Genomic DNA, 41,756 nt, shown 5'->3' on the forward strand with positions numbered 1-41,756 from the left:
TGGAGTTTGTGTAAGACCAGCAGTGCCAAGGCATTGAAGGCAACGAACATCGAAGCAGGAACCAGGAAGGTAACGACCTGGGAATCCCCTTCCTTTCCGCTGCAAGGCGGCAGCGCAAGCTGAGGGAGGGGAGGATGTCAAATCGAGCGTTTGCAGCGCCACGGTATCGAAGTAGTGGTGCCTACCGAACCACAGCGCGAGCGCGTGCACACGTGATCTACCAGGAGCTGTGCCTGGGCGTGGTGAAAGCAGAGGCCAAAGCCGACTACCTGGCGATCATCGAGGCGCTTGCCGAGCGCGGCGCGCAGGGAGTGATTCTAGGCTGCACCGAAATTGGCCTGCTGGTTCAACAGGCCAACACTCCCATGCCGCTCTTCGATACGACCGAGATTCATGCTGAGCAGGCGGTGCAGTGGGCGCTGGGGCATGGTTTTGTATAAAGCCTGCTGCAGTAACGGCATTGCTTTCGGCTTTAGAATCTTGTTGAGTGAGTAAAAAAGGAATAATTTATACTCATGAACGAGTTCGAGTTTGACGTCAACAAAAGTCAGGCCAACCTGACAAAGCACGGTATTGATTTTGAAGCGGCACAAGCGCTGTGGAAGGATCCATATCTGCTAGAAATTCGCGCAAAATCCGAGGGCGAACCAAGGTTTTTACTAATCGGTATGATCAGTGAAAAACATTGGTCGGCAGTCGTCACCTACCGAGAAGAGCGTATTCGGCTGATTTCTGTTAGACGCTCCCGCAAGAAGGAGGTAGACATCTATGAAAGCTAAAGATTTCGATAAAAAATTCGATGAAAATCAAGATGATGTTCTCGATGATCTAGACTTTTCCACTGCTCGACGGGTGAATCAGGAGCAAAAGCGGATTAACGTAGATTTTCCTGCATGGGTAGTGGAGTCACTAGACCGTGAGGCTGCGAGAATGGGTGTTACCCGTCAGTCGATTATCAAGGTTTGGTTAGTGGAGCGTCTGCAAGCTGAAGCGGCTCATAAACCTCATGGCCATAACTCAGTAGGGGGACCTCACTAGCGCTGGCCTCTTGGAGGCCAGCGCTCCACCGCTTACTCCAAAAACGCCCGCAGCGTATCGCTGGCTTGCTCGATGGCCACCACGCCATCCAGGTGGCCTCGGTTGCCTTCCAGCGTTTCTAGCGCCACCTCAGTGCCGTCGGCTTCGATCAGCTCGGCGGTGCGGCGTACGCCCTCGGGGGCGAAGACCAAGTCGTTCTCGCTATACAGCATCAATGTGGGGGCTTCGATGGCGGCCAGCCCCGCTTCCAGCGAGTCGCCGTAGCCAGCCATGAAGGTCTGGTTGGCGCGCACCAGGTAGAGCAGGTGGTTGGCATCGGAAAGCGCTGCACGGGCGGCGGCGATGTCATCCAGGGTTTGTTCGATGGCATAGCGGGCGGTGATGTCCTGGGAAGGGTCGCGCGCGTCGTCGGCCCAGTCGCGGTTGAACGCTTCGTTGGCCCACTGCCAGTGGTTGGCATTGAGCGTCACCAGCTTCAGCGCCTCTTTGAGCCCGTCGGTGGGTGGCTCGCCATCAGCCCCATAGCGGCCTGCCGCATGGCTGGTGCCGGAGAAAAAGTGGGTAATCAGAATCGCGTTGTCGCGGGCTTCGTTAAGCTCGCCGTAGGCTTCCCAGCCTATCGTTACGTTGGGAATCGTCTCGCCGCCCTGAGTGGTGAAGCTCTCCATCTCGAACGTCTGCTTCTCGACCACGCCATCCCAAGCCCATAAGGGCGTGGCCAACAGCAGGCCAAGGCTGGTGAACGAGGCGACCGTCACTAGCGCGAATGGTTGCTTGCGTCGCATGCGCTTTCCTTTTTTGAGGGATTATTGTGATTGTTTTAGGGCTGCTTATTGCAGCCTCTCCCTCAGCATAGTCAGCGTTAGCCGATTTTAAACGGATTCAACCCATTGGCTTGCTGCATCATCATACGCTTGGCAAAAGGCACTCGCTCGGCCAAATGCAGGCTGAGATCGCCCAGTTGGCGCAGCGGTTTTGCGCCAGTGAACAGGTGGTGGAAGCTGTCGGTGGCGGCAATCATCGCTTGGTTGGCGAGGCGGCGCTGGCACTCGAAGCGGTGCAGGCTGATGTGGTCGCCGGGGTCGCGGCCTTTGATGATCAGCTCGGCCAGGGTGTCGGCGTCGTGCAGGCCGATGTTCAACCCTTGCCCGGCCAGCGGGTGCACCACGTGGGCGGCGTCGCCGATCAGCGCGAGGCGTTTGCCGATGTAGCGCTTGGCGTGCTGGCGCTTGATGGGGAAGCTGGCCCGCGCCACAATACGGGTGAGCTTGCCCAGGCGTTGGGGGAAGGTGGTTTCAATGGCGTGCTGGAGCGCGTTGTCGGAGAGCTGTTCGCGGGCTTTGGTGGCTTCGTTGCTGTCGTACCACACCAGCGAGGCGCGCTGGCCGGGCAGCGGCAGCATGGCAATCGGCCCTTTGGGGGTAAAACACTGCCAGCTAACATCCTGCTGGGGCAGCTCGGTCTCGACGTTAATGATCATCGCCCGCTGGTGGTAGTCGTGGCTGGTCACGCCAATGCCCGCTAGCTCGCGTAGCGTAGAGCGCGCGCCGTCGGCCCCCACAATCAGCCGGGCACTTAGGGTTTTGCCGTTATCCAGCTCTAGCATGCGGGCGGTGGTGGCTGCCATGGTGCTGAGCGGGGCGCACTGGGTATAGCAGGTCACGCTGGGCAGTTCTTCCAAGCGTTGCCACAGGGCGTACTGCAAAGCGCGGTTTTCGATAAAAATACCGAAGTCGTTCATGCCGCTCTCTTCGGCGGAGAACACGGAGTGGCCGGTGCCATCCTGATTCGCCACGTCGATATGCCGGAACGGGCAGCAGCGCTCGCCGGGCAGTATCGCGCCGCTGGCTTTCACAAACGCCAGCGACCGGGCGTTGAGCGATGAAATACGCAGGTCGTAGTCGCCGCTGGCGGGTTTGGGGGCGCTGCCGCGCTCGACGAGCCCCACGGAAATGCCCGCTTGGCCGAGCCTTGCCGCCAGGGCCGCGCCCACCATGCCGCCACCGACAATAATAATCTCGTGATCCCACTGCATGAGAGGCTCCTTACTCCGCTATCGAGGGCACATTGCATGTGCTTATATTGTCATACAGTATCGTTGACTTGTCGCAGTATTGCCTAGGGTGATCCATTGACGCAGGCCGTGGAAAGTACAGAAAAACGCGAGAGCAGCCAGGTGGCCGGGGAAGCGCTGGCCGCGTTCATCAAACGCCACCCCAAACTCTGGGTGATTACCGGGGCGGGGGTGAGTACCGACAGCGGGATTCCCGATTACCGCGATGCCGATGGCCAGTGGAAGCGCCCGCCGCCGGTGCAGCATGGTGATTTTATGAGCTCCTTCGCCGTACGCCAGCGCTACTGGGCGCGAGCGCTGGTGGGCTTCAAAGCCATGCGCGAAGCCCAGGTGAGCGGGGCGCATCGGGCGTTGGCGAAGCTCGAGGCCATGGGCCATGTGGAGCTTCTCGTCACGCAAAACGTTGACCGTTTGCACCAGCGGGCAGGCTCAAAAAAGGTGATTGATCTGCACGGCAGGGCCGATGTGGTGGCCTGTATGGCCTGTGGCTATCAAATGATGCGCCACGCCATGCACAGTGAAATGGCGCGTATGAACCCAGCCTTTGCCGCGCTGGATGCCCGCCACGCGCCGGATGGCGATGCGGATCTGGAAACCGACTTTTCCACCTTTAACGTATTGGATTGCCCGCGCTGCAAGGGCATTCTCAAACCGCAGGTGGTCTATTACGGCGATGTGGTGCCCCCTGCGCGGCGGTTGGCGGCCCAGGCGGCGCTGCAGCAAGCCGACGCGGTGCTGGCAGTGGGCACGTCGTTGATGGTCTATTCCGGCTACCGCTTCTGCCGGGATGCCCACGCCATGGGCCTGCCCGTGGCATCGCTCTCGCTGGGCGTGACCCGTGCCGATGGGTTCTTGACCCACCAGTAGCGCGCGCCGCTAACGCCGGTGCTGGAATATGCGGTTGGGCGTCTGAAAAAGGGCTAACGTGTTTTGGATACCGGCGGGTTACTATCGAAGCGAGCAATTTCAAATTGGTTAAGAGGCTCTCTGCGACAGGCTATCGCCAATTACTTGAGTAAACTGCTAGGGTATTCCTAGACGATAAACTGAAAAGCGGAGTTGCCCGTGCTGACCTTTGAACACCAGTTTGCCACGCTGCCAGAGCCTTTATGGGTGGCTTGCCAGCCTACGCCCGTGGCGCAGCCCAGCCTGATCGCGTTTAACGATGACCTGGCCGCGCAGCTAGGCATGCAAACCCGGCCCGACGACGCCACGCTGGCCCAATGGTTCAGCGGTAACCGGCTACCGCCAGGGGCCGAGCCTAGAGCGCTGGGCTATGCCGGGCATCAGTTCGGTAATTTCGTGCCTCAGTTGGGCGATGGCCGAGCGCTGCTGCTGGGGGAGGTGGTGGATCAGCAGGGCCAGCGGCAGGACGTGCAGCTCAAGGGCAGTGGCCGCACGCCGTTTTCACGGGGCGGGGATGGGCGCTCGCCGCTTGGCCCAGTGCTGCGGGAATATCTGGTGAGCGAGTTCATGGCCGCCGTGGGCGTGCCCACCACTCGGGCGCTGGCGGCCGTGACCACGGGGGAGCGCGTGGTACGCCAGATGGCCGAGCCGGGGGCCATCCTGACCCGTGTGGCTCGCAGCCATATCCGCGTGGGCACCTTCCAGTTTGCTGCCGTGCGTCGCGATGAAGCGGTGCTGAAAGCGCTGGCCGACCATGTGATTGCTCGCCACTACCCAGAAACGGCCAATGCTGACGATCCGTACCTTGCCCTGCTGGAAGCCGTTACCGCCCGCCAGGCGGCACTGGTGGCACGCTGGATGAGCCTGGGCTTTATTCATGGTGTGATGAACACCGACAACTGTAGCATTGCTGGCGACACCATCGATTACGGCCCCTGCGCCTTCATGGAGCAGTTCGACCCGCAAAAGGTCTTCAGCTCCATCGATCAGGGTGGGCGCTACGCTTTTAACCACCAGCCGGGCATCGCTCAGTGGAACCTGGCCCGCTTTGCCGAAACCCTGCTGCCGCTGATGCGGGAAGAGGGCGAGGCCGTTGTAGAGCAGGCCACCGAGGTGCTTCGCGGCTTTACCGCTCGTTTTGGCGCCGAGCAGCGCCGCCTGCATGCCGACAAGCAGGGCCTTGCCCCGGAAAGCGATCGTGCCGTGGCGCTGATGGAAGCACTGGAAACCCAGATGCATCAGGGCCGCATGGACATGACCGCGACGTTCGACGCGCTGACGCACTATGCCAAAACGCTGGGTGCCCAAGCCTTGAGCACGGACACGCCAGCCCACTCCCAAAAAGAGGCGCTGCTGGCGCTGACCACTCAGCCAGATGGCTTTGCCGCTTGGCTGGCCGAGTGGGAAAACGCCCGGCAAGCCAGCCAGCAGAGTGAACGCCAGGAGGCCATGCGCCGCGCCAACCCTGTGGTGACTCCCCGCAACCACCGCATTCAAGAGGTCATCGATGCGGCGGTAGAAGGCGATTTCGCGCCTTTCCACACGCTGCTCGCGGCGGTCACGCAGCCCTTTGATGAATCCGCAGAAGCGCGCCGCTTGGCTGCTCCGGCCACGGAAAGCGAACAGGTGTTGCGCACCTTTTGTGGTACGTGAATGCTGCACACCCTGTGATAAACTGTGCTTTTTTACAGTTAATGGCGGAGGCAAGGTCGGCCTGTGCGCAAAATTATCCACTGCGACTGTGACTGCTTCTATGCGGCGGTCGAGATGCGCGACAACCCCGCGTTAACCGATATCCCCATTGCCATTGGCGGCAGTGTGGAGCAGCGCGGGGTGGTCGCCACATGCAACTATCCGGCGCGCAAGTTCGGCATCCACTCCGCCATGCCCATGGCTCAGGCGCTCAAACGCTGCCCCCACCTCACGGTGATTCGTGGCGATATGGCGAAGTACAAAGATGTTGCCCGTCAGGTGTTTGCTATTTACCGCGATGTCACCGAACTGATCGAGCCACTCTCGCTGGATGAAGCCTTTTTGGATGTCTCGGAGGTCACGCTTCACCACGGCAGCGCCACCCGCATGGCCGAAGCCATTCGCCATCGGGTGAAGCAGGAAGTGGGCATTACCGTCTCGGCGGGGGTGGCACCCAACAAGTTTCTCGCCAAGATCGCCAGCGACTGGCGCAAGCCCGATGGGCTGTTTGTCATCACGCCAGACGATATCGACGCCTTCGTGCAGCAGCTGCCGGTGAAAAAGATTCATGGGGTGGGGCCGCGCACCGCTGAAAAGCTGGCCGAACTGGGGATTCAAACGGGGGCGGATCTGCGCGCCCGGCCGCTGACCGAGCTGGTGGAGCGCTTTGGTCGCTTTGGGCATCGCCTGCATGAACTCAGCCACGGGCGCGATGAGCGCCCGGTTAAAACTCACCGCGAACGCAAGTCGATCAGCACCGAGCAAACCTACTCTCAAGATTTACCCACCTTGGAAGCCTGCCGTCGTCAGCTCCCCGAGCTGATTGGCGATTTAGAGCGCCGCTACGCCCGCCTAGACCCGGCACCCGCCGTGCGCGGAGTAATGGTGAAGATCAAATTCAACGACTTCACCCAAACCACCGTCGAACACGCCGACCCCGCACCCAACTTGGAACAGTTCGAAACCTTGCTGAACGTGGGATGGGCAAGGGGCGAGCGCCCCGTGCGCCTGCTGGGGGTGGGCTACCGCTTGGCGGAAGAGACCGCTGCCCAGCAGCTCTCGCTGTTTTAATTAGCCTGTTAACCCTTGGGTGGATTGACGGGTACTCGGGCTCGCGTTAAAACAGACGTATGATAGATAGCGCTTCTTCCCGTTAGCCTAACTGCGAGCCTGCCATGCCTACCGATGCCACCCAACGCCCCCGCTTAGTGTTTGCCCATGCCAACGGCTTTCCCGGCTTGAGTTACCGCAGCCTGTTAGACCCGCTGGCAGAATCGTTCGATTTACACCCGCTAGATCGGCTAGGCCACCACCCGGATTACCCGGTGAATCACAACTGGGGCAACTTGGTGGAGGAACTGCTTAGCTACCTCCCCGATACCGACGCGCCGCTGCTGGGCGTGGGGCATTCGCTGGGCGGCACGCTGATGGCCATGGCTGCGGATAAGCAGCCGGAGCGTTTTCGCGGTGTGATCATGCTCGACCCGCCGCTGATGCTGGGGCCGGATGCCTGGGCCATGAAAGCGGCCAAGCGTTTTGGGTTCATGGACCGTATCACCCCCGCGGGTAAAACCAAGGGGCGGCGCACGGTGTGGCCCAGCCGTGAGGCCATGGCGACCTCGCTGCGGCGGCGGGGGCTGTTTCGTCGCTTTACCCCCGAGGCACTCAACGACTACATTGAAGCAGGCACGCGGCTTTTAGATGACGGCAGCGCCGAGCTGACCTTCGACCCGCGCATCGAGCTGGATATTTTCCGCCACCTGCCAGATCACCTCTCTAACCTGCCGCAGCGCGTAGGCGTACCCATTCAACTGGTGGCGGGGCAGCAGTCGCACTTGATGACGCCTACACGGCTCAAGCGCATCGCTCGTCGCGGGCTGCCGGTGAGTATGGTGCCTGGCACACACATGTTCCCGATGGAGCATCCGGAAGAGACACGCACGGCGATATTGGCCGCGTGGCAGCAGTTTCAAACAGCGTAGCCTTAGAGGTGATGCAGCCATAGAAGCGATTAAGGAGACGATATGTACCTTTCCGTACAGCTGAGCTACTACCCGCTGGCCGATGATTTCAAGCCAGTCGTCAAAGAGGTGGTCAAACGTTTAGAGGCCACCGGGCTGGAAGTTCACCCCAACCGAATGAGCACCCAGGTATTTGGCGAGTTCGATGAGGTGATGGCGGCACTCGGCGAGGTGATGAAGTGGTCGTTCGAGACCCACGGAAAAGCCGTGTTTACCGCCAATTTCCTGGAAGGCGACCGGCGGCCTCGGTAAATAACGCCATCGCGTGCGTGATGTTCTTCATAGCGCTAAAAAAGGCTCAATAACGTGCCCAGCGTTTCCATCCCCCGTTCGCTGCGCTGGGTCCAGGGGTGGCCATAGCTTAAGCGAATGCAGTGGCGAAACTGTTGGGTCGCGGAGAAAATGGGGCCTGGCGCGAGGCTAACGCCATGGTCGAGCGCTATACGAAATAGCTGCAGCGAATCCACGTGTTCGGGAAACTCCACCCAAAGGAAATAACCGCCCACAGGTCGGGTGATGCGCGTATGCGCTGGGAAGTAGCGATCTGCCGCCGCCAGCATACTGGTTTGTTGGGCTTCTAAGGCATGGCGAAGCTTGCGCAAATGGCGGTCGTAGCCACCGTGTTGTAAATAGTCAGCAATGGCGGCCTGGGCGGGGATAGAGGGGGAAATGGTGGTCATTAGTTTTAGCCGCGAGATCTCTTGGGCATAACGGCCGCCCGCTACCCAGCCCACCCGATAGCCGGGTGCCAAGCACTTCGAGAAAGAGCTGCAGTGAATCACTAAGCCCTCATCATCAAAGGCCTTAACGGGGGCGGGCGGCGTGCTGCCAAAATAGAGCTCGGCATACACGTCATCCTCTAGCATGGGCACTTGGTGCTGCTTTAATAACTGGTAAAGCACCTGTTTGCGCTCGTTGCTTAGGCTGGCGCCGATGGGGTTCTGCAGGTGGCTCATAAACCAGCAGGCTTTGATGGGCAGCGTCGCTAATCGCTCTGCCAGCACGTCTAGGTCAACCCCTTCCCGAGGGTGAACCGGAATTTCCACCGCACGTAGTTTGAGCCGCTCCAACACTTGTAGGCTGGCATAAAAAGCAGGTGACTCAATCGCGACCAAGTCCCCTGGCTGAGTCACGCACTGTAGGGCTAGATTGAGCGCCTCCATTGCGCCATTGGTAATCACCAGTTCGTCCATCGGCAGTTGAATGCCGCCCAGCATGTAGCGCAGAGCAATCTGCCGACACAGGTCGGTATGTCCGGTGGTCATATCAGCCACCACCTGTTGGGGCGAAAGCGCCCGCAAGCCACGTGTCATGCTGATACTTAAGCGAGAGAGTGGAAACAGCTCAGGGCTAGGGAAAGCCGAGCCAAAGGGCACCGTTTGGTCATCCTGCAGTGAGTCCAGCACCGAGAACACCAGCTCGCTGACCTGCACCTCCGCTGGGTCGGTGGGTTGTAGCGTGACGCGGGGTTCGTTGACCAAGCGCCGTGCGTGTTCACGAACAAAGTAGCCCGAGCGCGCTCGAGCGCTGATAAGCCCCTGGTTTTCCAGTAAGTAGTACGCCTGAAACACTGTCGACGGGCTAATGCCGTGATGGCGGCTCGCTTGGCGCACTGACGGAATGCGCTCGCCTGGTCCCAGTACGCCTTGGCGAATCAGCGTGGCTATTTCATCGGCAAACTGTTCATAGCGTTTCATGGCATAAACTCGCTGGTGCTTGGCGCGGGTGCTTAGTGGGATCAACAGAATCGATACTCTCAATCAAAAGCATATCAAAACTGATACGGCTTTTTTCTCTAAAACTGCATCTGTTTTAGTGGTTGGCTGGGAGAGCATAGTAGCGGTTCATTCGGTGATGCCCCTCGACCGTATAGATCGCCACTCCCTCTTTTCTGGATATCGGTATGACGCAACGCATTCCACTGCAAGACCTAACCAGCGATGCAGCCGTTGAACACCATTCGCCTCAGGCGAAAACTACGGGTCGCTCGCCATCCACGTCTGGGCATATCTATGTGCGAGAGATACAGGGCTTTTTTCAGCGCATAAGGCGTTATTCCAACTGGCTACTGATTGCGTTGGTAACGGGCGTCACCTTCGTGGGATATGTTACGCCGGTGGGTGGGCTCGTAAGGGATCTATTCAGCCTAGAGGCGCACCCTTGGGCGCTTTTTTGGATCGGTTTTTTTACTCTGTTTACCTACCTGAACGCCGGCTGGTTGCGCCATCAGGTGTGTCTGCACATGTGCCCCTATGCACGCTTTCAGTCGGCCATGTTTGATAGCCATACGCTGATTGTTTCTTACGATTCCGCCCGTGGTGAGCCCCGCCGTGGTCATCGCAAAGAGGTCGCGGAAGCGGCTGCTGGGGACTGTATTGATTGCGAACTGTGCGTTCAGGTGTGCCCCACGGGGATCGATATTCGTGATGGCCTGCAGTATGAGTGTATTGGCTGCGCGGCGTGTATCGATGCCTGCGATAGCGTGATGGCGCGTATCGATAAGCCGCTGGGCCTGATTCGCTACACCACCGAGCGCGCGCTAGAGGGCAAACCTACGCGGTTTTGGCGACCTCAGCTGTTGGCTTATATGGCGGCACTGTTTTCTATGGTGGTTTTGTTGATCGGTTTCTTGAACGCCCGGGTGCCTATGGATGTAGAGGTCGTCCGAGATCGTCAGACGCTGTTTGAAAGCACGGCCGAGGGGCGCATTATTAACTACTACACTGTGACGCTGCGCAATCAAGATACGAAGGAGCACCAATACGCGCTATCTGCCACCGGTTTGCCCGGCCTGCGTTTACAAGGAGCTGACACATTCGTCTTGGCCGCTAATGAAACGAGGCAGTTACGCGTGGCGCTTAATGCTGACGCGTCAGCGTTGACCCAGCCGAGCCACCCGGTGGTGCTGCACATCGCTGCGTTAGATGAGCCTTCGATCTCCTCTAACATCGAAACGCGGTTTTTGGGATCGACCCGTCAGTAAGAGGGAGGCTAAGTAGGTGTGAGAATAAGTGGGTGTGAGAATAAGTAGGTGTGAGGATAAGTAAGAATGAGGATAGATAAATGATAACCGTGCTGATTTTCTTGATGATACTCGTGGGCGTAACAGCCGCTTGGTACCAGATTTACCAAATGCACTTTAATATCAATACGCCTAACGATGCGAAACTTTCGGGTCATAAAAGTAGGCAACTGGATACGCTCACGGCCGCTCAGGAAACGTCGTCGGATGAAGCCGATGCGTCACGCTTTGAAGAGGCAGCAACGCGCATCTTTGGGCGTGGATTTAACATAGACGCCCTTCGCATTGCGTTCTCTCAGGAGGGGCGAGAGGCCTATGGGCTGCCGCTTCTGCGCTGTCAGAGAAAACTCACTCGTCCTTCGTCGCATCAGGCAGGAGAGGGCGGTGTTCGCGTGCGTCATCTGCGGTTGTTCAAGACGCGCTTGCCGTCCATCAACGTCAGGAATGCGTTCATCCTGGCGGTGATCGCAAACTGTGGGTTGGTTCAGCTACTGGCGGCGATGAGTGTGTATACCATTCACTACTCTGTGGACGTATCGGCATTGGCGTGGGTCAATCAACCGGTGATGATCCTATCGGCGATATGGGGTGTGGTGGTCTTGAATATCCTGATCTTCAAGCTCGATACCTATCTTCATGATCTTTATCAGGCGAGACAGTTGAATCAGCTAACGCCCCTGTTCAACTAAAAATAAGCCGTGTCAAAACGACAACGCCGCCTCATGGGCGGCGTTGTGGGTAGTGCTACATACTCAGATCAGCGATTCCAGGCAGGACTCGATGATGTCCAGGCCTTCGTTCAGCACGTCGTCTTCGATGGTGACGGGCATCAGGAAGCGGATGGTGTTGCCGTACATGCCGCAGGAGAGCAGGATCAGACCCTCTTCACGGGCTTTTTTGCACAGCGCCGCCGCCAGCTCCGGGTTCGGGGTGCGGTCGGTTTTGTTGTTGACCAGCTCAAATGCTGCCATGGCGCCCATGTTCCGCACGTGGTCGATGCAATCGAACTTGCCTTGCCACTCGTTGAAGCGCGCCGCCAGTTTGTCGCCCAGCGCCTGGCTCTTCTCAAGGATATTTTCCTCTTCGAAGACTTCCATCACCGCCAGCGCGGCTGCGCAGGCGGTGGGGCTACCGGTGTAGGTGCCGCCCAGGGAGTTCGGGCCAGAGGCGTCCATCACTTTGTCGGTACCGACGATGGCAGAGATCGGCATGCCGTCGGCCATGCTCTTGGCCATGGTCATCATGTCCGGCTCGACGCCGCTGTGCTCGATGGCGAACATCTTGCCGGTGCGGCCAAAGCCTGACTGCACTTCGTCGATGATCATCAGCATGCCGTGCTCATCGCAAATTTCGCGAATCTTCTTCAGGAAGCTGGTCGGCGCGGGGTAGAAGCCGCCTTCACCCAGTACTGGCTCAAGAATGATGGCGGCAGTGTCTTTGGGGTTGGCGTCGGTTTTCAGCGTCATCTTCAGGCCGCGAATCGCTTCGTCTTCGCTGACGCCGTGGTAGGGCACCGGGTAGGGCGCGCGGAATACGGTGCCGGGCATCGGGCCGAAATCGGTCTGGTAGGGCGCGACCTTGCCGTTCATGGCCATGGTGTAGAAGGTACGGCCATGATAGCCGCCATCGAAACAGATGACATTAGAGCGACCGGTAGCGGCGCGGGCGATCTTCACCGCGTTTTCCAGCGCTTCGGCACCAGAGTTGGCCAGCATCACCTTGGCGTGACCACGTACAGGGACGATGTGGCTCAACTTCTCGGCGACTTTAACGTAGCCCTCGTAGGGCATAACCGTTTGGCAGGTGTGCATCACCTTATCCAACTGGGCTTTCACAGCGGCCACGACTTTGGGGTGACGATGCCCCACGTTCAAGACGCCGATACCGCCCGCGAAGTCGATGAAGCGGTTGCCGTCGGCGTCCCAGATCTCAGCGTTTTCGGCGCGGTCCGCAAAGGCGGTGGCGGGGCTTGCAGCGCCCGCCGCGACGTATTTCTGCTTTAGTTCGTTAAGCTCGGCATTGCTCATGACTCAGCTCCTTAAAGGATAGGGTGTAGCTCTAGCATAGTGCGCAATAGCGTTGATCACACTGATGACGATGCGATGACAATCCGGTTGCGCCCGGCTTGTTTGGCCTGATACATCGCTTTATCGGCGCGATCAAGCATTCGAGTACTCGACGTTTCAATGTAACACGCGATGCCTGCTGAAAGCGTCACGGTTAGCTGATGCTGAGTGTAGGGCGTTTTGAGAAGCGGGGCGGTAGGCTCGTTTGCCGCCAATAGCGTCTGATTAAATAATGCCCGCTTGGCGAAGCACTAGGCGCTGTTCATCGGTGATGCCGATGGCATCCAGCACGCTATCGGTGTGCTCGCCCAGGGTCGGGGGAGCGCTCTGGGCACTCAGTGACTGCCCGTTGATACGAATCGGGTTGGCGACGAGATTGACCTCGCCTGCCAGTGCATGGGGCAGCGTCTGCTTGAGCCCGCGTGCCTTGACATGAGGATCGTCAAACACGCGATCCAGGGTATTGATAGGCCCGCAGGGCACACCGACCGCTTCGCAGGCTGCCAGCCAGGTGTCGGTAGGCTGTGCTGCCAGGGCGAGCGCCAGGGTCGGCACCAGCGCTTCGCGATGCTGTACACGACTGCCGTTGGTGGCAAAGCGTTCGTCCTGTGCCAGCTGCGGCTGGTCGATGACCTGGCAGAAGCGCTTGAACTGTTCGTCGTTGCCGACGGCCACGATCATGTGACCATCGGCGGTAGCAAACGCCTGATAGGGCACGATGTTCGGGTGCGCATTGCCCAGCCGCTGAGGCACCTGACCGGAGGTCAGATAGTTCAACGCCTGATTGGCCAACACGCCCACCTGCACATCCATGAGTGCCAGATCGATATGGCAGCCTTCGCCACTGTCGCGGCGTTGGTAGAGGGCCGCCAGCACCGCGTTGGCCGCATACAAGCCGGTAAAAATATCGGTAATGGCGACCCCCACCTTGACCGGGCCGCCCCCTGATTCACTGTCCGGTTTACCGGTCAGGCTCATGAGGCCGCCCATGGCTTGGATCATGAAGTCGTAGCCCGCCCGGCGGGCGTAAGGGCTTTCCTGGCCAAAGCCGGTGATGGAGCAGTAGACCAAGCCGGGATTGAGCGCTTTCAGGCTCGCGTAGTCCAGGCCATACTTTTTCAGCCCGCCGACCTTGAAGTTTTCCAGCACCACATCCGATTGGGCCGCCAACTGCTTGATCAGCGCTTGGCCTTCGGGCTTGGCCATATCTACCGTCACCGAACGCTTACCGCGATTGGCGCACAGGTAATAGGCCGATTCCGCGCTGCCGGAGAGCCAGGGCGGCCCCCAGTGGCGGGTATCATCGCCGCTTTGGGGGCGCTCGATTTTGATCACCTCGGCACCCATGTCGGCCAGCATCTGCCCGCACCAGGGGCCTGCCAGTACCCGAGAGATATCGAGTACCTTGATGCCTGCCAGGGGCTTTGCGACTGTGCTCATGGGGTGCCTCGCTGAGTGATGACGACGTTAGAAGAACGACTGAATGCCGGTTTGTGCGCGGCCCAGAATCAGGGCGTGCACATCGTGGGTACCTTCATAGGTATTCACGGACTCCAGGTTCACCATGTGGCGAATGACGCCATACTCGTCAGACACGCCGTTACCGCCGTGCATGTCGCGGGAAACACGGGCGATATCCAGCGCTTTACCGCAGTTGTTGCGCTTGATCAGCGAGATCATTTCCGGTGCCCAGTTACCGCTGTCCATCAGGCGGCCCACCTGCAGGGCGGCTTGTAAGCCCAGGGTGATTTCGGTCTGCATGTCGGCCAGCTTCTTCTGGATGAGCTGGTTGGCGGCCAGCGGGCGGCCAAACTGCTTGCGGTCCAGAGTGTATTGGCGGGCGGCGTGCCAGCAGAACTCAGCGGTGCCCATCACGCCCCAAGCGATGCCGTAGCGGGCTTTATTCAAACAGCCGAAGGGGCCTTTCAGGCCGCTCACGTTAGGCAGCAGGTTCTCTTCAGGCACGAAAGCGTTGTCCAGCACGATCTCGCCGGTGATAGAGGCACGCAGCGATACTTTGCCTTCGATTTTCGGGGTGGAGAAGCCTTCGGTACCACGCTCGACGATGAAGCCTTTGATCTGGTTATCGTGGGCAGCGGACTTGGCCCAGACCACCGCGATATCGGCAATCGGACTGTTGGTGATCCACATTTTCGCGCCGGTCAGGCGGTAGCCGCCATCGACCTTTTCCGCACGGGTAATCATGGAGCCTGGGTCGGAGCCATGGTCGGGTTCGGTCAGGCCGAAGCAGCCGACCATCTCGCCGCTGGCAAGCTTAGGCAGGTATTTGTGTTTCTGCTCTTCGGAGCCATACGCTTCGATGGGGTACATTACCAGCGATGACTGCACGCTCATGGCCGAGCGGTAGCCGGAATCGACACGCTCCACTTCACGGGCGATAAGGCCATAAGCCACGTGGTTGACGCCCGCGCCGCCGTATTCCGGGGAAACGGTGGCGCCCAACAGGCCCAGCTCGCCCATCTCGGACATGATGTCACGATCGAAATGCTCTTCGCGGAAAGCGCTCAGCACACGTGGCTGCAGGTTTTCCTGGCAGTAGTCGCGAGCGGCGTCACGAATCTGGCGCTCTTCATCGGTGAGCTGGTGTTCGAGAAGCAGCGGGTCGTCCCAGTTGAAGCGTGTCATGGCGTTGAACTCCGAAAGATGATCTTGTTGAGCTTAATGTATCGCCGTTATTTAAAAATATCTACATTTTTTTAAAACGCAGAATTTAATCGCCCGGCATTCAATCGATGCCGCGGGCTTGCAGTACCCGTGTAATGATAGGCACCGGGGTCATCAGGTGGTCGCGCATCAGATCGGCCGCCTGCTCGGTGTTGCGGGCGAGAATGACGTCGACCAGCGCCGCGTGTTCCTGGCGCTTGATGTCCAGCGCCTGGGGCGACATGACGGTCTCTTGCAGCCACAGGTGGCGATAGCGCTCTACCTGATCGAACAGGGTGTTGCGCATCTGCAGCAGGTGGGGGGAGTTGCAGCCGCTGGCAATGGCGGTATGGAACGCCTTGTGGCGTAAATCCCAGCCGTCCAGCAGTTCGTCGGGGGAGCTGACGTCGGTGACTTTGGCCAGGCGGTGTGCCGTGGCCAGCACGTTGGCTTCCCAGTCGTCGTCGCCACGTTCGATGGCGAGGCGCAAAATCAGCCCTTCCAACTGAGCGCGAGCGTCGTAGATATCGTTCAGTTCGGCCAGCGACATGGCCGCCACCCGGTAGCCCCGTTGGCTGATGGCCACGACGAGTCGGTCGGCGACCAGCTGTGACAGCGCTTCACGCAGGGGGCCGGTGCTCACGCCGTAATACTCTTTCAAACGGCTCATCAAGAGCTTCTCTTCGGGGGCATAGCGGCCACGAATGATGTCTTGCTTGAGCGCGTGGTAAGCGCTAATCGCCAGGTTCTGGCGCGGTGCATCGTGTTCCATGGGGACTCCTTGGATCAGTGTGGCTTAGACCAATGTAGGGGGTGTAGCGGTCGACGTAGAATAACGGCTATTATCAATAAATTTTGAAAATTTGGCACAGGTAACGATATTCATGTGGGATTTCATCATTGTCGGCGGCGGCATACTGGGTTTTTCCACCGCCATGCAGCTGCAACAGGCCTACCCGGACAAACGCTTGCTGGTGTTGGAAAAGGAAGCAGGCCCCGCTCAGCATCAAACCGGCCATAACAGCGGCGTGATTCATGCCGGGGTGTATTACACGCCGGGAAGCCTGAAAGCGAAGTTTTGCCTGGAGGGTAACCGTGCGACCCGCGAGTTCTGTGACCAGCATGGCGTGCGCTACGACATTTGCGGCAAGCTGCTGGTGGCCACCAACCCGCTGGAAAAGCAGCGTATGGAAGCGCTCTGGGAGCGCACGGCGGCCAACGGTCTGGAGCGGGAGTGGCTGGAGGCTGCGGCGCTCAAGGAGCGAGAGCCCAACATTACCGGTGTGGCGGGCATTTTCGTGCCTTCCAGCGGCATCGTGAACTATGCCGAAGTCACCCAGGCGATGGCCGCCGAGTTCACCCGGCTGGGCGGCGAGATTCGCTTCGAGCACTGCGTGACGGGCCTTGACGAGCGGGCCGATGAGGTCGTGGTGACCACCGAGCATGAGACCTTCACCAGCCGCTACCTGGTCTCCTGCTCGGGGTTGATGGCCGACAGGGTGATCCGCATGCTGGGCAAGGACCCCGGCTTCACGATTTGCCCCTTCCGTGGCGAATACTACCTGCTTCCCGAGCGCCACAACCGCATCGTCAACCACCTGATCTACCCGATTCCCGACCCTGCCATGCCTTTTTTGGGCGTTCACCTGACGCGGATGATCGATGGCACGGTCACCGTGGGGCCGAACGCGGTGCTGGCGTTAAAACGCGAGGGCTACCGCAAGCAGGACATGTCGCTGAGTGACATGGGCCAGATGTTCAGCCACCCAGGCATCCTGAAAGTGCTGGGCAAGCATCTCAAGCCTGGGCTGGTGGAAATGAAAAACTCGCTCTACAAGCGCGGCTATCTGGAGCTGGTCCGCAAGTACTGCCCGAGCCTGACCCTGGAGGATTTGACCCCTTACCCGGCGGGCGTACGCGCTCAGGCGGTCTCCAACGATGGTCGGCTGGTGGATGACTTCCTGTTCGTGAATACTCCGCGCACGGTCAACGTGGGCAATGCGCCATCGCCTGCGGCGACCTCGGCGCTGCCCATTGGTGCGCATATCGTGGAGCAGGTGAAAACGTTGTTGGATTAGTATCTAACGCGACTGCCGTGCTAACGTTTAAATACCGTTCTCGGCGCCGCTGACGGCGGCGAGAAACTGGCTCCTTACCTCCCTTTACGTCAACCATAATCAATAAGTCCAAGCAGGACGGAGGCAATTCCAATGAAAAAACTAAAATATACCGTTGCAGCGACCATGATGGCGGCTGCTCTGCCCGCCAGCGCGCAGCAGCTCTCCATCGCGACCGGCGGTACCGGCGGCGTTTACTACCCGATCGGTGGTGGCTTTGCCGAAATGATCAACAACCATATCGATGGCGCTCAGGCGACCGCCGAAGTGACCGGCGCTTCCGTCGAGAACATGGGGCTGATCATGCGCGGCGATGCCGATCTGGCCTTGGTGCTGGCCGATACCGCTTATCAGGCCTATACCGGTACGGGTGATTTTGAAGGTCGTCAGATCGAGAATACCCGCGCACTGGCCTCGGTCTACCCGAACGCGGTGCAGCTCGTGACGCTGACCGAGTCGGACATTCACAGCATTGCGGATCTGGCTGGCAAACGCGTTTCCGTGGGTGCGCCAGGTAGCGGCACCGAGCTGAACGCGCGTGCTCTGCTGGAAGCCAACGGCGTCAGCTACAGCGACTTCACTCCCCAGCGGCTGAACTTCAACGAAACCGCCGATGCCATCCGTGATGGCGATATCGACGCCGGTTTCTGGAGCGTTGGTCCGCCCACCAGCTCGATTCTCAACCTTGCTGCCACGCGCGACATCCGCCTGATCGGCCTGTCCGATGAAGAGATTGCCAACGCCCAGGAAGTGGAAGCGGTGTTTGCGCCTTATGAACTGGCCGCAGGCATGTACGACGGCATGGACGAGGCGGTACAGACCATCGGTATCCCTAACGTGCTGGTCGTCAACGCCGATATGGATGAAGAGCTGGCCTACCAACTGACCCAACTGCTGTTTGAAAACACCGATGAGCTGATCGCGGTTCACCCGGCCGCCAATGACACCACTGTTGAGTTCACCATGAACTCTACGCCGGTGCCGCTGCATCCGGGCGCGCTTCGCTACTTTGAAGAAGTTGGTGCTGAGATTCCGGACCGTCTGCGTCCGTAATTGATCAAGGAGCACAGCCATGCAGTGGCAACGACGACTGATGGCGCTCTTGTTGATGAGTGGTTTGTACGCCGAAGCGGGGGTTACCCCCGCTTCGGCGGCTGCGTCTATGCGCTTAACGGTCGTGACCGATCAGGGCGAAACGCTAGTGGATGCAGCCGCGCCTGAAGGCAGCCGCTGGTGCATCCAGTGGCAGCACTCTGTTGAGCATTTCACGGTGTTGGATTGTTACCGCAACCTAGACGGCACGATGCAGTTAGAGCGTAGTCATCAACCGGATTTTGCCGCAGGGCTTGGGCATATCTATGGACGCGGCGAGCAGGTGTCCGACGGTGAGGGCGGGTACTGGATCAATGCGATTAACGAGCCGGTGGCGAATAATCGCTACGTGCTACGGGTCGGCTCGACGGCCGTCAATCACCGTGTCATGTGGCCGGATGGCGAGCATCCCACCGTGAGCCTGAGTGAGCGAGCGGCTGGCCAACGCGTCACGATAGCCTTGTCATTGCGTTGAGTGTCGTTAGTCAAACACCTCATAAGTGCGCCGATCGATGTCGCTTTTCATAAAAATTAAGTGGGTGTTAATCCCCTAAGTTAGCTTATGCTTCCGAGGACTTTATGAACGAATCCACGCCACCGCCGACTGTGATGCCGGGCGGCAATGCGATTCAACCCCGCTTCGTTTTATGGTGTATCACCATCGTTGCGGTGGGACTGTCGTTATTCCAACTCTATTCGGCGGGTATCCAGCCGTTGGGCTTGTTTTACCAGCGCAGTATTCACTTGGCGCTGATTATGCTGCTGGCGTTTTTAATGTTCCCCGCCTTTGGGCCCAACCGTAAACGCGGTGTGTTGGGGTGGGGGATTGATCTGATCTTTTTTGCCGGGGCGCTGATCACTGGCGGCTATTTAGTCTTAAACCTGGATGCGATATTCAGCCGCGCCGGGTTCTGGAACGAGACCGATATACTCGTCGCCTGCATTGCCACGGTGACCGTGCTGGAAGCCAGCCGCCGTGCAGTGGGCTTCGGTATGACGGTGATTGGCTTGCTCGCTATCGTTTATGCGTTTGCCGGCCCCCGTGGGGAGCTTCCCTGGCTGGGCGAGTGGATGCCCGGCATCATGGAGCACCGTGGCTATAGCCTTGACCGCGTAGCGGGCCAGCTTTACCTGGGCCAAGAAGGCATCTTCGGCCTGCCGCTGGGAGTTGCCGCTACCTATATCTTCATTTTTGTGCTCTTCGGTGCTTTTTTGGAAAGCACGGGTGCCGGTAAGTTTTTCATCGATATGGCTTACGCCGCTACTGGACGCCAGCGCGGCGGTCCGGCCAAAGCGGCCGTTCTGGCCTCGGCGGGTATGGGGTCGATTTCGGGCAGCGCCATTGCCAACGTGGTCACCACCGGCGCGTTTACCATTCCGCTGATGAAGAAACTGGGCTACCAGCCGAAGCAGGCGGGGGGCATCGAAGCCGCCGCTTCCACCGGCGGGCAAATCATGCCGCCGCTGATGGGCGCAGGCGCCTTCTTGATTGCCGAATATACCAATACGCCTTACTTAGAGATCGTCAAAATCAGCATTCTGCCGGCGATCATGTACTTTGCCACGGTCTATCTGTTCGTCCACATCATTGCCTTGAAACAAGGCATGCAGGGCATGGCCAAGAGCGAGCTGCCCCAAATGCGCCAAGTCATGAAAGATGGCTGGCACTTCCTGCTGCCGCTGGCGGTGTTGGTATGGCTGCTGGCCATGAGCATGTCGCCCATGCGCGTGGGGTATTACGCAGTCATCACCATGGTGGCGGTGGCCGTCTTGCGCTATGCGTTATGGTACTTCTTCGTGGCACCCAAACAGGGGCAGCCGGTCACGGTCGAGCGCACGAAAGTGGTCGTGTGGGCAGGGCTCGTGAAGCTGGTCCAGGGATTAGAGTTGGGCGCGCGCAATGCCGTGGCGGTCTCCATGGCTTGCGCTGTCGCCGGTATCATCGTTGGCGTGGTCGGTTTGACTGGTCTGGGTCTGAAGTTCTCCTCCATGATGCTGGCGTTCTCCGGTGGCAACCTGGTGCTGGCACTGCTGTTGGTGCTGTTGGCGAGCCTAATTTTGGGGATGGGGTTACCGGTCACTGCCAGCTACATCGTTCTGATCGTGCTGGTGGGCCCGGCGCTGACCGCCGAGTTCGGTGTGCCGCTGTTGATCGCTCACTTGGTGGTTTTTTGGTACTCCCAGGACTCTAACGTGACGCCGCCCATCGCCTTGGCAGGCTTTGCTGGGGCGGCGATTGCGGGCAGTAAACCTATGGAGACGGGCTTCCAAGCGTGGAAGTTTGCCAAAGGCCTCTATTTGATTCCGCTGTTTATGGTGTTCAATCCGGAGATCATCATTGGCGGGCCGGTACTCGTGGTGGTATGGAATGCAGTCATCGCGCTACTGGCGCTATGTGCATTCGCGGCCTCGCTAGAAGGCTACCTGTTCACGCGTATGTCTTGGCTGCCTCGTTTGGCCATTGGTGGTGCCATCGTCGGTGTGTTCTATCCAAGCTTGTGGACGGAGGTGGCCGGAGTCACGGTCATGGTCGTAGCCATCGCCGCTAACTGGCAGGCGAGCAAACGGGAGACAACGCCGGTGGCTGGTTGATTTTGCCCAGAAGAAAAGCAGCACCAAAAAAGCCCGGGAACATTCGTTCCCGGGCTTTACGTTTTAGCGTCGGTTCGTATTTAGAAAATTGACTCTGCCGTGCCAGACCCTTGCGAGCCGCTGGCTTCCTCGAGCTCTTGGCTAATGCGCCGAGGCTGGAAATCCGGTAGATGGTCTCTGTGGAACAGCTCGGTCATGCCGCCCGGTTGGTCATCGTGTAAACGACGGCCTGTCTCCTGGTCCACCCGTGCGGTGACGATGGTGTCGGGACGCTGTGGCAGCGCAGAGGGCGTACCTTCCAGCGCATCACCCATGAAGTCGATCCAGATCGGCAGTGCTGCATTCGCGCCGTACTCGGCAATGGTGTCGTTGCTGTCTTTACCGACCCACACCGTTGTCACGAGATTGCTGTTGAAACCGGCAAACCAAGCGTCCCGCTGGCTGTTGGTCGTACCGGTTTTACCGACGATGTCGTCACGGTTAAGACTCTGCGCTGCCCGGCCCGTGCCCGATGTGATGACGTCGCGCAGCATGTCACGCAGGATGTACACTGCGGCGGCGTCGGCAACGCGGGGCGCTACTGGGTAGCTTTTGCCATCAATCTCGACGGTCTCCTGGCCTTCGGCACAGTTAGCGCAGGCGACTTGGGGAGTGGCTTCATCGATGATCTCGTTGTCATCGTCACGGGTGACGCGCTCAATAAACCAAGGGGCGACTTGGAAGCCACCATTGGCGATCACCGCGTAGGCGTTGGTCATTTCCATCGGCGTGAGGCTGGCGCTGCCTAGTGCCAGTGACAGGCCTCGGGGGAGGCGCTCAGGCGCAAAGCCAAACCCTTCGAGGTACTGAATGGTGTGGTCGAGCCCCATGGTTTGCAGCACGCGGATAGTGACCAAGTTACGCGAACGCGCGAGCGCCGGGCGCAGGCGCATCGGCCCTTGGAAGTCGCGGCTGGAGTTCACCGGACGCCACAGCGAATCGCTGCCGTCGTCTAGCACCACTGGGGCGTCATTGACCACGCTGGCCGCATTCATCTCGCCATCTTGCAGCGCGGCGAGGTAGATAAACGGTTTGAAGATCGATCCTGACTGGCGCTGTGCCTGTACAGCGCGGTTGAATTTACTGGCGTTAAAATCAAACCCGCCCTGTAACGCTAGGATGGCGCCAGTGCGTGGGTCCTGGGCTACCAGCGAGCCTTCTGCATCGGGGCGCTGGGAGAGGCGCAGTGTGCCTTCGTCGGTTTCCATTACGCGAATCAGGTCGCCACGCTCAGCAATCTGGCTGGCGCTGCTGGGTTCGGCCCCTCGGCTGCGCGGGCTGAGGTAGGGGCGCGCCCAGCTCAAGCCGCTCCAGGCGATGGTGTGCAGCTCACCGCCGCGGGTGAGTACCTGCATTTCGCGGCCACTGCTTTCGACCACGATGGCTGGACGCAGCAGACCGTAGTTGGGCGTGCGCTCCAGTACTTGAAGCCAGTTGCTCACATCGCCATCTACGCCTTCGACTTCTGTTTGGCTACGTTGCGCTGCCTGACGAGCGGTTTGGCGGATCTCAGGCGACTCAGATAGCTCCTCTTCCAAACCCTGGGTAGTGGTCTGCTCTTGGGCTTCGACCAAGCTGGGCGCAATGTCCTCTTGCTCGGCACCCCGCCAGCCGTGGCGTAGGTCGTACTCGATCAGGCCGTTGGCCAGTGCTTGGCGGGCAAACGGCTGCAGCTTGCTATCAATCGTAGTGTAAATACGGTAGCCGCCGGTGTAGGCGTCATCGCCAAAGCGCTCAATGGCATACTGGCGAGCCATCTCTGCCACATAGTCCGCGTCCACTTCGGCTTGGGTGTAATGGCGGCGAGCGGTGACCGGCTCTTGCACGGCATTTTGGTAGATGTCGTTATCGATATAACCAAGCTCGCGCATACGGAACAGAATCCAATTACGACGGATCAGCGAGCGCTCAGAGTTCGCCAGTGGGTTAAAGGCAGAAGGCGCTTTGGGTAGCCCAGCAATCATGGCGGTTTCGGCCAGGCTCAGCTCGGCAAGCGGCTTGTCATAGTAAGTCTCGGCGGCGGCAGCAATGCCGTAGGCGCGGTTACCCAGGAAGATTTTGTTGACGTAAAGCTCGAAAATCTCCTCTTTATCGAGGATCTGCTCCATCTGCAGGGCTAGCAGAATCTCGCGGATTTTGCGTGTGAAGGTCTGGTCCAGGGTCAGCATGTAGTTACGCGCGACCTGCATGGTAATGGTCGAGCCGCCCGACTGAATGGTGCCACCGCTCTGTACTAGCTCCACCGCCGCCCGTGCTAGACCGCGAGGGTCGACGCCGGCATGGTCAAAATAGCTGGCATCTTCTGCCGCAATCAGCGCATTAATCATATCCTGGGGGATCTCGTCGAAGTCGATCGCCATGCGGCGCTCTTCGCCGAATTCGCCAATCAGTTTGCCGTCGTTGGTGAAAATACGCAGCGGTGTGTGCAGTTCAAAATCTTGCAGTTGGCGAACGTCGGGCAGTCCCGGCGAGAAGTAGATAGCGGCACCAATCACCGCCAGTATGACCGCGCCTGAGAGCGCAACAACCAGCGAAAATAGTGACAACACAAGAGTTCGTAAAAACGTCATGAACAGTGGGTACCCGTGAAAAGAGGAGTAGCCAGGGCAGTATTAACGCCATGGCGCGCAAGTGGCTGCCATTATAGGAAGGGGAGGCAGCGGCCACCAGTGTTGATATGGCGTAGAGGCATTGGCGTGTGCCTTAACTAAAAATCATGTAACCTCGAAACTCGCACGATAGGCAGGCGGAGCCGGAGTCAGCATGCGCTTACTAAAACCCAGTAAAGGGTTGATTGGTGTCGATATTACCTCGGCCACCGTCAAGCTACTTGAACTTAAACAGTGCAACGACAACTATCAAGTTGAGAGCTACGCCGTGCGCCCGCTTCGCGAAGGCGCGGTAGTCGAGCGCCGTATTCGTGACATGAACGATGTCGCCAATGTGCTTAGTCGCGCCGTTGAGCATGCCAAACCCTCGACGCGCAAAGCCGCCGTGGCCGTTCCGGCCAGCGCCGCGATTACCAAAACGCTCCAGTTTCCCATTTCGCTTAGCGAAGATGAAATAGAGGAGCGCATCATTGCTGAGTCTGACCGGCATATTCCGTTTCCGTTCAGCGAGGTAGCGTTCGATTTCCATTGCCTAGGCCCCGCGCCCTTTGATGAAGAGCAGCAGCAGGTGATTTTGGTGGTGTGCCGCCAGCAGGGTGTCTCACAACTCACAGAAACCTTAGAGCGCGCAGGTCTTGAGCCTGCGGCGGTGGATGTGGAAACCTTCGCCATGGAGCGCTCGCTGGCCGAGCTGCGTCGTCAGCTCAACGTCGACAGCGATCCCAACGCCTGCGTAGGGCTAGTGGATATTGGTGCGAACATGAACGCCTTCCACGTGGTGCGTGGAGGTCACATCGTATACAGCCGGGACACGGTGTTTGGCGGTCGCCAGCTCACCGACGCGATTCGCGACCATTACTCTTTGAGTAACGAAGAGGCCGGCTTTGCCAAAAAGTACGGCGGCCTACCGGATGACTATCACGAGAAAGTGCTGAATCCGTTTTTGGAAACCGTGGTACAGCAAGTAGGGCGCTCGCTGCAGCTTTATTACACCGCTGCTCGCCAGCATGAGGTGCAACACATTGTATTAGCGGGAGGTTCAAGCGTTATTCCCGGCCTTGCCGAACGTATTTCAGAAGATAGCGGTATGTCGGTGACGATTGCCAACCCGTTCCAACGTATGCGTGTGAATAAACGCCTTAATATTGAAGGCCTAACCAATGATGCACCGGCCATGCTCACCGCTGGTGGTTTGGCGATGAGGGTTGGGTTATGAGCATCAAGATCAATTTGCTGCCCTGGCGGGAAGCACGCCGTGAAAAGCGTACACGCCGATTTTATGGGGTAGTCGTGATGATGTTCTTAGCGGGTATTGGTTTAGGGCTGGGTGTCTTGCAAATTTATCAGCAGCAGTTATCAGCTCAGCAGCAGCGCAATGCGTATATCACTAACCACATTGAGCGCTTGAATAACGAAATCGCCGATGTGCAGCGCTATCAAGCAACCGCAGCCCGGTTGGGTGAGCAACTAACGCTGTTTCAAACCCTGCAAGCCGAGCGGATAGGCACTGTACAGTTGTTCAATAATATTGCTGCCAGCGTGGTGGATGGCGTGGTGTATCAGCGCCTTTCCCGCAGTGGTGAACAGGTTAGCTTTTCTGCCATGGCGGGCAGCGAGCGGCAGGTATCGGATCAACTGCGCCAAATCGCCAGCATGCCAGGGTTAGGGGTGCCACAATTCTCTGAGGTAGCCAGTGGCGATGATGGTACCAGCCGAGTGTTCCAGTTTGACGTGGTACAGTCTGTCGTAGAAGAAGCCGCCGCTGAGGAGGAAGCGCCATGATCTGGGGGCGTGAACGCTGGCGGAGTGAGTGGCGGCAGCTGCAAGATGTAGATTGGCAGGGGCTGGATGTAAAAGAGGCGGGAGAGTGGCCTGCGCTATTAAAAGCGCTATGTGGGGTGCTGGCCTTTGTCATTGCCGTTGGCGCATTAAGTTGGTGGCTGGTGGGCGAAAAGCGCGCCGAGCTAGAAGCGGCGCAGCGTCAAGAGATGCGCCTGCTGAGTGAGTACCGCAGTAAAGTCTCTGAGGCGGCATTTTTGCCCGAGGTACGCGACCAACTAATGGTCTTAGAGGAGCAAATGGCCACTATGCGTGCCATGCTGCCCACCAGTGCCGAGATTCCTTCACTGCTGGATAGTATTAGCGATGCGGCGGTGAACAATAACCTAAGTATCGAAACGATTCGTCTTCGGCCCATCGTGCGTAACGCCCATTATGTGGAGCACCCTTTGGATATTCAGGTGCGTGGCGGCTATCACGAGCTGGCGCAATTCGTGGCCGATATTAGCCAGCTTGCGCGTATTGTGACCCAGCACGATTTAACCCTAGCCCCTGCCGGGCAGAGTGGTGACTCGCTGCGCATGTCGCTGCTGGCACGCACCTATAGCTATATAGAAGCAGTGGAAGGGAAGGAGCCCGCCCCATGAAGCGTCTACTTAGCATTGGCGCGGTGGTTCTGTTAGCGGGCTGTGGCGATGCCAACCTGAGCCAGTTAGATACCGTGATGGAAGAGATTCGTCGTACACCGGCAGGGCAGCCACCGGTGATTATACCGACGATTCCTGAGTATCAGCCGGTAGATTACCGTTACCGCGAGGTGCGAAGCCCCTTCTTAGCACCAGAAAGCATTCGTGCCAACGGCACGGTAGCAGTGATGGAGAGTGCACTCGCCCCGGATCAGCAGCGCACCCCCGAGCCGCTAGAGGAGTTTCAGCTGGAGGCGCTGCGTTTAGTTGGCACATTGCGCATGGGCGGGAAGCAGGTGGCGTTGATTAGCGCCCCTGATGGCAGCACTTATAGTGTGCGTGAAGGCAACTATTTAGGCACTAACTACGGGCATATCACCGCGATTGGCCCGCAAGAAGTACGCATAACCGAACGTATTTTTAATCAGTTGCAGGGTTGGCAGGAGCGTCAGGCATCGCTCACCCTGAATGAGTAGGCTAAGCACATATCGCACGGTGCGCCCTATGTATTTTTACTTGTTATCGGATAACACGCTATGGTCGTCATGCTTCGTCTAATTACGCTGCCATTGTTAGCCCTGATGCCCACCTTTGCCCTGGGTTCAGTGCTAACGGACCTTGAGGTGCGTTCAACCAGTGGCGGCGAGGTGGAGCTGGTATTGCAATTTAGCGGCGGCGTTGCCGAGCTTCGCGGCTATCGGCTGAATACTCCGCCGCGTCTAGCGCTAGATCTAGCCGATACCCAAAGCAGCTTGCCTCAGCGGCGTATTAACGTAGACAGCGCAGGTGTGGAGCGTATTACCGCGTTGGAGGGCAATGGCCGTACACGGCTAGTGGTCGACCTGAGCGAGCCGCTGGACTACACCTCTCGCATAGAAGGGGATCAGCTGCGCATCACCCTAAGCCCTGAAAGTACTAGCGCTGCAAATGACAACTCGCCCGCAGGTATGAGTAGCGGGTTGGAAACTGCCCTGGGGCCGCAAGTAACGGATATCGACTTCCAGCGGGGGGCTGATGGGGCAGGGCGTTTGCTGGTCTCTTTTGATCGTGAAGGGGTAGTGACGCAAGTGCGGGAAGGGAGTGAGGGCCGCGTTATTGCTGAGCTTCGCGACGTAGATATTCCTGATTCCTTGAATCAAATTTACGATGTGACCGACTTTGCTACCCCCATTACTCGCATAACCCCCCGCACTGGCCAGCGGGAAACCCTGCTTGAGCTACAAACGAACGGCCCCTACGCGATGATTTCATCGCAAAGCGGGCGAACACTCACCGTGGAAGTACAGCCGGTGAGCCAAGCCTCTCAGCAGGACCGCGCGCAGCAGGGAGAAAGCTTCACCGGCGACCGTCTGAGCCTCAATTTCCAAGATATTGAGGTGCGAGCCGTGCTGGCGACGCTGGCTGAGTTTACCGGCTTGAACCTAGTCGCCAGTGATAGTGTTACTGGGCGAGTAACGCTCAACCTCAACGATGTGCCCTGGGACCAGGCGCTGGCGCTGATTTTGCAAAGCCAAGGGCTCTCTAGCCGTGAACAGGGCAATGTGATTGTAGTAGCGCCGGCCAGTGAGCTGGCCGAGATTGAGCGTCAAGAGATTGAGGCCCGTAGCCAGCAGCAAACCTTGGCGCCGTTGGTGACTGAGTTCATCGAGATAAAGTACGCACGGGCCGAAGATTTAGCACAGCTGTTGCGTGGTGGTGACGGTTTTGGGCTGCTCACTGAGCGTGGCCGCGTTAGCGTTGACCAGCGTACCAACACACTGCTCATTCAAGACACGGCCGAACAGGTGCGCGATATTATGCGGACGCTGGTCCGGCTGGATGTGGCGGTGCGTCAGGTACAGATCGAGGCGCGCATCGTGATTGCCCGGGATAGCGCCACCCGGGAGCTGGGGGTCAACTGGGGGATGTCGCGGCCTGGCAGTCGAGTGGACCTCGGCGGTGCCGCCACCGGTACGGTGCCGCGGGGTGGGTTGGCGGTGGACTTAGGCTCAATGGCAGCGGCTGATACGAGCTTCAGCTTTGGCTATCTCTCAGGGGATATTCTGCTCGACCTTGAGCTGCGCGCCCTTGAAAGCGAAGGCAAAAGCCAGACGATCTCCCAGCCTCGGGTGATTACCGCCAACCAGCGCACCGCAACGATCCGCCAAGGGGAGGAGCGGGCATTCCAGAGTGTCGATGCCCAGGGCAACCCAGATACCGAGTTTAAAGAGGCGGAGCTCTCCCTAGAAGTGACGCCGCAAATTACCCCGGATAACCGCATCATTATGGATTTGGTAATCAAGAACGACAGCTTCCGTGAGAGCGAGTTCGGCGGCGAGCCGCCCATTGATACCAACCAAATCGAGACCCAGGTGCTGGTCGATAATGGCCAGACGGTGGTGTTAGGCGGTATTTTGACCACTGAACAGCTGAGCCAAATAGCGAAAACACCGCTGCTGGGCGATCTTCCTATACTGGGCAGGCTGTTTCGCTATACCGAAGAGAGCAATGAAAAGGTAGAGTTATTAGTCTTTATCACTCCACGATTACTTGATGATGGTTTGGCGGTTCGCTGATGCAGGATTTACCCAATCTTTTCTTAATAGGCCCCATGGGGGCTGGTAAAAGCACGATAGGCCGCTTATTGGCGGGAGAACTATCGCGCCCGTTTTACGATAGCGATCACGCCATACAAGACCGCTGCGGTGCCGATATACCCTGGATTTTTGACGTGGAGGGTGAGCAAGGCTTTCGTCAGCGTGAAATTCAGATGATTGACGAGCTCACTCAGCTCACGGATGTCGTGGTCGCCACCGGCGGTGGCGCGGTGCTGCGAGAAGAGAACCGCCGAGCGCTGCGCGATCGCGGTACAGTGGTGTACTTGATGACCACTGTCGAGCAGCAGCTAAAACGCACCGCCAAAGATCGCAACCGCCCGTTGCTGCAGTGCGCGAATCGCGAACAGGTTCTCAACGATATGTTCGCCGCCCGTGATCCGCTCTACCGTGCTACTTCTGACATTACGGTACGTACGGATCGCCGTAGCCCCCGTGCTGTGGTGAATGAAATTTTACGCCGCGTGCATCGCCTGATTGATCCGTTAGAAACCGCCAGCGCCCCACATAAAAAGGTATCTCAATGACAGAGCTAGCCCATGACCGTACGCTAACCGTTGAACTGGGTGAGCGCAGCTACCCTATCCATATTGGCGTTGGGCTATTAAATCGCTCAGACAGTTTTGTGCCCTATCTGGCCGGTAGCCAAGTCATGATCGTTACCAATGAAACCGTGGCGCCGCACTACTTAGACACGCTGCGTTCTAGCTTACCCGAGCATTTAGACGTGCGTGCCGTGGTGCTGCCAGATGGCGAGCAGTACAAAACCATCGAGCAGGTAGGACGCATTTGGGATGCGCTGCTGGAAGCCGGCTTTAACCGCCGCTGCACACTCATTGCCCTTGGCGGCGGTGTGATTGGCGATATGGTGGGCTATGCCGCTGCTTCCTATCAGCGCGGCGTGGCGTTCATTCAAGTGCCTACCACACTACTTTCTCAGGTGGACTCCTCGGTAGGCGGTAAAACCGGGGTCAACCATCCGCTGGGCAAGAACATGATTGGCGCATTCTGGCAGCCCAGAGCCGTGGTAGTGGATATCGCCACGCTGACCTCGCTGCCTGCGCGGGAGCTCTCTGCAGGGCTGGCGGAGGTGGTGAAGTACGGCTTCATTCGCGATGCCGCCTTCCTTGCTTGGCTGGAACAGAACATGGCGGCGCTGCGCCGCGTCGAACCCGAGGTGGTGGCAGATGCAATTGCCAAAAGCTGCCAGATCAAAGCCGATATCGTGGCGGAAGACGAAACCGAGCAGGGCGTTCGTGCGCTGTTGAACCTTGGCCACACGTTTGGCCATGCCATCGAGGCGCATCAAGGTTACGGCAACTGGCTGCACGGCGAAGCCGTAGGAGCCGGCATGGCGATGGCCGCCACGCTCTCCCACCAGTTGGGGTGGATCAGCGCTGATGCCTTAAAGCGCACGAAAGCGGTGATCGAAAGCGCGGGCCTTCCGCTGGTTGCGCCAACGGGCATGTCGTCGGATGACTTCTTGACACGAATGCGGCTGGATAAAAAGAACGTGGACGCGCGTCTGCGTCTGGTGCTACTGAACGACTTGGGCGATGCCTGCGTTAGCGATGCCACGCCTATCGAGACACTGAGACAGCTACTCGATGATTATCCGCGCGGCTAGGGGAATCACCCGTAAGCGCACCCGCTCAAAACCCGCCTCGAAACAGGCGGGTTTTGTTTGTCTAGAAAGCGCCGAAGTGGCTGCTGACTAGTGATATCCGTATGCCTTATGCGCTATCGGCATGGGGTTTTTAGTAAAAATTAGACTAAAGTCTAGTGCTCTGTATTGATTGTTGAAATACCGTTTCTTTGGCCTGCAAGCCGTTGAAGTATAACTATTTTTTTATTGAGCGGTAGTGCAACTACGGGATTTGGCGAGGGTTTTTGACGATTGGCGAGTGTCGAGCGATTGCGCTACGCGGTGGCAAATCGCTATGCTGAGCGACCTTTTTCTCGCAGCAGCGAATGCGGACAACACCCTATTTTGGGCGGGTAACAAGAGCCATAAAAAAAGAAAAACCCGTGATTATACCATAAAAACGCTGCTTACAAAATACGCTGACTAGAGGCACGCCCATGAATAGAGGTCTTCACCAGCCAGGCGAGTTTCGCGATAACTGCGGCTTTGGCCTTATTGCCCACATGGAAGGGCAGGCCAGCCACGACTTGCTGAAAACGGCTATCGAATCACTGACTTGCATGACCCACCGTGGCGGCATCGCGGCAGATGGTAAAACCGGCGACGGTTGTGGCCTGCTGCTAAAGATGCCCGCACAGTTCATGCGTGCTGCTGCTAAAGAGTCGCTCGATGTAGAGCTGGGCGAGCGCTTCGCAGTGGGGTCGGTGTTTTTACCCAACGACGATGCGCGTGCCGCCAAAGCCAAAGAGACGCTGGTGGCTGAGTTAAGCGCACGCGGTTTGGACGTGCTGGGCTGGCGCGTAGTGCCCACGGACTCGAGTGTCTGCGGCCCCATGGCGCTGGACTGCCTGCCGCGTATCGAGCAGCTGTTCGTTGCCCCCGGCAGCAGCGACAATTTCGATGTCGATCTTTTCATGGGTCGCCGCTACGCCGAGCAGGCGCTGCGCAGCGACGAAGACTTTTACGTGGCATCGCTCTCCAGCGAAGTGGTCTCCTATAAAGGCCTGGTGATGCCGGAAGATTTGCCGGCCTTCTATAAAGACCTGAACGACCCACGCCTGGAAACCGCCATCTGCGTCTTCCATCAGCGCTTCTCGACCAACACCGCACCGCGCTGGCCCCTGGCGCAGCCGTTCCGCCTGCTGGCGCACAACGGCGAGATCAACACCATCGAAGCCAACCGCGGCTGGGCGAACTCGCGTAAGGCGAACTTCGTCAACGAGCGTCTGCCTGATATCGCTAAACTAGACGAAATCGTCAACACCACCGGCTCCGACTCCTCCAGTATGGATAACATGCTGGAAGTGCTGCTGACCGGCGGTATGGAACTACACCGCGCCGTGCGCATGATGGTGCCGCCCGCCTGGCAAAACGTCGAGACCATGGGCGCCGAGCTACGCGCGTTCTACGAGTACAACTCCATGCACATGGAGCCGTGGGACGGCCCCGCAGGCGTGGTCATGACCGACGGTCGCCAAGCGGTCTGTATGCTGGACCGTAACGGCCTGCGTCCGGCGCGCTGGGTGATTACCAAGAACGGCTACATCACCCTGGCGTCGGAAATCGGCACCTACGGCTACAAGCCGGAAGACGTGGTGGCAAAAGGCCGCGTCGGCCCCGGCCAGATGCTGGCCGTCGATACCCAAACGGGCGAAGTGCTGCACACTCAGGACATCGATGATCGCCTGAAGTCCGCATACCCCTACAAGCGCTGGCTGAAACAGGAAGCGAGCTACCTGGAGTCGGCGCTGACCGAACTGGCGCGCTTCCAAACGATGGACACGGATACGCTGAACGTGCAGCAGAAGATGTTCCAGGTGACCTTTGAAGAGCGTGACCAGGTGCTGCGCCCGCTGGCGGAAAGCGGCCAGGAGGCGGTGGGCTCCATGGGCGACGATACGCCGATGGCGGTACTGTCGAGCCGCCCGCGCCTGCTCACCGACTACTTCCGGCAGAAGTTTGCCCAGGTCACCAACCCGCCGATCGACCCGCTGCGCGAAGCGATCGTGATGTCGTTGGAAACCTGCTGTGGCGCGGAGCTGAACGTCTTCAAGGCCACACCGGAACACGCCCATCGCTTGATTTTGACCACGCCGGTGCTCTCGCCGCGTAAATTCACCGCCCTGGTGAGCCAGGACGATCCGGCCTTTGCTAGCTATATGCTGCCGCTCGGGTACGATCCAGAGCAGACCAGCCTGCAGCAGGCGATTACCGCGCTGTGTCAAGAAGCCGAAGCGCAGGTAAAAGCGGGTAAAGTGATTCTGGTGCTAAGCGATGCGGAGCTGCCCAAAGGCCAACTGCCCATTCAGGCAGCGCTGGCCGTGGGTGCGGTGCACTCCCACCTGGGCCGCCTGGCGCTGCGCCCCAATGCCAACATCGTGGTCGAAACCGGCTACGCCCGCGACGCCCATCAAATGGCGGTACTGTTCGGCGTGGGCGCGACAGCGGTCTACCCTTGGCTGGCCTATCAGGTCATGGCGGATATGCACCGCACCGGAGAATTGACTGGCAACCCGGCAGACGCCCGCGAGAATTATCGTAAAGGCCTGCAGAAGGGGCTCTTCAAGATCCTTTCTAAGATGGGCATTTCGACGCTGGCCTCCTACCGTGGCTCCATGCTGTTCGAGGCCGTGGGCCTGTCGGATGAGGTCATGGAGACCTGTTTCGTGGGCATGGCGTCGCGTATTCAGGGCACCGGCTTTGCTGAGCTTCAGCTTCAGCAAGAACTGCTGGCCAAGGATGCATGGATTCCCCGCAAAGGGATCTCTCAAGGCGGTATGCTCAAGTACGTGCACGGCCACGAGTACCACGCCTACAACCCGGATGTGGTCAAGGCGCTGCAGGCGGCGGTGCAAGAGGGCAGCTACACCAAGTGGAAGAAATTTGCGCAGCTGGTGAACGAGCGCCCCGTGGCCACCATTCGTGACCTGCTGAAACTCAAGCCTGCGGCCACGCCGATTCCGCTGGAAGAGGTCGAGCCCATCGAAGCGCTGATTCCACGCTTCGACAGCGCAGGCATGTCGCTGGGCGCGCTGTCGCCCGAAGCGCACGAAGCGCTGGCCCAGGCCATGAACGAGGCGGGCGGTCGCTCCAACTCCGGTGAAGGTGGCGAAGACCCAGCCCGTTACGGCACCATTCGCAGCTCGAAAATCAAACAGATCGCTTCTGGCCGTTTCGGTGTTACGCCAGCTTACTTGGTCAATGCCGAAGTGCTGCAGATCAAAGTGGCCCAGGGTGCGAAGCCCGGTGAGGGCGGCCAGCTACCGGGCGGTAAGGTCAATCAGCTGATTGCCCGCTTGCGCTACTCGGTGCCCGGCGTTACGTTGATTTCGCCGCCGCCGCACCACGATATTTACTCCATCGAAGACTTGGCGCAGCTGATCTTTGACCTCAAGCAGGTCAACCCAGACGCGCAGGTCTCGGTGAAACTCGTCTCCGAGCCAGGGATCGGCACCATTGCCACTGGCGTCGCCAAAGCCTATGCGGACTTGATCACCGTGTCTGGCTACGACGGCGGCACCGCGGCAAGCCCGCTCACCTCCATCAAGCACGCCGGTTCCCCTTGGGAGCTGGGCCTGCCGGAGGTGCATCAAGCGCTGCGCATTAACGGCCTGCGGGACAAAATTCGTCTGCAAACCGATGGTGGTCTGAAGACCGGTCTTGACGTCGTCAAAGCGGCGATTCTGGGTGCTGAAAGCTTCGGTTTCGGCACCGCGCCGATGGTCGCGCTGGGCTGTAAATACCTGCGTATTTGCCACCTGAACAACTGCGCCACCGGTGTAGCGACCCAGGATGACTTCCTGCGCGGCGAGCACTTCCGCGGCACCGTGGATATGGTGAAGAACTACTTCCGCTTTATTGCCGAAGAAGTACGCGAGCTGATGGCCATGCTGGGCGTTCGCAAGCTCACCGACCTGATTGGCCGCACGGACCTGCTGGAAGTGTTGGAAGGCAATACGGCATCACAGCGCAAGCTGGATTTAATGCCGCTGTTGGCGAACGACTTCGTGCCTGCGGATGCGCCTCAGTTCTGTGAAGTGAGCCGCAACGTGCCTCACGACCCGGGTGCCAAGAACCAGGAAGTGCTGGCGGCGCTGAAAGAAGCCATCGAGTCTCAGTCAGGTGGCACCTTCGACTTCACCATCACCAACTGCGACCGCAGCGTCGGGGCGCTCACCTCCGGTGCCATTGCCAAGCGTTACGGTGAAGAGGGGCTCGAAGCCGCACCGGTGACGGCGCGCTTTATCGGTGTGGCGGGCCAAAGCTTCGGCGTGTGGAACGCCCGTGGCCTGAACCTCTACCTGGAAGGCGATGCCAACGACTACGTCGGTAAAGGCATGAACGGTGGCAGCATCGTCATCGTGCCGCCCAAGGTCAGCCAGTTCGAGAGCCACAAAACGGCCATTATCGGCAACACCTGCCTCTATGGGGCTACGGGTGGCACGCTGTTTGCTGCCGGTACCGCTGGCGAGCGCTTTGCGGTACGTAACTCCGGCGCCACGGCGGTGATCGAAGGCGCGGGTGACCACTGCTGTGAGTACATGACCGGTGGTTTGGTCTGCGTGCTGGGTGAAACCGGCGTTAACTTTGGGGCGGGCATGACGGGTGGCTTTGCCTACGTGCTCGATGAAGACCGGACCTTCGTGGACAAGTACAACCACGAGCTGGTCGAAATTCACCGGGTCAACACCGAAGCGATGGAAGCCTACCGTCGCCACCTGCGGGAAATGATCGAGGCCTACGTGGCCGCGACGGGTTCCGCACGCGGTGTGGCGATTCTGGAAGACTTTAGCGACTACGCGCGCCACTTCTGGCTAGTGAAGCCAAAAGCGGCCAGCCTGGGTAGTCTGCTGGATCAGTCTCGGCGTCAGCCGCAATAACCGTCAGCGCCTACGCTTCGAGGAGAGAGATCATGGCCAACCGTTTAAATAACGATTTTCAGTTTGTCGACGTGGGTCGTAAAGACCCACAGAAAAAACCTGCGCACACCCGGGCCAAAGAGTTCGCGGAAATTTACGAGCCGTTCAAGCCCACCGATGCGGCGAGCCAGGCGCACCGCTGCTTGCACTGCGGCAACCCCTACTGCGAGTGGAAGTGCCCGGTACACAACTACATTCCTAACTGGCTTCAGCTGGTGGTGGAAGGCAACATTATTGAAGCCGCCGAGCTGTCCCACAAAACCAACTCGCTGCCGGAAGTGTGTGGCCGCGTGTGCCCGCAAGACCGCCTATGTGAAGGCGATTGCACCCTGAACGATGGCTTTGGCGCGGTGACGATCGGCTCGGTGGAGAAATACATCACCGATACCGCCTTTGCCATGGGCTGGCGCCCTGATATGTCCAAAGTGGTGTGGACCGATAAGAAAGTCGCGATTGTTGGTGCAGGTCCTGCGGGCTTGGGCTGTGCCGATATTCTGGCGCGCAACGGCGTCAAGCCGGTGGTGTTCGATAAGTACCCCGAAATTGGCGGTCTGCTGACCTTTGGTATCCCTGAGTTTAAGCTGGAAAAGAACGTCATGGAGCGCCGCCGTGCGGTATTCGAGGAAATGGGCGTTGAGTTCCGTCTGAATACCGAAATCGGTACTGATGTCGAGTTCGAGACGCTGCTGCAGGAGTACGACGCGGTGTTCCTGGGCATGGGTACTTACAAGTACATGCAGGGTGGCTTCCCCGGTGAAGACCTGCCCGGTGTCTACAAAGCGCTGGATTTCCTAATTGCCAACGTCAACCGCCGCTTGGGCTTCGAGAAAGACCCGAACGACTTTATCTCCATGGAAGGCAAGCGCGTGGTGGTGCTGGGCGGTGGTGATACCGCGATGGACTGTAACCGCACCTCGATTCGTCAGCGCGCCGCCAGCGTGACCTGTGCCTACCGCCGCGATGAAGAGAACATGCCGGGCTCGCGCCGTGAAGTGGCTAACGCACGGGAAGAGGGCGTCGAGTTCCTTTTCAACCGCCAGCCGGTCGCGGTAGTGGGTGAAGACAAAGTCGAAGGCGTAAAAGTGGTTCGTACGCGCCTGGGCGAGCCGGATGAAAACGGTCGCCGTCGCCCGGAAGTGGTGCCCGGCTCCGAAGAGATCATTGCCGCCGATGCGGTGGTGGTGGCCTTTGGCTTCCAGGCAAGTCCGGCCCCATGGTTCAAAAGCGCCAATATCGAGGTCAACGACTGGGATCTGGTCAAGGCACCCGAGCATGGCCAGTACGCCTTCCAAACCAGCAACGAGAAAATCTTTGCCGGTGGCGATATGGTGCGCGGCTCCGATCTCGTGGTCACCGCTATTTATGAAGGGCGTCAGGCCGCTGAAGGCATTCTGGATTACCTAGGCGTGTAAAGTGTGTATGTCATGCCGAACAGCATCAGGGGTAGGTCGTAGCGAGGGTCTTTTGTCATGGATGACAAAAGTAGCGCCCAGGGATGGGTTCGCAGCGCCCTCGCGCAGACCTACTTCTGGGGCAACTGCGCATCGGCATCCTTTGGCCCGATCAATTGGCCTCCCACTGTTTATGTACAGCCAGTAGCTAGTTATGTGTAGCCAATAGCTAGGGTGGGAGGCAGCTTTAGCTCGCGACCGAGAGCTGGCGCTGTTTCAGTTCAAATTGAGCCTTAAGGCGTACTCTGCTATTCTGTCGTCCCATCCTGGTGTGGCTTTCTGTTACGCCTTTTGATCACGTTTCGACAGGTTTTCCATGACACGATATATCTTCGTGACCGGCGGCGTTGTGTCCTCTCTTGGCAAGGGCATCGCGTCGGCCTCGCTGGCGGCGATTCTCGAGGCCCGCGGCCTTAAGGTCACCATGCTCAAGCTCGACCCGTACATCAACGTGGACCCGGGCACCATGAGTCCCTTCCAGCACGGCGAGGTGTTCGTCACCGAGGATGGCGCCGAGACGGACTTGGACTTAGGTCACTATGAGCGCTTTATTCGCACCAAAATGACCCAGGGCAACAACTTCACCACCGGCCGCGTGTACGAACATGTGCTACGCAAAGAGCGCCGGGGTGACTACCTGGGTGGCACTGTGCAGGTCATTCCGCACATCACTGATGAGATCAAGCAGCGCGTCTACGCTGGAGGCGAAGGCTTCGACGTGGCGCTGGTGGAGATCGGCGGGACGGTTGGCGATATCGAATCACTGCCGTTCCTGGAGTCCATTCGTCAGATTCGCAGCGAGCTGGGCGCAAGCCGCGCCATTTACATGCACCTCACCCTGGTGCCGTACATCAAGACCGCTGGCGAAACCAAAACCAAACCGACGCAGCACAGCGTAAAAGAGCTGCGCTCCATCGGCATCCAGCCGGATATTTTGATTTGCCGCAGCGAAGTGGAGCTTGAGGAGAGCGAGCGCCGCAAGATTGCGCTGTTCACCAATGTGGAAGAGCGTGCGGTAGTGCCGCTGCAAGACGCCGACACTATCTACCGCATTCCGCTAATGCTTCACGAGCACGGCCTGGACGATATCGTCTGCGACAAGCTGCGCTTAGAAGCTGAGCCTGCGGATCTGTCGGAGTGGGTCAAGGTACTCGATGCCAAGCTGAACCCGCTGAAGTCGGTCAGCATCGCCATGGTCGGCAAGTACATGGAGCTGCTGGATGCGTATAAGTCGCTGAACGAAGCGCTGATCCACGCAGGTATTCAGGGCCGCATCAAGGTCAACGTCGACTACATCGACTCTGAAGACATCGAGCGTCACGGCACCGAGCGTCTGGCAGGTAAAGATGCCATTCTAGTGCCCGGCGGTTTTGGCGAGCGCGGCGTGGAAGGCAAGATCCTGACCGCCCAGTTTGCCCGTGAAAACAACATCCCTTACCTGGGTATCTGTCTAGGCATGCAGGTAGCGGTGATCGAGTTCGCCCGCAACGTGGCTGGCTGGAAAGACGCCAACTCCACCGAGTTTACCCACGATACCAAGCACCCGGTGGTGGGGTTGATCACCGAGTGGATCAATGCCGAAGGCAAGATCGAGCTGCGCGACGCGGCCTCCGACCTGGGCGGCACCATGCGTTTGGGCGGCCAAGTGTGCCATCTGGCCGCTGGCAGCAAAGCCCGCGAAGCGTACGGTGCCGACGAAATCGTTGAGCGTCATCGCCACCGCTTCGAAGTCAACAACCAGTTCATTGATGAGCTGGAAGCTGCGGGCCTGGTGATTTCGGGCAAGAGCGTCGATCAGTCGCTGGTCGAAGTCGTCGAGCTGGCGGATCACCCTTGGTACGTGGCGTGTCAGTTCCACCCGGAGTTCACCTCGACGCCTCGCGACGGTCATCCGCTCTTCTCGGGCTTCGTCAATGCCGCACTAGAACACAAAACGGCACGCACCCGTGCCCACGCCGCACCTCAGGAATAAAGGGGGAAGCATGTCTTCTCAGTCCCAATTCCCAGAGCATCACATCAACGTTGCCGGCTTAACCGCCGGCAATTCTTTGCCACTCATGCTGCTTGGCGGCATGAACGTGCTGGAGTCGGCGGAGCTGGCCGATGAAGTGGCGCAGGCCTACGTGAATGTGACGCAAAAGCTGGGTATGCCTTATGTGTTCAAGGCCAGTTTCGACAAAGCGAATCGCAGCTCGATCCACTCCTACCGGGGGCCTGGGCTGGAAAAAGGCCTGCAAATCCTGGCCGATATCAAGGCGCGCTATAACGTGCCCATCATTACCGATGTGCACGAGCCCTGGCAGGCAGCGCCTGCTGCTGAAGTCGCCGATATCATCCAGCTGCCGGCCTTTTTGGCGCGCCAGACCGATCTAGTGGTGGCAATGGCGAAAACGGGCGCTGCCATCAATATCAAAAAGCCGCAGTTTTTGGCCCCGCACGAAATGCGCCATATCCTTAACAAGTTTCAGGAAGCGGGCAATGACCGCCTGATGCTCTGCGAGCGCGGCACCAGCTTTGGCTACAACAACCTGGTGGTGGACATGCTGGGCTTTGGCGACATGAAGCAGACCGGTTACCCGGTGTTCTTCGATGTCACCCATGCTCTGCAGCGCCCCGGTGGCCGGGCGGATAGCGCCGATGGCCGCCGTGCCCAAGTGGCAGAGCTTGCTCGTGCGGGCGTGGCGGTTGGTTTGGCGGGGCTGTTTTTAGAAGCTCATCCAGACCCCGATAATGCCAAGTGCGACGGCCCCTGTGCGCTGCCGCTGGATCAATTAGAGCCATTCTTAACGCAGCTGTCGCAGTTAGACGCTCTGGTAAAAGGCTTCGATCCCTTAACCATCCGTTAATCGCGGCGTTAATCCGTGGTATACATTGGATCTCTCATCTATTAGACCGACAACCAAAGGACACTGTCATGACCAAAATTGTTGAAATCAGTGCGCTGGAAGTGCTCGATTCGCGCGGTAACCCGACCGTTCAAGCCACCGTACGTTTGGAAAGCGGTGCCGTAGGCGTTGCCTGTGCCCCCAGCGGTGCCTCCACGGGTTCCCGCGAAGCACTCGAACTGCGTGATGGCGACAAGGCGCGCTACCTCGGTAAAGGCGTTTTAAAAGCCGTCGAGGCCGTGAATGGCAAGATTCGTGATGCGTTGTTGGGAATGGATGCGCGGGACCAGCGCGGTTTGGACAATGCCATGCTGGAGTTGGATGGCACGGATAACAAGGCGACTCTGGGAGCCAATGCGATTCTGGCGGTGTCGCTCGCGGCAGCCAAGGCGGCGGCCAATGCCAAAGGCGTGCCACTGTATGCCCATATCGCCGAGCTTTACGGTCAGCCAGGCCAGTACAGCATGCCGGTACCGATGATGAACATCCTCAACGGCGGTGAGCACGCCGACAATAACGTGGATATTCAGGAGTTCATGGTGCAGCCGGTGGGCGCCCCCAACTTCCGTGAAGGTCTGCGTATGGGCGCGGAGATTTTCCACGCACTGAAAAAAGTGCTCTCTGCCAAGGGGCTGTCTACCTCGGTAGGGGATGAGGGTGGCTTTGCGCCCAACCTGACATCCAACGCCGAGGCACTGGCCGTCATCAAGCAGGCGGTGGCCGATGCCGGTTATACCCTGGGCAGCGATGTCACTCTGGCGCTGGACTGTGCTGCCTCCGAATTCTACAAGGAAGGTCAGTACGACCTGGCCGGAGAAGGCAAGCGTTACGACTCCGAAGGGTTTGCCGACTACCTGGCGGGCCTGTGTGCCGACTACCCCATCGTGTCTATCGAAGACGGCATGGACGAGTCCGACTGGGCCGGTTGGAAAGCCTTGACCGACAAGCTGGGCGACAAGGTGCAGCTGGTGGGGGACGACCTATTCGTCACCAATACCAAAATCCTTAAGCGTGGCATTGACGAGCAGATCGGTAACTCGATTCTGATCAAGTTCAACCAGATTGGCTCGCTCTCCGAAACCCTCGACGCGATTAAAATGGCCCAAGATGCGGGCTTTACGGCGGTCATCTCCCACCGTAGTGGTGAAACGGAAGATACCACTATTGCCGATTTGGCCGTAGGCACCTGTGCGGGACAAATCAAGACCGGATCGCTGTGTCGTTCTGACCGTGTCGCGAAGTACAACCGCCTGCTGGTGATCGAAGCCGAGCTAGGGGATGTGAGCTACCCCGGTTTGAAAGCCATCAAAGGCCAGTAGGTCAAAAACATAGCGTTCGCGTGTAAGGGATCTCTCAAAAATTTGTAAGAGATCTCTTACAAATGCCGACGAAATTCGCTCGAAACCTTGTAAGAAAAAGCGAGATTTTTCACTAATTCAACTTTAAGTGATTGTCTTAGTTGGGTTTTATGAAAGAAAGGCGGGTCCCTTGGGCTCGCCTTTTGCGTATTGGGTCCGATTGAGAAGTTGCGCTGTTCTGCCACAATGCATTCAGGACAAGGGGAGGCAAGGATGCTTCAGGCAGGATGCAACGGGATGCAAGCAGGTGCGCCGGGTGATACAGAGACGTGAGTCCTGGCAAGGAAGTCACCTGAGGAGGTTGACACAGGGAGTGGTCAGAGGAAGTGCTTGGAGCGGGCGGCCTACGGGCCGCCTTTTTTTGTGGTGCGCCAGGCATGGCGCGCAGCGCCAATTAGGCGCTATCCGGTCCGCCGTGGTGGTTGGCCGGATGACTTGGGGGTGAAAGTCCCCTACGGACCCTGATAGCGGGAACCGTTAGCTGAACAGCAAGGGTGTTCGTCGTGA

At 58.7% G+C, this 41,756-nt stretch carries 35 protein-coding genes; 26 read left to right on the forward strand and 9 right to left on the reverse strand.

Annotated elements, in window-relative coordinates:
- Positions 1-134 precede the first annotated feature (134 nt).
- From AC13CN_RS01850 to brnA, 3 genes are all read left to right on the forward strand, one after another.
- Positions 135-440, forward strand: coding sequence for an aspartate/glutamate racemase family protein (locus AC13CN_RS01850; RefSeq protein ID WP_062375967.1), 306 nt, complete (start codon positions 135-137; stop codon positions 438-440).
- A gap of 75 nt (positions 441-515) precedes the next feature.
- Positions 516-779, forward strand: coding sequence for a BrnT family toxin (locus AC13CN_RS01855; protein WP_058578261.1), 264 nt, complete (start codon positions 516-518; stop codon positions 777-779).
- Positions 769-1,038, forward strand: coding sequence for a type II toxin-antitoxin system BrnA family antitoxin (gene brnA, locus AC13CN_RS01860; protein WP_044628897.1), 270 nt, complete (start codon positions 769-771; stop codon positions 1,036-1,038). Before AC13CN_RS01855 ends, brnA begins: the two co-directional genes overlap by 11 nt.
- Before the next feature lie 32 nt (positions 1,039-1,070).
- Here brnA and AC13CN_RS01865 read toward each other — a convergent pair whose 3' ends face one another.
- Positions 1,071-1,823, reverse strand: a complete 753-nt coding sequence (locus tag AC13CN_RS01865) for an alpha/beta hydrolase family protein (protein ID WP_253557270.1) — start codon at positions 1,821-1,823, stop codon at positions 1,071-1,073.
- 77 nt (positions 1,824-1,900) lie between these two features.
- Positions 1,901-3,073 carry a UbiH/UbiF/VisC/COQ6 family ubiquinone biosynthesis hydroxylase gene (locus tag AC13CN_RS01870; protein ID WP_062363438.1) on the reverse strand — a complete coding sequence of 391 codons (1,173 nt, stop codon included), beginning with the start codon at positions 3,071-3,073 and terminating at the stop codon, positions 1,901-1,903.
- A gap of 96 nt (positions 3,074-3,169) precedes the next feature.
- Between AC13CN_RS01870 and AC13CN_RS01875 the strand changes: the two genes are divergently transcribed.
- The 5 genes from AC13CN_RS01875 to AC13CN_RS01895 all read left to right on the forward strand — a co-directional run bounded on the left by AC13CN_RS01875 (position 3,170) and on the right by AC13CN_RS01895 (position 7,983).
- Positions 3,170-3,979 carry an NAD-dependent protein deacetylase gene (locus tag AC13CN_RS01875; RefSeq protein ID WP_253557269.1) on the forward strand — a complete coding sequence of 270 codons (810 nt, stop codon included), beginning with the start codon at positions 3,170-3,172 and terminating at the stop codon, positions 3,977-3,979.
- Between the two features lie 198 nt (positions 3,980-4,177).
- Positions 4,178-5,671, forward strand: coding sequence for a protein adenylyltransferase SelO (locus tag AC13CN_RS01880; RefSeq protein ID WP_253557267.1), 1,494 nt, complete (start codon positions 4,178-4,180; stop codon positions 5,669-5,671).
- A 63-nt stretch (positions 5,672-5,734) separates the two neighbouring features.
- Positions 5,735-6,781, forward strand: coding sequence for a DNA polymerase IV (gene dinB / locus AC13CN_RS01885; RefSeq protein WP_253557266.1), 1,047 nt, complete (start codon positions 5,735-5,737; stop codon positions 6,779-6,781).
- A 104-nt stretch (positions 6,782-6,885) separates the two neighbouring features.
- Entirely contained in the window at positions 6,886-7,692 is an 807-nt protein-coding gene (locus AC13CN_RS01890) for an alpha/beta fold hydrolase (RefSeq protein ID WP_253557265.1), read from the forward strand.
- Between the two features lie 42 nt (positions 7,693-7,734).
- A complete protein-coding gene (locus AC13CN_RS01895) occupies positions 7,735-7,983 on the forward strand; it encodes a YkoF family thiamine/hydroxymethylpyrimidine-binding protein (protein ID WP_016914871.1) in 249 nt (82 codons plus the stop codon).
- A gap of 35 nt (positions 7,984-8,018) precedes the next feature.
- Here AC13CN_RS01895 and mapR read toward each other — a convergent pair whose 3' ends face one another.
- On the reverse strand, positions 8,019-9,428 hold the full coding sequence (gene mapR / locus AC13CN_RS01900) for a GntR family transcriptional regulator MpaR (protein WP_253557264.1): 1,410 nt from the start codon (positions 9,426-9,428) through the stop codon (positions 8,019-8,021).
- Between the two features lie 206 nt (positions 9,429-9,634).
- Here mapR and ccoG point away from each other — a divergent pair, with 206 nt between their 5' ends.
- Both ccoG and AC13CN_RS01910 read left to right on the forward strand, forming a co-directional pair.
- Positions 9,635-10,714: a cytochrome c oxidase accessory protein CcoG gene (ccoG, locus tag AC13CN_RS01905; RefSeq protein ID WP_253557263.1), complete on the forward strand. Its 1,080-nt coding sequence runs from the start codon at positions 9,635-9,637 to the stop codon at positions 10,712-10,714.
- Positions 10,715-10,794: 80 nt separating this feature from the next.
- On the forward strand, positions 10,795-11,442 hold the full coding sequence (locus tag AC13CN_RS01910; protein ID WP_253557262.1) for a hypothetical protein: 648 nt from the start codon (positions 10,795-10,797) through the stop codon (positions 11,440-11,442).
- A gap of 63 nt (positions 11,443-11,505) precedes the next feature.
- On the opposite strand, the gene gabT is transcribed toward AC13CN_RS01910, so the two are convergent.
- The 5 genes from gabT to csiR form a co-directional block, all read right to left on the reverse strand.
- Positions 11,506-12,780 (reverse strand): 4-aminobutyrate--2-oxoglutarate transaminase, encoded by a 1,275-nt coding sequence (gene gabT, locus AC13CN_RS01915; RefSeq protein WP_044628888.1) that lies wholly within the window; start codon positions 12,778-12,780, stop codon positions 11,506-11,508.
- Between the two features lie 56 nt (positions 12,781-12,836).
- Positions 12,837-13,034 carry a GGDEF domain-containing protein gene (locus tag AC13CN_RS01920; RefSeq protein ID WP_269061811.1) on the reverse strand — a complete coding sequence of 66 codons (198 nt, stop codon included), beginning with the start codon at positions 13,032-13,034 and terminating at the stop codon, positions 12,837-12,839.
- A gap of 10 nt (positions 13,035-13,044) precedes the next feature.
- Positions 13,045-14,259, reverse strand: a complete 1,215-nt coding sequence (locus AC13CN_RS01925) for a CaiB/BaiF CoA transferase family protein (protein ID WP_253557261.1) — start codon at positions 14,257-14,259, stop codon at positions 13,045-13,047.
- 27 nt (positions 14,260-14,286) lie between these two features.
- Positions 14,287-15,465 carry an acyl-CoA dehydrogenase gene (locus AC13CN_RS01930; RefSeq protein WP_253557260.1) on the reverse strand — a complete coding sequence of 393 codons (1,179 nt, stop codon included), beginning with the start codon at positions 15,463-15,465 and terminating at the stop codon, positions 14,287-14,289.
- 100 nt (positions 15,466-15,565) lie between these two features.
- Complete coding sequence (csiR, locus tag AC13CN_RS01935) at positions 15,566-16,255, reverse strand: DNA-binding transcriptional regulator CsiR (protein WP_016914862.1); 690 nt, start codon at positions 16,253-16,255, stop codon at positions 15,566-15,568.
- Positions 16,256-16,367: 112 nt separating this feature from the next.
- On the opposite strand from csiR, the gene lhgO reads away from it, so the two are divergent.
- From lhgO to AC13CN_RS01955, 4 genes are all read left to right on the forward strand, one after another.
- Positions 16,368-17,561, forward strand: a complete 1,194-nt coding sequence (gene lhgO / locus AC13CN_RS01940) for an L-2-hydroxyglutarate oxidase (RefSeq protein WP_253557259.1) — start codon at positions 16,368-16,370, stop codon at positions 17,559-17,561.
- A gap of 132 nt (positions 17,562-17,693) precedes the next feature.
- A complete protein-coding gene (locus AC13CN_RS01945) occupies positions 17,694-18,653 on the forward strand; it encodes a TAXI family TRAP transporter solute-binding subunit (protein WP_253557258.1) in 960 nt (319 codons plus the stop codon).
- A gap of 19 nt (positions 18,654-18,672) precedes the next feature.
- Complete coding sequence (locus tag AC13CN_RS01950) at positions 18,673-19,167, forward strand: DUF1850 domain-containing protein (RefSeq protein ID WP_253557257.1); 495 nt, start codon at positions 18,673-18,675, stop codon at positions 19,165-19,167.
- 104 nt (positions 19,168-19,271) lie between these two features.
- Positions 19,272-21,284 carry a TRAP transporter permease gene (locus tag AC13CN_RS01955; RefSeq protein WP_058578274.1) on the forward strand — a complete coding sequence of 671 codons (2,013 nt, stop codon included), beginning with the start codon at positions 19,272-19,274 and terminating at the stop codon, positions 21,282-21,284.
- An 80-nt stretch (positions 21,285-21,364) separates the two neighbouring features.
- Here AC13CN_RS01955 and AC13CN_RS01960 read toward each other — a convergent pair whose 3' ends face one another.
- The gene (locus AC13CN_RS01960) at positions 21,365-23,893 is read right to left on the reverse strand and encodes a penicillin-binding protein 1A (RefSeq protein ID WP_253557256.1); all 2,529 of its coding nucleotides are present in this window, start codon (positions 23,891-23,893) and stop codon (positions 21,365-21,367) included.
- Positions 23,894-24,086: 193 nt separating this feature from the next.
- Here AC13CN_RS01960 and pilM point away from each other — a divergent pair, with 193 nt between their 5' ends.
- The 12 genes from pilM (at position 24,087) to eno (ending at position 41,210) form a co-directional block, all read left to right on the forward strand.
- Positions 24,087-25,148 (forward strand): type IV pilus assembly protein PilM, encoded by a 1,062-nt coding sequence (gene pilM, locus AC13CN_RS01965; protein ID WP_089675479.1) that lies wholly within the window; start codon positions 24,087-24,089, stop codon positions 25,146-25,148.
- Positions 25,145-25,714, forward strand: a complete 570-nt coding sequence (locus AC13CN_RS01970) for a PilN domain-containing protein (RefSeq protein ID WP_089675480.1) — start codon at positions 25,145-25,147, stop codon at positions 25,712-25,714. The genes pilM and AC13CN_RS01970 overlap by 4 nt, the downstream gene beginning before the upstream one ends.
- Positions 25,711-26,358, forward strand: a complete 648-nt coding sequence (locus AC13CN_RS01975; protein ID WP_089675481.1) for a type IV pilus inner membrane component PilO — start codon at positions 25,711-25,713, stop codon at positions 26,356-26,358. Before AC13CN_RS01970 ends, AC13CN_RS01975 begins: the two co-directional genes overlap by 4 nt.
- Positions 26,355-26,873, forward strand: a complete 519-nt coding sequence (locus AC13CN_RS01980) for a pilus assembly protein PilP (protein ID WP_253557255.1) — start codon at positions 26,355-26,357, stop codon at positions 26,871-26,873. Before AC13CN_RS01975 ends, AC13CN_RS01980 begins: the two co-directional genes overlap by 4 nt.
- Before the next feature lie 60 nt (positions 26,874-26,933).
- Positions 26,934-28,952, forward strand: a complete 2,019-nt coding sequence (locus AC13CN_RS01985; protein WP_253557252.1) for a type IV pilus secretin PilQ — start codon at positions 26,934-26,936, stop codon at positions 28,950-28,952.
- Positions 28,952-29,518 carry a shikimate kinase AroK gene (gene aroK, locus AC13CN_RS01990; RefSeq protein ID WP_062372331.1) on the forward strand — a complete coding sequence of 189 codons (567 nt, stop codon included), beginning with the start codon at positions 28,952-28,954 and terminating at the stop codon, positions 29,516-29,518. Before AC13CN_RS01985 ends, aroK begins: the two co-directional genes overlap by 1 nt.
- Entirely contained in the window at positions 29,515-30,618 is a 1,104-nt protein-coding gene (aroB, locus tag AC13CN_RS01995; RefSeq protein WP_253557250.1) for a 3-dehydroquinate synthase, read from the forward strand. Before aroK ends, aroB begins: the two co-directional genes overlap by 4 nt.
- Before the next feature lie 455 nt (positions 30,619-31,073).
- Positions 31,074-35,516 carry a glutamate synthase large subunit gene (gene gltB, locus AC13CN_RS02000; protein ID WP_253557248.1) on the forward strand — a complete coding sequence of 1,481 codons (4,443 nt, stop codon included), beginning with the start codon at positions 31,074-31,076 and terminating at the stop codon, positions 35,514-35,516.
- 32 nt (positions 35,517-35,548) lie between these two features.
- Positions 35,549-36,967 carry an FAD-dependent oxidoreductase gene (locus AC13CN_RS02005; RefSeq protein ID WP_253557246.1) on the forward strand — a complete coding sequence of 473 codons (1,419 nt, stop codon included), beginning with the start codon at positions 35,549-35,551 and terminating at the stop codon, positions 36,965-36,967.
- Between the two features lie 355 nt (positions 36,968-37,322).
- Entirely contained in the window at positions 37,323-38,978 is a 1,656-nt protein-coding gene (locus tag AC13CN_RS02010) for a CTP synthase (protein ID WP_044628869.1), read from the forward strand.
- Between the two features lie 10 nt (positions 38,979-38,988).
- Positions 38,989-39,852 carry a 3-deoxy-8-phosphooctulonate synthase gene (gene kdsA, locus AC13CN_RS02015; protein WP_044628868.1) on the forward strand — a complete coding sequence of 288 codons (864 nt, stop codon included), beginning with the start codon at positions 38,989-38,991 and terminating at the stop codon, positions 39,850-39,852.
- A gap of 68 nt (positions 39,853-39,920) precedes the next feature.
- Positions 39,921-41,210, forward strand: coding sequence for a phosphopyruvate hydratase (gene eno / locus AC13CN_RS02020; protein WP_044628867.1), 1,290 nt, complete (start codon positions 39,921-39,923; stop codon positions 41,208-41,210).
- Positions 41,211-41,756: the final 546 nt, after the last annotated feature.

It is taken from the genome of Vreelandella sp. L-25 (assembly GCF_056857535.1).

Coding starts and splice junctions, on each gene's coding strand:
- AC13CN_RS01850 (WP_062375967.1), top strand. CDS start 135: ATGTCAAATCGAGCGTTTGCAGCGCCACGGTATCGAAGTAGTGGTGCC.
- AC13CN_RS01855 (WP_058578261.1), top strand. CDS start 516: ATGAACGAGTTCGAGTTTGACGTCAACAAAAGTCAGGCCAACCTGACA.
- brnA (WP_044628897.1), top strand. CDS start 769: ATGAAAGCTAAAGATTTCGATAAAAAATTCGATGAAAATCAAGATGAT.
- AC13CN_RS01865 (WP_253557270.1), bottom strand. CDS start 1,823: ATGCGACGCAAGCAACCATTCGCGCTAGTGACGGTCGCCTCGTTCACC.
- AC13CN_RS01870 (WP_062363438.1), bottom strand. CDS start 3,073: ATGCAGTGGGATCACGAGATTATTATTGTCGGTGGCGGCATGGTGGGC.
- AC13CN_RS01890 (WP_253557265.1), top strand. CDS start 6,886: ATGCCTACCGATGCCACCCAACGCCCCCGCTTAGTGTTTGCCCATGCC.
- AC13CN_RS01895 (WP_016914871.1), top strand. CDS start 7,735: ATGTACCTTTCCGTACAGCTGAGCTACTACCCGCTGGCCGATGATTTC.
- mapR (WP_253557264.1), bottom strand. CDS start 9,428: ATGAAACGCTATGAACAGTTTGCCGATGAAATAGCCACGCTGATTCGC.
- ccoG (WP_253557263.1), top strand. CDS start 9,635: ATGACGCAACGCATTCCACTGCAAGACCTAACCAGCGATGCAGCCGTT.
- AC13CN_RS01910 (WP_253557262.1), top strand. CDS start 10,795: ATGATAACCGTGCTGATTTTCTTGATGATACTCGTGGGCGTAACAGCC.
- gabT (WP_044628888.1), bottom strand. CDS start 12,780: ATGAGCAATGCCGAGCTTAACGAACTAAAGCAGAAATACGTCGCGGCG.
- AC13CN_RS01925 (WP_253557261.1), bottom strand. CDS start 14,259: ATGAGCACAGTCGCAAAGCCCCTGGCAGGCATCAAGGTACTCGATATC.
- AC13CN_RS01930 (WP_253557260.1), bottom strand. CDS start 15,465: ATGACACGCTTCAACTGGGACGACCCGCTGCTTCTCGAACACCAGCTC.
- csiR (WP_016914862.1), bottom strand. CDS start 16,255: ATGGAACACGATGCACCGCGCCAGAACCTGGCGATTAGCGCTTACCAC.
- lhgO (WP_253557259.1), top strand. CDS start 16,368: ATGTGGGATTTCATCATTGTCGGCGGCGGCATACTGGGTTTTTCCACC.
- AC13CN_RS01945 (WP_253557258.1), top strand. CDS start 17,694: ATGAAAAAACTAAAATATACCGTTGCAGCGACCATGATGGCGGCTGCT.
- AC13CN_RS01950 (WP_253557257.1), top strand. CDS start 18,673: ATGCAGTGGCAACGACGACTGATGGCGCTCTTGTTGATGAGTGGTTTG.
- AC13CN_RS01955 (WP_058578274.1), top strand. CDS start 19,272: ATGAACGAATCCACGCCACCGCCGACTGTGATGCCGGGCGGCAATGCG.
- AC13CN_RS01960 (WP_253557256.1), bottom strand. CDS start 23,893: ATGACGTTTTTACGAACTCTTGTGTTGTCACTATTTTCGCTGGTTGTT.
- pilM (WP_089675479.1), top strand. CDS start 24,087: ATGCGCTTACTAAAACCCAGTAAAGGGTTGATTGGTGTCGATATTACC.
- AC13CN_RS01970 (WP_089675480.1), top strand. CDS start 25,145: ATGAGCATCAAGATCAATTTGCTGCCCTGGCGGGAAGCACGCCGTGAA.
- AC13CN_RS01975 (WP_089675481.1), top strand. CDS start 25,711: ATGATCTGGGGGCGTGAACGCTGGCGGAGTGAGTGGCGGCAGCTGCAA.
- AC13CN_RS01980 (WP_253557255.1), top strand. CDS start 26,355: ATGAAGCGTCTACTTAGCATTGGCGCGGTGGTTCTGTTAGCGGGCTGT.
- AC13CN_RS01985 (WP_253557252.1), top strand. CDS start 26,934: ATGGTCGTCATGCTTCGTCTAATTACGCTGCCATTGTTAGCCCTGATG.
- aroK (WP_062372331.1), top strand. CDS start 28,952: ATGCAGGATTTACCCAATCTTTTCTTAATAGGCCCCATGGGGGCTGGT.
- aroB (WP_253557250.1), top strand. CDS start 29,515: ATGACAGAGCTAGCCCATGACCGTACGCTAACCGTTGAACTGGGTGAG.
- gltB (WP_253557248.1), top strand. CDS start 31,074: ATGAATAGAGGTCTTCACCAGCCAGGCGAGTTTCGCGATAACTGCGGC.
- AC13CN_RS02005 (WP_253557246.1), top strand. CDS start 35,549: ATGGCCAACCGTTTAAATAACGATTTTCAGTTTGTCGACGTGGGTCGT.
- AC13CN_RS02010 (WP_044628869.1), top strand. CDS start 37,323: ATGACACGATATATCTTCGTGACCGGCGGCGTTGTGTCCTCTCTTGGC.
- kdsA (WP_044628868.1), top strand. CDS start 38,989: ATGTCTTCTCAGTCCCAATTCCCAGAGCATCACATCAACGTTGCCGGC.
- eno (WP_044628867.1), top strand. CDS start 39,921: ATGACCAAAATTGTTGAAATCAGTGCGCTGGAAGTGCTCGATTCGCGC.